Source organism: Actinoplanes sp. NPDC004185, assembly GCF_053603475.1.
The window spans coordinates 54,079-109,506 of the sequence record NZ_JBSGFR010000016.1 but is presented as its reverse complement, the minus strand read 5'-3'; the positions used below and the strand labels follow the sequence as shown (position 1 = coordinate 109,506).

The window sequence follows — 55,428 nt, the reverse complement described above, 5'->3', positions numbered from 1 at the left end:
CGCGGGCAGGTAGACCCCGAGCCGGCCGATCAGCTCCGGGTGCGGCCGGACGAGCACCTTTCTCTCGACGTACCCGTCCCCCGCCTGGACGAGCACACTCGCCATGTACAGCAGTACCGGCGCCCACCCAGGGACGGTGTCCGCGCCGAGGACCACGGCCACGAACGCCGCTGCCAGCAGCGTGACGACAATCGGCGTCACCACGGTGCGCCGGCGGCGTTCGAGGCGGAGCCAGCGGCGCGCGACGGCCGCGGTGGCCGCATCGAACGGGAGCGTGAGCATGCGTCGGCGGCCGTACACGTAGCCGCCCCGGCACGGCAGCTCGACCCAGACCGGATCGGTGGAGCCGTCCGTGATCGCCACCGGCGGCACGGACAGGGCGCGCACCGCGTCCATGGGTACCAGCAGGTTCACAGGATCGGAGATCACCGCCCCACCCTCTCACCGCCGCTGAAACAAAATCGAAACGGAGGGTTCTTCGGCTGCCGCCGACGTGTTGGGATTGAGACCGTCGTCACAGCGGATCTGCCGAGGAGACCCACGCATGCTCAACCTCTCCATCTTCCTGGAGGACAGCGCCCGTCATTATCCCGAGCGGGCTGCTGTCGTCCTCGGCGACCAGCGCCTGACGTACGCGCAGGTGAACGCGGCGGCCAACCAGGTCGCCAACCTGCTGCGCTCGCGGGGCATCGGCCCCGGGGACAAGGTGGCTCTGTCGTGTCCCAACCTGCCGTACTTCCCGGTGCTCTACTACGGCATCCTCAAGGCCGGCGCGGTCGTGGTGCCGCTGAACGTGCTGCTCAAGGGGCGGGAGATCGCGTACCACCTGACCGATTCGCAGGCCAAGGCGTACTTCTGCTTCCAGGGGACACCCGAGCTGCCGATGGGCACCGAGGGCCACGCCGGCTTCGCCCAGGTCGACGCGTGTGAGCACTTCATCCTGGTCACCGCCGACCCGGCCGCGGAGTCGCCGATCGAGGGCGCCGAGACGCTGGGCCGGGCGCTGACCGGGCAGTCGCCCGTCTTCGAGACCGTGCTCGCCGCCGAGACCGACCCCGCGGTCATCCTCTACACCAGCGGCACGACCGGGCAGGCCAAGGGCGCCGAGCTGAGCCACTCCAACCTCATCCTCAATGCGCTCACCTGCAACCGGCTGTTCAAGTCCGCGCCGGCCACCGACACCCACCTGCTGGTGCTGCCGCTGTTCCACTCGTTCGGCTCCACGGTCAACATGAACGCGGGCTTCTCCAGCGCCTCCACGCTGGTGCTGCTGCCCCGCTTCGAGCCGGCCGCCGCGGTCAAGCTGCTGGAGAAGGAGAACGTCACCTTCTTCGCCGGCGTGCCGACGATGTACTGGGGGCTGCTCAACGCGCTGACCGACGACGTCGACGTGGAGAAGATCGCCCGCACCATGCGGCGCACGGTCAGCGGCGGCTCCAGCCTGCCGCTGGAGATCATCAAGGAGGTCCGCAACCGGCTCGGCTGGACCATCCTGGAGGGCTACGGCCTGTCCGAGACCTCCCCGGTGGCGACCTTCAGCGACCCGGACAGCGAGCCCCGGCCGGGCTCGATCGGCGTGCCGATCTGGGGCGTCGAGGTCAAGCTGATCGACGAGTCGTGGAACACGATCGAGGGCAGCGAGGAGATCGGCGAGATCGCCATCCGCGGGCACAACATCATGCGCGGCTACTACAACCGGCCCGAGGCGACCGCCGAGGTGATGAACAACGGCTGGTTCCGCACCGGCGACCTGGGCAAGCGCGACAAGGACGGCTGGTACTCCATCGTCGACCGGGCCAAGGACATGATCATCCGCGGTGGTTTCAACGTGTACCCGCGCGAGATCGAGGAGGTCCTGATGACCCACGAGGCGGTGTCGCTCGCCGCGGTCATCGGGGTGCCGCACGAGACCCACGGCGAGGAGGTGAAGGCGTACGTGATCCGCAAGGAGGGTGCGACCGTCACCGAGGAGGAGCTCATCGCCTGGGGCAAGGAGCAGATGGCCGGCTACAAGTACCCGAGGATGGTCACCTTCGTGGACACGCTGCCGATGACCGCGACCGGCAAGCTCCTCAAGCGGGCCCTGACCTGACCTGACGTACGCCGAACGCGCACCCGGAGGGGGACACTCCGGGTGCGTTTTCGTGCGTAGACTCGGCCGGCCGGGACGCCGAGAAGATCATTTGCGCGCGTGCGGCACAGTGAGCGGGTGAGCGCCCGACCACGCACGGCACCGACGGAGGAAGCTTGAGCACAGCACAGCTCGACCGGCCCGTGCCGGTCGTGGTGAACCCCTCCGGTGGCGTCCTGCACCGCGTCGCCCGGCTCCGGCGGACCTCCCCCGGCCGGCTGCAGCTCATCCTCGCCGGGCTCGTGACCCTGGGCCTGCTGACCGGCCTCGTCGCCGGCCTCACCGCGTCCGCCGCCGCGACCGGCACCGCCGATCTCGGCAACCGGGCCCAGCCGCTCCTGGTCGAGGCCGAGACGATCTACTCGGCGCTCGCTGACGCCGACACCACCGCCGCGCAGGCGTTCCTGGCCGGCGGGCTGGAGCCGACCGACCTCAGCCGCCGCTACGAGGACGATCTGGACCGGGCCACCACCGCGCTGACCTCGGCGGCCCGCCGTACCCCGGAGACCGGCCGCTCGGCCGACGCGATCCGGCAGCTGTCCACGGACGTCTCCCGCTACGCGGCCCTGGTGGCCAGCGCCCGGGCCAACAACCGCCAGGGCCTGCCGATCGGCGCGGCGTACCTGTCCTCGGCGTCCACCCTGAGCCGCGACTCGCTGCAGCCGCAGGCGCAGGCGCTGTTCCAGGCCGCGCAGAGCGAGGTCGACGACGGCTACGGCGACGCCCGCAGCTCCTGGTGGACCGCCCTGCTGATCCTGCTGCTGCTGGCGCTGCTCACCGCGCTGGTGCTGGCCCAGCGTCACCTCAGCCGCCTGACGCACCGCACGTTCAACGTGCCGCTGCTGGTCGCCACGGCGGTCACCCTCGTGCTGGCAGTGGGCGTGGGCGGGATGCTCATCGCGCAGCGCGCGCACCTGTCCGAGGCCGACACCGAGGGCTCCTGGCCGGTCGCGCTGCTGGCCGAGACCCGGATCGCGGCCCTGCGGGAGCGCGGCGACGAGGCGCTGACCCTGGCCGCCCGGTCCGGCGAGGGCGCCCTGGAGACCGACTTCGACCAGACCACCGGCCGGCTCGACAAGCTGCTCACCGACGCCGCCGAGGTCATGCCCGACGGTTCCGCCGGTGCGGACGTGCGGTCCGCGGCCCAGGCCCACCGCGCCTACGTCAGCGCCCACGACCAGGTCCGCAAGCTCGACAACGGCGGCAACTACGACGGCGCGGTGGCGCTGGCCATCGGCCCGCAGACCAGCAGGACCTTCACCGGCTTCACCGACGACATCGGCCGGGCGCTGGAGAGCCGCAAGAACGTGTTCGGCGACGAGATCGGCGCGGCCGGCCGCGGGCTGGGCCTGCTCACCGTGCTCGGACCGCTGCTCGCCCTGCTGATCTGCGGCCTGGCCGTGGCCGGCATCCGCGCCCGACTCGAGGAGTACCGCTGATGCGCGCCCGTGTCACCCTCGTCGCCGTCGCCGCGCTGTCCGTGCTCGCCGCCGCGGGCTGCGCCGGCGACTCGTCCCCGCTGCCCGGGCGCCCGAGCGCGTCCGCCGCACCCGCGCCGACCGGCCCCGCCGCCGCCGTCGACACGTCCTGCAACCCACGCGCGAGCCTGAAGCCCACCGGCGCCCTGCCCGCCCCGGGCAAGATGCCGGCCGGCACCTACATGGCCGAGATCCACAAGCGCGGCCGGCTGGTCCTCGGCACCAGCCAGGACACCCTGCTGTTCAGCTCGCGCAACCCGTTCACCGGCAAGGTCGAGGGCTTCGACGTGGACATGGGCCGGCAGATCGCCCAGGCCATCTTCGGCGACCCGGACAAGATCCAGATCAAAGTCATCGCGTACGACAAACGGGTCAGCTCCGCGGTGGACGGCTCGGTCGACATCGTCGCCGACACCATGACCGCCAACTGCGCCCGCTGGAAGGACGTCAACTTCTCCAGCATCTACTACGACGCCGGGCAGAAGGTCCTGGTCTCGTCGGCCTCGAAGGCCAAGCAAATCGAGGACCTCGGCGGCAAGAAGGTGTGCGCGGCCAAGGGCTCCACGTCGTACGACAACATCACCAAGGTCGCCACCAAGCCGATCGCGGTGGACCGGCCCGGCTTCGGTGACTGCCTGGTCGCCTTCCAGCAGAACGAGGTCGACGCCATCTCCACCGACGACACCATCCTGGTCGGGCTGGCCGCGCAGGACCCGTACGCCAAGGTGGTCGGCCCCGCGTTCACCAAGGAGCCGTACGGCATGGCGATGAGCAACGACCACCCGGAGTTCACCCGGTTCGTCAACGCGGTGCTGGCCAAGAACCGGGCCGACGGCACCTGGAAGGCCACGTACGAGCGGTGGCTGGGTGACTTCGGCGCGGCCCCGCAGCCGCCGGTCGCCGAGTACCGGGACTGAGCCGCCGTGACCGCACCCACCCAGGACCTGCTCGGCCGGGCCGACAGCGAGCTGCTGCGCCTGGAGGCGGCCGCGGCGGCCGTCGCGGCGAACCTGGTGGACCTCGACGACAACACGGCCCGCAAGGATCTCGACAAGGGACCGCTGACCGGCCGGACAGCCGCCGCCTGGGCCGACGCGACCGCCGCGCTGACCCAGCTGTGGGACGGCTACGGCATGCTGACCGCGCTCATCACCTCGGCCCGGTCGGCCCGTAACCAGCGGCGGTTCACCGACACCGAGAAGACCGCGTACGTGCACCAGGTCCTCGGCCGCTCGATCACCCTGTCCACCACGACGGTGCCGCTGGCCCAGCGCGGCCTGCTCGGGGCCGGCCAGGTCAGCACCACCTGCACCCCGGCCGAGCTGCTGGCCGCGATGGAGGCCGCCTTCAAGACCGCGGTCGACGTGGCCGTCCGGGCCGGGGACGTGTGGCACCGGCTGATGCCCGAGGCCGCCTCGGTCGCCTCGTCGCTGGCCCACCTGCGCGGCCTGACCCGCTCGGCCACCCTGGACGAGGCCGACCGGCTGCTCGGCGACTTCACCTCCGCGCTCGCCTCGGACCCGCTGGGCTGCGACGGGCAGGCCCTGGCCGCCGTACGCACGCTGCTGGACCGCGCTGATGCCGAACGCACCTCGGCCGGCGAGCTGCGCGAGGCGCTCAACCAGCGCCTGGCCGACGCGCACGGCCTGCTCGACCAGCTCGCGGAAGCGGCCCGGGCCGCGGCGGTGGCCGAGCAGAACGCCGCCGGCCGGTTCGCCGACAGCGCCATCGCCGTCGTGTCCGGGCCGGACCTGCGGCCTGATCTGGCGGCTCTGGACGCCCTCGCCGCCGCCGGGCACTGGGCGCTGCTCAGTCCGCGGCTGGCCGACTGGAGCCGCCGGGCCCGGGAACGGATCGCCGCCCTGCGCGACGCCGCCGCCCGTAACGCCGGGATGCTGGCGGCCCGCAACGAGCTGCGCGGGCGGCTGGACGCGTACCAGGCGAAGGCCGGCCGGCGCGGGCTGTCCGAGGATCCGGCGCTCGCGCCACTGGCCGAACGGGCCCGCGACGCGCTCTACACCGCGCCCTGCGATGTCGACGCCGCCCGGGCCGCGGTGAACGCCTATCAAGATGCGGTGGCCCGGCTCACCACGACGACTGCGAGGGACGGCCTTCTGTGAAATGCCAGCGCGACTGTCCCGGCACCATCCAGGACGGCTACTGCGACACCTGCGGCATGGCCCCGGTCAAGGGCAGCACCGCGGCATCGGCCGGGTCACCGGCGTCCAGCGGACCGAAGCCGCCGCAGAGCAATGGTGCGGCGCCGCCCAAGCCGCGCACGGCCACCGCGCCGTCCGTACGCACGGCTGCGCTCTCCACCCGTACCGGTGGCTCGGCCCGCACCGGCAGCGCCCGCACCGGATCCCGGCGCCGGCGCTTCGGCGGCGGCCTGGTCGACGTGGCGCCGCTGCCCGAGCGCGATCCGGCCACGGCGATCATGGCCGTGGCCGAGGTGCCCGAGGACAAGCGGTACTGCGCCAAGTGCGGCAACCCGGTCGGCCGGGCCCGCGGTGACCGGCCCGGGCGCACCGCCGGTTTCTGCCCGTCCTGCGGCGAGGCGTTCAACTTCACCCCCAAGCTCGGTCAGGGTGACCTGGTCGGCGGCCAGTACGAGGTGATCGGCGCGCTGGCCCACGGCGGGCTGGGCTGGATCTACCTGGCCAACGACAAGCGCGTCTCGGACCGCTGGGTGGTGCTCAAGGGTCTGCTCAACTCCGGCGACGAGGACGCGCTCGCGGCGGCGGTGGCCGAGCAGCGCTTCCTGGCCGAGGTCGAGCACCCGAACATCGTCAAGATCTACAACTTCGTGGAGCACGAGGGCGCCGGCTACATCGTCATGGAGTACGTCGGCGGGGAGTCGCTCAAGGGCATCCTCAAGGACCGCCGGACGGCCAACAACAACCAGCCGGACCCGCTGCCGGTGGACCAGGCGCTGGCCTACGTCCTGGAGATCATGCCGGCCTTCGGCTACCTGCACGACCGGGGCCTGATCTTCTGCGATTTCAAGCCGGACAACGTCATCCAGACCGGCGACCAGGTCAAGCTCATCGACCTCGGCGGCGTCGTGCACATCGACGACCAGGACGCCGCGCTGTACGGCACCCTCGGCTACCAGGCGCCGGAGATGGCCACGGCCGGCCCGTCGATCCAGTCCGACCTCTACACCATCGGGCGCACCCTGGCCGTGCTCACCACCGACTTCCGCGGCTACCAGAGCACCTTCAAGGACAGCCTGCCCGACCGCGGCGAGTTCGAGGTCTACCAGCGCCACGAGTCCTTCTACCGGCTGCTGCAGCGGGCCACCCGCACCGACCCGGCCGAGCGGTTCGTCGACGCCGGCGAGATGACCGAGCAGATGCTGGGCGTGCTGCGCGAGGTGCTCGCGGCCGACGGCGACCCCCGCCCGGCCACCTCCCGGCTGTTCACCGGCGAGCTGCGCACCGATCCCCGCAGCGACGAGCCGAACTGGCGGTTCCTGCCCGCGCCGATGATCGACCTGACCGACCCGGCCGCCGCCTTCCTCGCCTCGGTGACCGTCACCGAGCCGCAGGAGGTCCTCATGCTGCTCGGCAAGGCCCCGGAGAACACCCTCGAGGTGCAGCTGCGGGCCCTGCGCGCGCTGATCGACCTGGGTGCAGCCGGCAACGGCCGGGACGCCTTCGCCGACGCGGCCCGGATGCGCGACACGATCGCGGCGAACGCCGGCGGGGACTGGCGGCTCGCCTGGTACGACGGGGTCCTGGCGCTGGCCTCCGGCGACCTCCCCCGGGCCCAGGAGCAGTTCGACGCGGTCTACTCGGCGCTGCCCGGCGAGCTCGCGCCCAAGCTGGCGCTGGGCCTGACGCTGGAGCTGGTGGGGCGCCCGGCCGACGCGGCGGCGTACTACGACGTGGTGAGCCGCACCGACCCGGCGTACACGACCGCGGCGGCGGGGCTGGCCCGGTGCCGGCTCGCCACCGGGGACCGGGACGGGGCTGTGGAGGCGTACAACCGGGTGCCGGGGACGTCGGCGGCGTACCGCAGCTCCCAGGTCGGCGCCGTGCGCGCGCTGGTCCGCTCGCATCCGGCGGCGGCGGCCGACGTGGCCGCCCTCGCGGCCGCGGCCGCCCTGATCGACCGGCTGGAGATGGAGGCCGCGCAGCTCGCCGCGCTCCGCGCCGAGCTGCTCGAACGGGCGCTGAGCACTCTCTCCGGCGGCACGCCGGTGCCGGGCGCGGTGCTGGGCACGCCCGGGGCCACGCACGCCGGGGAGCGGGACGTACGCTTCGCGCTGGAGGGCGCGTACCGGGAGATGGCCCGGGCCGCCCACGGGCCGGAGAAGATCCGGCTGGTGGACCTGGCCAACGCGGCCCGGCCGAGGACCCGCACGTGAGGTGGGGCATGACCGACTGCACCGAATCCCCCCGGCCGCGGCAGGGCATCGCGTGAGCTCGCGACCGGACTGCCCGTCGTGCGGGGACGAGCGCGCCGCCGGGGCCGCCTTCTGCGAGAGCTGCGGCAAGCCGCTGGCCACCGGCGCCGGCCAGGCGATCGGCAAGGACTGCCCGTCCTGCGGCGCGGCCGGAGTGGTCGGTGACGACGGCTACTGCGGTAACTGCGGTCTGCTCGCGGCCCGGCCCCGCGACCACGTCGAGGCCGACGCCGGACCGGTCGCCGCCGCGGTCACCGACCGGGGTCTGCGGCACCACCGCAACGAGGACGCGATGTGGCTGGCCACCCGCGGCGCCGACGTCGACGTGGTGGTCTGCGACGGGGTGTCGGCATCGTTCGACCCGGACGTCGCCTCGGGGACCGCCGCCGAGGTGACCGGCAAGGCCCTGCTCACCGCCGGGGCCGAGCTGCCGGAGAGCATCGCCGAGGCGATCCTCGCCGCCGGGACCGCGGTCGCCGCGCTGGCTGCGGCCGGCGATCCGCGCCGGGCCACGTCCAACCCGGCCTGCACGATCGTCGTGGCCTGCGTGCGCGGCACCGAGATCGGGTACGGCTGGGTCGGCGACAGCCGCGGCTACTGGGTGCCCGTCGAGGGCGACGCCGTGCAGCTCACCGAGGACGACTCGTGGGCCACCCACGCCATCTCGCTCGGCGTCGACCCGCAGTCCGCCTGGAACGATCCCAAGGCCCACGCCATCACCGCCTGGCTGGGCGCGGACGCGGGCCCGATCCGCCCGCGCACCGGCGCCTTCTTCGCCGAGACCCCGGGCCACCTCGTGCTCTGCAGCGACGGCCTGTGGAACTACCTGACCGAGCCGGCCGCCTTCGCCGACACCGTCCGGGCCGCGCTGCGCGACTCGGCGGGTCTGCTGGAGGCCGGCCGCGCCCTCGTCGACTTCGCCAACGCGGCGGGCGGCTCGGACAACATCACCGTCGCCCTCGTCCCCCTCAACACCCTCGACAGCTAAGGGAGAGCCCGTGCCGTACACCGCCGAGGCGTTCCAGAACGAGTTCCTCGCCCTGGGCGCGACCGAAGTCAACGCGATCGTCACCGTCGCCTCGTCCGGCGCGGAGGGCGGACGGCGGACGGCCGGCGCCACCGAGATCATCATCGTCGACTGCTCCGGCTCGATGCAGGCCGAGGGCCGGATGGTCGCCGCCCGCCAGGCCGCCAAGGCCGCGGTCAACTGCATCGACGACGGGGTGCGCTTCGCCATCATCGCCGGCGTGAGCACCGCCCAGCAGCTCTTCCCGGCGCCCGGCCAGCTCGCGGTGGCCACCGGTGAGACGCGGGCCCAGGCGGTCGGCGCGATCGACCGGCTCCAGGCCAACGGCGGTACGGCCATGGGCGCCTGGCTCAAACTGGCCGGCCAGCTCTTCGCCCAGCGCCCGGGCGACATCACCCACGCCATCCTGCTGACCGACGGCGAGAACGGCGAGTACAAGGGCTACCTCGAGGGCGTGCTGCAGGAGCTCGGCGGCACCTTCACCTGCGACTGCCGCGGCGTCGGGACCAACTGGACGGTCTCCGAGCTGCGCAAGATCGCCACCGCGATGCTCGGTACGGTCGACATCGTCGCCCGCCCGCAGGACCTGGCGGCCGCGTTCGAGCAGATGATGACCGCGGCGATGGGCAAGACCAGCGCCGACGTCCAGCTCAAGGTCTGGACCCCGGTGAACGCGACGGTCCGTTTCGTCAAGCAGGTCGAGCCGCAGGTGGCCGACCTGACCGGCAAGCGGGTCGAGGACGGTCCCCGGGCCGGGCGCTATCCGCTGGGCTCGTGGGGCTCGGAGAGCCGCGACTACCACATCTGTGTCGACGTGACCCCGGGCGCGGCCGGTGACGAGATGCTCGCGGCCCGGGTGTCCGTGGTGGAGGGCGAGACCGTGCTGGCGCAGACCCTGGTGCGCGCGGTCTGGACCGAGGACTCGGCGCTGTCCACCCGGATCAACCGCCAGGTGGCGCACTACACGGGGCAGGCCGAGCTGGCCGACGCGATCCAGGCCGGCATCGAGGCGCGCAAGGCCGGTGACGACCGCACGGCGACGCTGAAGTTCGGCCGGGCCGCGCAGCTCGCCCACGAGAGCGGCAACAAGGCGACCGAGGAGCTGCTGGCCACGGTCGTCGACATCGAGGACGCGGCGACCGGCACGGTCCGGCTGCGCCGCAAGGTCGAGGCGGCCGACGAGATGGCCCTGGACACCCGCTCGACCAAGACCGTGCGGGTGGGACGGTCGTCATGACGACGTACGCCTGTCCCAAGGGCCACGCGTCCACGACGGACGACTTCTGCGACACCTGCGGCGCGAAGATCGGCGGCACGACGGCGTTCACCCCGGGCGTCGCGCCGGCCGCCCCGCCGGCCTTCCCGAGCGGGGAGCCCTGCCCGAACTGCGGCACGCCCCGGGCCGGGGCGGGCCGCTTCTGCGAGGACTGCGGCTTCGACCACAGCACCGGCAAGGTGCCCGCGCTGGTCCAGCCCCCGGCGGCCGGGCCGGCGGCGGCACAGTGGACGGCGACCGTGTTCGCCGACCGGGAGTACTTCGCGGCCAACGCCATCGAGGGTGTCGACTTCCCGGAGCAGCCCGCCGAGCGCACGGTGACGCTGCCCGCCCCGCAGGTGCGGATCGGCCGCAAAAGCACGTCGAAGGGCACGGACCCGGAGATCGACCTGGCCGACGCCGACCCGGGCGTCTCGCACAGCCATGCCCTGCTGACCCTGAGCGTGGACGGCGTCTGGCTGGTCTCCGACCTCGGCTCGACCAACGGCACCTACCTCAACGACGAGCCGAAGCCGCTGACGGCCGGGCAGACCCGCAGCGTCGGCCACGGCGACCGGGTCCACGTCGGCGCCTGGACGACCATCACCCTGCACGCCCCGGCGGGCTGAGCCCGGCCGGGACGACTGTGCCGGTTTCGCCGCGCGGGGTGCCCGGCGCGCGATACGTTCGCCACCGATGAAGGACGAGCGCATCGGCACCGTGCACCGCACCCAGGTGATCGATCAGCTGAGTCAGGCCCTCGGCGAGGGTCTGCTGACCACCGAGCAGTACGACGGCCGGGTGGTCTCCGTCAGCACGGCCACGTACGCCTCCGATCTCATGGCCCAGGTGCAGGATCTGCCGCCCCGGCTGCAGTGGGACCCGCGCAACGCCGCGCCGCCGACCCCGCCGAACCGCAACGCCGGGCGGACCGCCCTGATCCTCGGCGTCGTCGGCGTACCGCTGTCGTTCTGCCTGCTGGGCTGGATCTTCGGCATCGCCGCCATCGTCATGAGCACCCGCGGGCGCGGCGCGCACGGCGTCGGGCCCGCGCTGATCGGCCGCGTCCTGGGCATCATCAGCGTCGTGCTGTCCATCGGTGCGGCCGTGGCGATGGTCTTCGCGCTGAACTCCAGCACCTCCCCGTAGCGCGGGTCAGGCCGGCCGGAGCACCTCGGCCGCGGCTTGCCACAGGGACCGGTTCGCGGCGAAGAGGGAGACACCGGCACGCGGGCCCCGGATGCCGTCCACCCCGCCGTAACAGCCGCCGGCCTCGGTGACGATCAACGAGGTGGCGGCGAAGTCCCACACCTCGCCGCGGGTCTGCAGGGCCAGGTCGAAGGAGCCCCCGGCGACGAGCAGAGCGGCGTGCACAGCCCACTCCACCGCCGGCGCCACGGCGGTCAGCGGCGCGGAGATGGCCAGGTCGGAGGGGTAGAGGTTGGGCGCGACCGGGATGACCCCGAGCCGGGCGGCGCTCAGCGGGGTGCGGCGGTCGGTGACGTGGATGCGCTTGTCCGCCGTACCGTCGAGGTTCGTCTCGTAGGCGCCGCCGCCGCGGCGCGCCCACCAGACCCGGTCCTGCGCGGGGACCGCGGCCACCGCGGCGACGATCTCGCCGGCCTCCTCCAGGGCGACCAGCACCAGCCACCGGTCGTCGCCCGCGACGAACTGGGCCGTCCCGTCGATCGGGTCGATGATCCAGCGCCGGGCCCCCGCGCCGGTCTCGCCGCCCTCCTCGCCCAGGATGGCGTCGTGCGGCCGGGCCTCGGCCAGCACGGCGCGGATCGCGGCCTCGGTGGCCCGGTCCGCCTCGGTGACCACGCTGCCGTCGGCCTTGAGCTCGCGCGGCAGGCCGGCGAGCTCGGCGAAGTACTTCAGGGCGACTGCCGCGCCGGCGAGGGCGGCTGTCCGGGCCAGTTCGGAATCACTCTGCACGCGTCCCATCCTGCCCCCACTGCGCGGGCGGCTCGTCGAGGAACGTGGTGATCTCGGTGATCAGGCCGCCCCGGGTCTCGAAGACCATGAGGGCGAACGGCTCGTACGCCCCGCCCGGCCCGGTCGGCCGCTGCTGCCAGTACGCGGTCGTGCCGTTGGCCGCGACCGGCACCATCCGGGCGTCCCGGCACGATCCGTCGCCGTGCAGCAGCACCTGCCGGATCTGCTCGCGCCCGCGCAACCACCAGAGCAACGGCGGCATGGTCATCGTCGCGTCCTCGTGCAGCAGCGCCACCATCGCCGCCACGTCGTAACGCTCGAACGCCCGGCAGTAGCGTTCCAGCAGCGCCGCGGCATCCGGCTCCAACGGCGCGACCGTCCCGGCCCGGCGCACAGTGGCCCGGGCCCGCTGCAGTGAGCTGGTCACCGACGGCACCGACGTGTCGAGCAGATCGGCCACCTCCCGGGCCGGCCAGCTCAGCACGTCGCGCAGGATCAGCACCGCGCGCTGCCGCGGTGAGAGCCGTTGCAGCGCCGCGATGAAGGCCAGTCGTACGGACTCCCGCCGCACCGCATGCTCGGCCGGATCGTCGGCGGGCAGCACCCGCTCGTCAGCGATCGGCCGGACCCAGGCTTCCCGCGGCAGCACGGCGCCCGGTTCCGTGGCCGGCCCCAGATCAACGGCGCGGGCTCGTCGCTGGGCGCTGCGCAGCATGTCGAGGCAGACGTTGGTGGCGATGCCGTACAGCCAGGTGCGCAAGGTGCCCCGACCGGGGTCGAAACGGCCGGCATGCTGCCAGGCCCGCAGCAGCGTCTCCTGCACGGCGTCCTCGGCCTCCGCGGCCGCGCCGAGCATCCGGTACGCGTACCCGGTCAGCTCCACCCGGAACTGCTCCGCCTCGAGCTGCACGCTTGGCACGGTACCGCGTTGCTAGCCTGGCCCCCATGCATCGCAGCCGCCTCTACGGCCTGTTCGTCGATACCCCGACGCGGGAGGCGCCCGCCGCCGCGGCTTTCTGGTCAGCCGCGCTGGGCGTCCCGGCGGTGCCCGAGCCGCACGAGGAGCAGTTCATCATGCTGCGCGGGGCGTTGCCCGCGCTGACCATGGGCGTGCAGGCGGTCGACGATGCGCCGCGCTACCACGTGGACATCGAGACCGACGACCACGAGGCGGAGGCGGCCCGGCTGACGGCGCTCGGGGCGGTGGAGATCAACCGCTGGCTGGACTGCCACATCATGCGGGCGCCCGGCGGGCATCTCCTCTGCGTCGTGCCGGTCCACAGTGACCCGGAGCTCTTCGCCGCGCACGCCACCGTCTGGCCCTGAGGGGACTGCAAACTTCCTGCACGTTCACGGGCATTGACTCGTCGAAACACGCGTGTAACCGTTGCTCGGGGTAAGCGCTTTCCCACTCTCACCTGCGCTGCCCTTCCCCACCTCGAGCATCGATTACCTGGAGCGCACCATGCGCGGAAGAGCCCTTGCCGCGGCCGCCCTGGTCACGGCCATCGGTTTCAGCCCGATCCTGCCCGCCGAAGCCGCCGACACCCCCTCGGGTCCGTCGGCCGCGGCGCTGCGGCTGGCCCGGCAACCCCTCGCCGCCGACGACGGCTGGGCCGCCGCCGGTACCGGCACCACCGGTGGTTCGGCCGCCGACGCCGCCCACACCTTCGTCGTGCACAACCGCGCCGAGCTCGTCGCGGCGCTGAGCGGTGAGGCCGCCCCGCGGCTGGTCCTCGTCGACGGCCGCTTCAGCATGAGCGTCGACGCCGGCAACAAGCCGCTGACCTGTGCGGACTATGCCGACCCGGCGTACAGCCTGGAGGCCTTCCTGCAGGCGTACGACCCGGCGGTCTGGGGCCGGTCGACCAAGCCCACCGGACCGCTGGAGGAGGCCCGGGTCCGCTCGGCCAAGCGGCAGGGCGACCAGATCAAGATCATCGTGCCGTCCGACACGACCGTCATCGGCATCAACGGCGCCCGCATCGACCACGGCAGCATGGTGCTGCAGAACGTGCACAACGTGATCGTGCGCAACATCGAGTTCACCGACGCCGCCGACTGCTTCCCGGCCTGGGACCCCACCGACGGCTCCACGGGCAACTGGAACTCGCTCTACGACCTGGTGTCGCTGACCGGCGCGACCAACGTGTGGGTGGACCACAACACCTTCAGCGACGGCAACAACCACGACGCTGCCCAGCCGCTGTACTTCGACCGGCCGTACCAGGTGCACGACGGGGCCAGCGACATCATCCGCGGCTCGGATCTGGTCACCGTCTCGTACAACAACTACTACGACCACGACAAGACGATGCTGATCGGCTCGACGGACACCCCCGGCGTGGACGTGGGCAAGCTGCGCGTCACGGTGCACCACAACCGCTTCGGCAACGTGGTGCAGCGCGCGCCGCGGGTCCGCTTCGGCCAGGTGGACATCTACAACAACCTGTACGTGGCCACGGCCGAGGACTACAGCTACTCGCTGGGCGTGGGCTTCGAGTCGAGCATCTACGCGGAGAACAACTACTTCCTGCGCAGCGCCGACGTCGGTGACGGCGACCTGATCAAGTACTGGAAGGGCACGAAGATCACCGCGAAGGGCACCCTGGTGCAGGTGGGCAGTCAGGCGCCGCGAGCGGTGGACCTGGTGGCGGCGTACAACGCGGCCTACGACCCGGACTTCGCACCGGACGCGGGCTGGGTGCCGGCTCTGCGTACCCGCCTCGACCCGACCCTCCTGGTGCCGGTCATCGTCAAAGCCGCCGCGGGAGCACGCCGCCTCGGCATCTGAGAAACCGATGAGCTCGGCCGGGCCGCTGTGCCCGGCCGAGTCGTTTCTCAGGCCTCCCCCATGACGAGCCCCTCGATGGTGTGCTTCTGCGTGATCGGGGTGAGCGTCTCCACGACCGGGCAGTGCAGGTGGGCCTTGACCTGCTCCGGCAGGGCCTCCCAGTACGCGCGGGTGACGGCGGTGTCGTGCCGTTCACCGTTGCCGGCGTCCGGCGCGTCCACGCCCAGGACCAGCACCGGCCGCGACATGTCGGAGTAGTTGCGGGTGCCCCGGTGGATGGTCAGGGCCGAGCGGGCCGAGATGTCACCACGCTTCGGATACTTGCGGACGGCGCGCTCCTCGTACCGGGGGTAGAAGGACTTCGGCGGGAACATGCCGTGGCCGAACTCCGGCTCGTCGTCGAACTGGGTGCCCGGGGCGATCTCGAACGGCCCCATCTCCTCGGTGGTGTCGACACCGGTGAGGTTGAACGCCAGCGAGTTGAGCCGCCGTTCCTTGCGGGTGGCCTCGGGCATCGGGAAGTCCCGGTGCCACGGCTGGTTGACCGCGCCGGCCAGCGGGACGTCGAAGCCGAGCTCGACGATCTCGTACTCCGGACCCAGCACCGCCTCGCACACTGCGGTGACCCACGGGTGGGTCACCAGGTCGACGAAGCCGCGCAGCTGCTCGGGGTGGATCTCGACGTAGTAGCGGTGCGGGCCGCGGCCGACCGCGCCGTCCGGGCGGGACCGGGCCTCGGCGAACGCCTTCTCGATGTCCTCCCGCATGGTGTCGGCCCAGGCGACGCTGAAGGCGCCCGGACAAGCGGTGATCCCCTGGTCGTAGATGGCGTCGCGAGCTCGCACGCCGGCGTCGGTGTCAGTCATGCCCCTCACTTTGCAACGTTGCATGCAACGTGGCAAGTGGTGGCCGGTAGGGTTTGCACCATGGGAGGTCGATCATGACGGCGAGCCTGCGGCAGGTGGCGGAACGCGCCGGGGTGTCGATCCGTACGGTGTCGAACGTGGTCAGCGGCTTCGCCCAGGTGTCCCCGGAGACCCGGGCCAGGGTGCAGCAGGCCATCGACGAGCTGCAGTACCGTCCCAACGCCGCCGCCCGGCACCTGCGCGGCGGCCGGTCCGGACTGGTGGCGCTGGCCATCCCGGAGATCGCCTCGCCGTACTTCGGTGAACTGGCCGGCCTGCTGGTCCGCGAGGCCGAGCAACGCTCGTGGATGCTGCTGGTCCAGCAGACCGACGGCGACGCCGACCGCGAACGACGGCTGCTCGACGGCGTACGCGGCCAGGTCATCGACGGTCTCGTGCTGAGCCCGTGGGCCCTGTCCCCGCAGGAGCTGCGGCGCGGCTCTGGCGGCGTACCGGTGGTGCTGCTCGGTGAGCAGGACGCGGACGGCCTGCTGGACCACGTCGCGGTCGACAGCGTGGCCGCGGCCCGCGAGATCACCCGGCACCTGATCGCCATCGGTCGCACCCGCATCGCCGCCGTCGGGCTCCAGCCGCACCTGGAGAACGGCACGGCGGCCCGCCGCCGGCAGGGCTACCGGCAGGCGCTGGCCGAGGCCGGCCTGCCGGCCGATCCGGCGCTGGAGATCCCGGTGGACCGGCTGCACCGGGCCGACGGCGCGGCGGCGATGAGCCGGCTGCTCGACGCCGGGCCGAGGGCGGATGCCGTGTTCTGCTTCAGCGACCAGCTGGCGCTCGGCGCGATGCAGGTCGCGCTGGCGCGCGGCCTGCGGATCCCGCGGGACCTGGCGGTGGCGGGCTTCGACGACGTCGAGGACGGCCGGTACGCGACCCCGTCGCTGACCACGATCTCCCCGGACAAGGAAGCGATCGCCCGGGAGGCCCTGAACTGTCTCACCGACCGCCTCGGCACCCGTCCCCCGGACCGCCCGGCCCGCCGCATCGTGGCCGCGCACCACCTGGTGATCCGCGACAGCACCGGCTCAGGTGATGACCAGTAGGACGGCCTGCTTCTCCTCCGCGGCGGCGACATAGAACGCCTGCAAGCTCAGGAAGTTCGGCAGCAGGTAATTCGCAAAGTCATCGTCGTCCCAGACCTGCGGGTAGATCGCCTCCGCGAGCAGGGCAGCCGGGTCGAAGCGGGCCTGTAGGTGGTCGGCGGTCACCTCGCGCAGGGCGGCGGCGACCAGCTGGACCCATTCCGCCGGCACAAGCCGAGCCGGGCCGTAACCCAGGTCGTCACCGATCGGATCGCCGCCGAGCACCGCCTCCCCGGCGCCCGGGGAGGTCTCCCAGGCACTGCCGGTCAGCAGGAAGTGGATGCCGTGCCAGGCCTTGTCGAGATCGAGGATGTCCTCCTCGCGGTCGAGGAGGCCGGCGGTCAGCGACGGATCGGCGGCGAGGTCCGCGACCTGGTCAGATGTCAGCCGCCGCCCTTCGAAGATCATGCCCACGCCGGGAGAGTGTGCCAGACCCGCGCGGCAGCCACTCCCCGGCCCGCACCACCGTGGCCGGCCTGCCCCTCCCGGCCCGCACCACCGTGGCCGCGCTGACCGCCGGAGCCGCTCAGAGGGCCGTCTGGTAGGCCAGCACCCCCCTGTTGACCGCGGTCATCGCCTTGCGCGCCGTCTCCCGCACCCCGGGCGTCGCCGCCGAGGCGTCCTTGAGCTGCGCCAGCAGATCCAGCACCTGCCGCGCCCAGCGCACGAAGTCGCCGGCCGGCATGTCGGTCTCGTAGTTGTTGCCGCTGGCCAGCACCCGGGCCAGCGGTTCCCCGCGAGCCCACCGGTACATCGGCCAGACGAAGCCCGGATCGGGCTCCCGGGTCAGCGACAGCCCGTGCTCGGCCTCGTCGGACTCGATCTCGGCCCACAGCTTGTGGCACGCGTCCACCGCCGCCGTCGTGGCGCCCTTGGGCACCGACGCGCGTTCGTCACCCTCGCGGCGGGACTCGAACAGCACCATGGACACCGCCGCCGCCAGCTCCTCCGGGGCCAGCCCCTCCCAGACTCCGCGCCGCAGGCACTCCGCGACGAGCAGGTCGGCCTCGGTCCAGATCCGGCCCAGCATCCGGCCGGCCTCGGTCACCTCCCCGTCGCCCGACAGGTAGCCGCGGCCGGCCAGCACCGCGCAGACCTGATCGAACGTGCGGGCCAGGGAGCCGGTGCGCCCGGCCACCTTGTCCCGCAGCGCGTCGGTGTCGCGGGACAGGCGGTGGCGGCGCTCGGCGAAGCGGGCGTGCTCCTCACGGTCCGGGCAGGCGTGGCACGGGTGCTGGCGCATCTGCACCTTGAGCAGGGCGATCTCGGCGTCCTCGCCGGGCGCCGCCTTGCCCCGGCCGCGCCGGCCGTTGCCCGAGCCGTGCCGGTCGAGGCCGGTCGCGCTGACCGTGGCGGCCAGGTCACGGCGGGCGCCGGGTGAGCGCGGGTTGAAGTTCTTCGGCACCCGGATGCGCTCGAGCACGTCGACCGCGCCGGGGAAGTCGGCCGGGCTGACCCGGCCGGCCCAGCGGTCCTGGGTCAGCACCAGCGGGCGGGGCTCGCCGAAGCCGCCGGTGGGTGGCTCCAGGACCACCGCAAGACCGGCCCGGCGGCCCTGCGGCACCCGGATGACATCGCCGATACGCAGTTTCTCCAGCGAGGACACCGCGGCGGCACGGCGCTGGGCGGTGCCCTGACGGGCGAGGGCGCGTTCGCGGTCCGCGATGGCGACGCGGAGCGCGAAGTACTCGTCGAAGTCGCCGTGGTGGCAGGCGCCGTCGTTGTCGTACGTCTGCATGGTCTCGACGTTGCGCTGCACCTGCCGGGCCAGCCCGACCACCGACCGGTCCGCCTGGAACTGGGCGAACGACGACTCGAGCAGGTCGCGAGCCTTGTCCGCGCCGACCGAGCCGACCAGGTTGACGGCCATGTTGTACGACGGGCGGAAGCTGGAGCGCAGCGGGTAGGTGCGGGTCGAGGCCAGGCCGGCGACGTGCCGCGGGTCGACCTCGGGGCTCCACAGCACCACGGCGTGACCCTCGACGTCGATGCCACGGCGGCCGGCGCGCCCGGTGAGCTGGGTGTACTCCCCCGGGGTCAGGTCGACATGGGCCTCGCCGTTGAACTTGACCAGCCGCTCCAGCACCACGCAACGGGCCGGCATGTTGATGCCCAGCGCCAGCGTCTCGGTGGCGAAGACCGCCTTGACCAGGCCGCGCACGAAGCACTCCTCGACCGCCTCCTTGAAGGCGGGCAGCATGCCGGCGTGGTGGGCGGCGACCCCTCGCTCGAGGCCGTCGAGCCATTCCCAGTAGCCGAGGACGGACAGGTCCTCGCTGGGGATGTTGGCCACCTTGGCCTGGGCGATGCGGCGGATCTCGGCGCGCTCGTCGGCGCCGGTGAGCCGCAGGCCGCTGGACAGGCACTGCTGCACGGCGGCGTCGCAGCCGGCCCGGCTGAAGATGAACAGGATGGCCGGCAGCAGGTCGGCCCGGTCGAGCCGGTCGACGACCTCGGCGCGCGGTGGCGGCTGCCAGCGCCGGGGCCGCCCGCCGCGGCCCTGCCAGCCCGGCCCGGCCGTACGGTCGGTGAGCTCGAGCCGGCGCAGCATCTCGCGGGTGTAGCGCAGCAGCTCGGGGTGCACGTCGTGCTTGCGGGCCGCGTCGGCGTCGTGGAACAGGTCGAACATCCGCTTGCCGACCAACATGTGCTGCCAGAGCGGGACGGGACGGTGCTCGCTGACCACGACCTCGGTCTGCCCGCGCACGGTCACCAGCCAGTCGGCGAACTCCTCGTAGTTGCTGACCGTGGCGGACAGTGAGACCAGCGTCACAGAGGACGGGAGGTGGATGATGACCTCCTCCCAGACCGCGCCGCGGAACCGGTCGGCGAGGTAGTGCACCTCGTCCATCACCACGTACGCCAGGCCCTGCAGGCTCGCCGAGCCCGAGTAGAGCATGTTGCGCAGGACCTCGGTGGTCATGACGATGACCGGGGCGTCGCCGTTGACCACGTTGTCGCCGGTGAGCAGCCCGACCTGGTCGGCGCCGTAGCGTTCCACCAGGTCGTGGTACTTCTGGTTGGACAGGGCCTTGATCGGGGTCGTGTAGAAGCACTTGCGGCGCAGGCCGGAGCCGTCCGAGCGCAGCGCGAGGTGCACGGCGAACTCGCCGACCACCGTCTTGCCCGCGCCGGTCGGGGCGCAGACCAGCACGCCGCTGCCGCGCTCCAGCGCCTCGCAGGCCTGACGCTGGAAGTCGTCGAGATCGAAGCCGACGTCGAGCATGAAATCGTCGAGGGCCGGAAACTCGGCGGCCCGGGCCGCCCGGCGCTTCGAAGCCGCATACCGTTCGGCGGGGCTCACATCACCGGCGGGGCTTGTCATGAACACCAGGCTAATGCTTGCGTGTGACACAACGAAGGTCATGCCCCGCCGGGCGGTTGCCGACAGTTGCGTCGCAGCCGCTCGGTATGGTGCACGGCGTGCCGGATGCCGCCGATTCGACTGCCTTCCCGTCGCGCCGCCAGGTCGACGCGGTGCTCTTCGACTTCCACGGCACCCTCGCGCAGGTCGAGGAGCCGGTGGCCTGGGTGCTCGCCGCGGCCGCGGCCTGCGGGCGGGAGCTGGACCGGGGCAAGGCCACGATCCTGGCCGACCGCCTGGTCACGGCCGGGCGGGCCGGCGGGCCGCTGCCCTACCGGGTGCCGCTGCACCTGGCCGAGCACTGGGCCGACCGCGACCTGTACGAGCACAGCCACCGTGCCGCCTACACCGGCCTGGCCGCCACCGTCAGCACGGACGTGGAGGGCCTCGCCGACGCCCTCTACGAACGCGGGATGGGCCCCGAGGGCTGGCTGCCGTACGCCGACACCGAACCGACCCTGCGCACCCTGCACGACGCGGGCATCAAGGTGGCGGTGGTCAGCAACATCGGCTTCGACATCCGCCCGCACTTCGAGGCGTGGGGCCTCGCGGACCTGATCGACGCGTTCGCCCTGTCGTACGAGGTGGGCCGGACCAAGCCGGACCCGGCGATCTTCCTGCGGGCCTGCGGGATGCTCGGCGCGGACCCGGAGCGGACGCTGATGGTGGGCGACAGCCCGGCCGACGCGGGAGCGGTCCAGGCTGGTTGCGCGGCTCTGGTCCTCCCTGCGGCGGAGCCCGGCCGCACGAACGGCCTGGGGGCGACCCTCGCCCTGGCCGGCTGCCCGGTCTGACACCGCAGCCGGACTCGACCCGTCGACCGGCGGCAGCCCGTCCTGCGCGCCCAAGGCCACCCAGCGCGCCTGAGGCAGCCCGTCCCAGCGCACCTGAGGCAGTCCGGCACGGCGGCAGCGACCGGCAGCAGGGCGGCAGCGCTCAGAGGTAGGTGTCGACCAACGTGCCGAGGGTCGTCGAGACGCTGCGGATCGGCTCCTGCGCGTCGGCCGCCGCCACGTGGTCGGCGATCGTCGGCGTCTCGGCCTCGCGCGCCTTCGCGGCCTGCCCGGCCGTGTCGGCCGATCCCAGCGTCGCGGTGGACACGGTGCCCGAGCTCAGCGAACCGATCGACATGCTGCCTCCCGATGATCTGTGGCTTCACCTCTCCGTTCGGCCCGGGCCGGCGGCCGCTGATGCCGGGATCACCGCAACAACCGGATCGCACCCGGCTCGCAGCTGATCACCAGCGGCAGGGCGGCGACGCGTTCCCCGTCCGCGTACCCGATGATGTCCGGCGCCCCGATCCGGACCTCCCGGGCCCGGTAGCTGCCCACCCGCGGGTCGGTGACGTGCGTGCCGCGGCGCAGGCGCGGCTTGAGCCGGGCCATGGCGCCGCGGCCCAGCGGCGCTGCGACCACCACGTCGAGCAGGCCGTCGGTGGGGTCGGCGCCGGGACAGATCAACATGCCGCCGCCGTAGCTGCGGCAGTTGCCCACCGCCACCAGGACCCCGGTGAAGCTGCGGTCGACGCCGTCGAGCCGGAGGCTGTAGCGGCGCGGGCGCAGCCGGGCCATCTCCAGCACGATGGCCAGGTCGTAGCGGCGCGGACCGCGGGGCCAGCGCATCCGGTTGGCCCGTTCGTTGACGATGGCGTCGAAGCCGGCCGCCAGCACCGCCCCGTACCAGCGCACGTCGCCCTGCCCGGTGGTGACCCGGGCGAGATCGACCGGGGTGCCGCGCCCGTCGCGGACCGCCTCCGCGACGGCGCTCGCGGCGGCCATCGGATCGGTGGGCACGCCGGTGCCGGCCGCGAAGTCGTTGCCGGTGCCCGCGGGCACCACGCCGAAGCCGACCTCGGTGCCGGCCACCGCCTGCACGGCCCGGTGCACGGTGCCGTCCCCGCCGACGGCGACCAGCGCGCCGATGCCCTCGGCGACGGCCCGGTGGCAGGCCTTCTCGGCATCCTCGGCGCTGTCCGCGCTGAGCAGCCGCACGCTGCGGCCGGAGGCGCCCAGCCGCTCCAGGACCCCGGGAAGCAGACCGCGGTGCCGGCCGCGCCCCGCCCGGGGGTTGGCCAGCACCGCGATGTCGTCGCTCGTCACAGCCGGAGGCTACCGGCTGGCCCGTCAGGTCATGTCGTCGAAGCGGCTCTCCAGCGGCAACGGTTTCGACACGGGCTCCGGGGCCTCGACCGGTGCGACCGACTCGACCCGGCTGCCCGCGGTGACCGGCTCCCGGTCGTCCTCGATCGGCGAGATCTCGTCGTCGTCGAGGCCCGCGTAGATCTCCTTGCCGCGACCCTTGCGCTTGTCGTTGATGAAGGCCACGCCGGTCGCGATCAGGTAGAGCACCACCATGCACGCGGCGAGCAGGGTCATGCCGAACGGGCCGGGGTCCGGGGTGGCGATGGCGGCGAACCCGAAGGACAGGAACACCACGATCCGCCACCAGCCCATCAGCTTCTTGGCGCTCACCACGCCGGTGAAGTTGAGCATCAGCAGGACCAGCGGGAACTCGAACGCGACCCCGAAAATCAAGATCATGTTGGTCACGAAGCTGACGTAGGCCGTCACTTCGAGCTGGGTCGTCACGCCGAGGATGCCGGCTTCCTGGATGAAGGCCAGGCTGTGCTTGATGACGAAGAAGGCGAGAACCGCACCGCCGACGAACAGCGGCGTGGCGATACCCACGAAGACGTAGGCCCACTTGCGCTCGTGCCGGTGCAGGCCCGGGGCGATGAACGCCCACAGCTGGAACATCCAGACCGGGGCACCGAGGATCAGGCCGACCCACAGTGCGATCTTGAGCTTGAGGATCAGGGGGTCGACGACGCCGAGCACGACGAAGTTGCAGACCCGCTCGCCGTCACCGTTGACGATCCAGGAGCTGTCGAGCGAGCAGTACGGCTGCTTCAGGATGTCGAAGACCCACCCCGAGACGATGAAGCCGACGATCAGGCCCGCGATGATGCCGAGCGACGCCCAGAAGAGCCGGTTACGCAGCTCCCGGACGTGCTCGATGAGCGTCATGGAACCGTCGGAGGCCTGCTCGAACTTGCTCGGTCCCTGACGGCGTAGGGAGAGGGCCACGGCAGATCAGCGGTCGTTGGTGCGCTGCACCGGGTCCACGTACGGCTGGGCCGGCGGCTGCTGCGGCGGGTACTGCTGGCCGTTGGGCTGCTGGAAGCCCGGCTGCTGGTATCCGGGAGGCGGTGCCTGCTGGTAGCCCGGCTGCCCCGGCTGGTGGATCGCGTCGGGCTGCAGCGGCTGGCGCGAATACTGCGGCTCGGCCTTCTCGGCGACGTTGTCGTTGTCGTCGACGAGGCCCTTGGTCTCGGCCTTGATGATCCGCAGCGACCGGCCGAGCGACCTCGCGGCGTCCGGCAGCCGCTTCGCGCCGAACAACAGCACGAGGACGACGACGAAGATGGCGATGTGCCACGGCTTGAGGGCGCCCATGGATAACTCCAGTCGATCGGATCAGGGTCCTGACGGGTGATGCGGGGTCCATCGTACGTGTGGTTGCTGAGAGCAGCCCCTGCCGGAGCTGTTTGATTGCGCTCCGGTCCGAGGAATTTTCGGACAACGCGCGGGGAACGCCGCACGCTATCACGCGGATCAAGCCTTCTTTAAGGAGTGCTTCCCGTCCGAGGCGCCCTGTCCGGCCTTGATGACGGCCAGCTGCGCCTGCATGATCTCGGCCCGTCGCTGCAGGCCGGCGACGGACTGCTCCAGGACGACGGCACCCTGCTGGAGCTTCATCGCCTCCTCCTGCCGGCGCTGCAGCCGCCGGGCCGCCCGGTCCAGCCCGTTCAGCCTGTTCAGCACGGAGAACACAGCCACGACCAGAATGATCAGGGCGAGAACCACCACGGCGATCACGATCCACTTCACCATGGCGGACAGCTTAGGCGGTGACCGGTGGGGTCGCCGCGTACTGGTCCAGCGCGGTGGCGGCCTGTTCGCGGATCCGGTCCACCAGCTCGACCGGGCCGACCACGGTCACGTCCGGACCCAGACCCAGCAGCAGCCGCTGGGCCCAGCCCAGGTCGGTGACCCGCATCGTGACGATCCACTCGTCGCCGTCGCGCCGCACGTCCTCGCACGGGTAGTACTCGGTGATCCACCGGCTGCCGCGGCCCACCCGCAGCGTGACCAGCGGCAGGTCCGCCGACGGATGGAACACGCCGTCGCTGACGTCGTGCGGCACCGCCTGCGCGGGCGGCGCCGAAGGCTCGTCCAGCTCGGTGAAGGCGTCGATGCGGTCGACCCGGAACAGCCGGGTGCCCTCGGCGCGGCGGCACCAGGCCTCCAGGTAGGCCCGGGGACCGACCATCAGCATCCGCATCGGGTCGACCACCCGCTCGGTGGTCTCGTCCCGGGCCGGGGTGTAGTAGGTCAGGCGCATGGCGTGTCGACGCTCGACCACACCGCGGATGGCGTCGACCCGCTCGTTGTCGGCGGGCAGCCGCACGGCGACCGGGGTGTCCGCGACGTCACCGGCCGCGTTCTCGATCTTGGCCAGGGCCCGTTCGACGGCGTCGCGCGACCCCGTGCCGGGCGTCTCGGCCAGCATCCGCAGGGCCACGACCAGAGCCAGAGCCTCGTCGGGGTTGAGCCGCAGCGGCCGGTCGATGCCCGCGTCGTAGGTGATCGTCACCCGGTCGCCGTCGAGCGCCATGTCGATCAGGTCGCCGGGGCCGTACCCCGGCAGCCCGCAGACCCAGAGCAGCTCCAGGTCCTCGCGCAGCTGCCGCTCGGTGATCCCGAAGGCCGCGGCCGCTTCCGCGACCAGGATCCCGGGCCGGGCCAGCAGATAGGGCACCAGGTTGAGCAGCCGGCCCAGGCGGTCGGCGGAGGCCTTGTTGTCCCGGGTACGGGGCTGAGGGGTCATCGCAGCACCGCGGGCTGGACCCGCTCGTGGCGGGCCACGACCTCCTTGAGCTGCTGGATGACGGCGTCGCGGAGCTCCGGCGGCCCGTCCGCGCGCACCTCGGCGCCGTAGCCGACCAGCCGCGAGGCCAGCCACTCGACGTCGGAGTACGGAATGGTCAGGCGGTCGCCGTCGGGACCGGGCACCGTCTCGATCGCCAGCCGGCGGAGCCCCGCGGCCCGGCCCGGCTGCACGAGCACGGTGGCCCGCCCGTTGCGTTCGACCGGCCCCGACCAGCGGGCGACGTGGCTGATCAGGTCGACGTTCTCCGGCGGGGTGAACGCGCCCTCGGAACCGACCGGGCGGACCGCGCCGACGATGCGGGACAGCCGGAAGCAGCGGGTGGCCTGCCGGTCCCGGTCGTGGCCGACGACGTACCAGCGACCCTGCCAGCAGACCACGCCCCAGGGCTGGAGCCGGCGGGTGGACGGCTCGTCGACCTCGGGGACGCGGTAGGAGAAGGTGACCGCGCGGCGGGCCCGGGCGGCGGCGGTGAGCGGCCCGAACGCCGGGTCCACGGTCATCACCGGCTCCATGCCCAGAGTGGCCTGCGGGTCGACCTCGACACCGGCGGCGCGCAGCTTGGCCAGGCCGGAGGAGGCCGCGGCGGCCAGACCGGCGTGCTGCCAAAGGCGGGCGGCGATACCGACAGCGGCGGCCTCGTCCGGTTCGAGCGGGATGTCGGGCAGGGCGTACTCACGGTGGGCGATCCGGTAACCGGACTCGGTGTCGAAGGCGCTGGCCAGGCCGGTCTCCAGCGGCACGCCCAGCTCACGCAGCTCGGCCTTGTCCCGCTCGAACTTGCGCTGGAACGCCTCGTGGTCGCGGGGATCCTCGGGGTCGTGCTCGTACCCGGGCACGGTCGCGGCGATCTGCGCGGCGGTCAGGAACCGTCGCGTGGACAGCAGACAGATCACCAGGTTCACCAGGCGCTCGGTGCGGGTCCGCGACACGAGAGGAAACGCTAGCAGCAACGACGCCGCTGAGGTTATTCGTGACCGCCGGAGGGAAACCTGCTCGCGTGCCCGAGAAGACCCCTGCCACCGGTCCCCCACTCACCGAGCCCGACGACCACCTGCCGCTCGGCGTGGCGGGCGGCTCGGCCCTGCCCGCACCGGCGGAGCCCGGCGGCCCCACGCAGTCGCCGGACGACGAGGGCAACGAGAGCGTCGGCACCGTCGTCGTGGCCGGCCTGGCCAACCTGGCCATCGCCGCGGCCAAGCTGGTCGCGGGCATGTTGTCGGGCTCGGCGGCCATGCTCTCCGAGGCCGCGCACTCGCTCGCCGACACGGTCACCGAGGTGTTCCTGTTCGTCGCGCTGCGCCGCGGCACGAAGGAACCGGACGAGGAACACCCGTTCGGGTACGGCAAGGAGAGCTTCGTCTGGGCCTTCATCGCGGCCCTGTTCACCTTCATCGGCGGCGCGGGCTTCTCGATCTACCACGGTGTGACGACCATCATCAGCGGCGAGCACAGCGGTGACTTCCTGGTGTCGTACATCGTGCTGGGGGTGTCGTTCCTGGCCGAGGGTACGTCGTTCCTCAAGGCGCAGCGGCAGGTGACCGGGGAGTCGAAGCGCTGGGGCATCAGCCGCCGGCGGTTCCTGCGGCTCACCTCGGACACCACGGTCAAGGCCGTCTACTTCGAGGACTCGGCCGCCCTGATCGGCCTGATCCTGGCGGCGTCCGGCATCGCGCTGTCCCAGATCACCGGGGCCGAGCTGTGGGACGGCCTGGCCTCGATCGCGATCGGCCTGCTGCTGCTGGTGGTCGCGACCGTGCTGGCCCGCGCGAACGTGTCGCTGCTGGTCGGCCGGGCGGTGCCGCGGCGCATGCACAACCAGATCGCCGACGACCTGGCCGGCATCCCGGTGGTGACGGCGGTCCCGACGCTGCTGACCATGCAGCTGGGCCCGGGCGCGATCCTGGTGGCGGCCAAGGTCGACTTCAACGACGACGTCAGCGGCGCGGAGATCGAGGCGGCGTCGGACGAGGCCGAGCGCCGGCTGCGGGCCCGCTACCCGGGCATCCAGTACGTGTTCCTGGACCCGACGCGCGGCCAGGGCGGACGCAACCACCGCGACGGCGGAGTGGACATATAGGGTCGCCGCCATGGTGCGCTGGCGATCAGGAACGGTGTCCGCGGTACGACGCGAGTGGCGCGGCGCCGTCGAACTCGACGTGACGACGGACGAAGGTCCGCTGCGGGCCCTGGCCTATCCGGCCCTGACCGGTACGCCGGAAGCCGGGGACCGCGTCCTGCTGAACGTGGGCGCCCTGGTCATGGGCCTCGGCACCGGCGGCTACGCCCTGGTGGTGGCGCTCCCCGACCGGCTGCCACCGGATCCGCCGTCGACCGGCACCGACCGCGACGAGGGCCACCTGGTCAAGGCCCGTTACACCCCGCTGCAGCCGATCCTGCTGGGCGTCGACGAGGAGGCGTCCCCGCACCGCGAGGTGATGGCGGCCGCGGAAAGCCTGGACGGCATGCCGGTGGTGACGGCGGACCTGCACTCGGCTCTGCCGGCGGTGCTGGCGGGGATTCATGCGGACCGCCCGGACGCCAAGGTCGCCTACGTGATGACCGACGGCGGTGCCCTCCCGGCCTGGTTCTCCCGCACCCTGGACGGCCTGCGCGACCACCTGGCCGGCACGGTGACCACAGGCCAGGCGTTCGGCGGCGATCTGGAGGCCGGCACCCTGCACACCGGCCTGCTGGCAGCCCGGCACGTCCTGTCGGCGGACGTGACCATCGTGGCGCAGGGCCCGGGCAACCTCGGCACGGGTACGCCGTGGGGCTTCTCCGGAGTGGCTCTGGGCGAAGCGATCAACGCCATCGTGGCCCTGCAGGGCACACCGGTGGGCTCCCTGCGCATCTCGGACGCCGACGGCCGCACCCGCCACCGCGGCGTCTCCCACCACAGCCTGACCGCGTACGGGAAGGTCGCCCTGGTCCCGGCGGACCTGGTGATCCCGGACGACCTCCCGACCGACCTGGCCAGAGCGGTGGACGACGCCCTGGCGCCACTGACGATCCTGCACCGCCTGGTCCACGTGGCGACCGACGGCCTGGACGCGGCGCTGCTGGCCAGCCCGGTCCGGCTGTCCACGATGGGCCGTGGGCTGACAGAGGACCACGCCTATTTCGTGGCCGCGGCGGCGGCGGGCCGTCACGCCGCCACGCTCATCCCCTGACCGTGGTTTCGCGCGCAGCGCGGAAGGGTGACCCCGCACGGACCTGGCAATCGGCGGGAGCGACGGTCAGCGCCATGCAACCAGGCACGACCTGATCTTGATCTCGGTCCTTGATATTCAGCGTGCGCTGAGCGCCGCCCGCAGGATCTCCCCTGCTTCGGCGTCGAAGGCGACCAGCCGGACCGTCTCCACCGCCGTCGGGGTGTCCCTGATGGTGCACACCGCGATGCCCGCCGCTTCCTCGGCCGGAAAGCCGTAGACCCCGGTCGCGATCGCCGGGAAAGCCACCGTGCGCGCCCCGATGCGGTCGGCCTCGGCCAGCGAGCGCCGGTAGCACGAAGCCAGCACCTCGGCCTCGCCCTGGTCGCCGCCCTCCCAGACCGGGCCGACCGTGTGGATCACGTGGCGGACCGGCGGCGGCAGATCGAAGGCCGGGGTGGTCACCGCGTCGCCCGGATCGAGGGGTGCGAGCGCTGCTCCAGCTTCGGCGAGCCGCGGGCCGGCCGCGCGGTGCACGGCGCCGTCCACACCGCCGCCGCCGAGCAGGGATTCGTTGGCCGCGGTGACGATCGCGTCCACGGCTTCGGTGGTGATGTCCGCGACGACGATCTCGATGTGCGCCATGACCCCTCGCTCAGGCGGAGTAGACCAGGTAGGCCCAGCCCACCACGATCACGACCAGGATCACCGTCAGCACCCAGGTCGGAACCAGGTGGTCGCCGTGGCGGGCCTGGTGCACCTCGGCCCGGATCTTCTCACGGCGGCGCGCCACGAGGCTCGGCTTGACCTCTTCGACCGCCTCGTCCGGCTTCTGGCCGGCGGGCTGCTGGTCGGGCTCGGGCACTGGTGTCGTCATGGCCCGACCAGCCTACCGTCCGCTCACATGCTGGCGATGAGGCGCTCCACCCGCTCGTCGTAGGCCCGGAACGGGTCCTTGCACAGGACCGTGCGCTGGGCCTGGTCGTTGAGCTTGAGGTGCACCCAGTCGACGGTGAAGTCGCGGCGCTTCTCCTGGGCGTGCCGGATGAACTCGCCGCGCAGGCGTGCGCGGGTGGTCTGCGGCGGCGTCTCCTTGGCCTCGAAGATCTCGAGGTCGTTGGAGATGCGGTCGACCTGCTTGCGCTTCTCCATCAGGGCGTAGAGGCCGCGGCCGCGGCGCACGTCGTGGTACGCCAGGTCGAGCTGCGCGATCCGCGGGTGCGACATCGGCATCTCGTGCTTGGCCTGGTACCGCTCGATCAGCTTGTACTTCGACACCCAGTCGATCTCGCGGGACACCGGGTCGAGGTCGCCGCTCTCGATCGCGTTGAGCACCCGGCCCCACAGCTCGACGACGCGCTTGGCGGTCGGGTCGCCGCCGCGGCGCTCGACGAACTCGGTCGCCTTGGCCAGGTATTCCTGCTGGATCTCGAGCGCGCTGACCTCTTTGTTGTTGGCCAGGCGGATCTTGCGGCGGCCGGTGATGTCGTGCGACACCTCGCGGATGGCCCGGATCGGGTTCTCCAGCGACAGGTCGCGCATGACCACGCCGGCCTCGATCATCCGCAGCACGATGTCGGCGCTGCCGACCTTGAGCAGCGTGGTGACCTCATTCATGTTGGAGTCGCCGACGATGACGTGCAGGCGCCGGTAGCGCTCGGCGTCCGCGTGCGGCTCGTCGCGGGTGTTGATGATCGGGCGGCTGCGCGTCGTCGCGCTGGAGACGCCCTCCCAGATGTGCTCGGCCCGCTGTGAGAGGCAGAAGACCGCACCGCGCGGGGTCTGCAGCACCTTGCCGGCGCCGCAGATCAGCTGGCGGGTGACGAGGAACGGGATGAGCACGTCGGCGAGGCGGCCGAACTCGCCGTGCCGGCTCACCAGGTAGTTCTCGTGGCAGCCGTACGAGTTGCCGGCCGAGTCGGTGTTGTTCTTGAACAGGTAGATCTCACCGGCGATGCCCTCGTCGTGCAGGCGCTTCTCGGCGTCGACGAGGAGACCTTCCAGGATCCGCTCACCGGCGCGGTCATGGGCGACCAGGTCGGTGACGGAGTCGCACTCGGGGGTCGCGTACTCGGGGTGGGAGCCGACATCGAGGTAGAGGCGGGCACCGTTGCGGAGGAAGACGTTGCTGGACCGTCCCCAGGACACCACTCGGCGGAACAGGTAGCGGGCCACCTCGTCCGGCGACAGCCGCCGCTGTCCCCGGTAGGTGCACGTGACTCCGTACTCGGTTTCGAGGCCGAAAATTCGCCGTTCCATGACGAAACACTAGCCGCACCGGGGGCATTCGCGGCAGTGACAACGCGCCCTTTCACGAGTGCTATCTGTCATGATCGTCCGTGAAGATCAACTCCCAGGCCCTGGACCTGCGGATACACTCCCGCTTGATGAATCTTCTGGTCACCGGCGGCGCCGGCTTCATCGGCTCCCACTTCGTCCGCAGCGCGCTCACCGACGCACTGCCGGGCCTGGAGGGTGCCCGGGTCACGGTCCTGGACAAGCTGACGTACGCGGGCAACTTCGCGAACCTGGGCCCGGTCGCGGAGAGCAAACGCCTCGACTTCGTACCCGGAGACATCACCGACACGGCCCTGATCGAATCAGTGCTGCCCCGCCACGACGCGGTCGTGCACTTCGCGGCCGAATCCCACGTCGACCGTTCGATCCGGGCGGCCGCGGAGTTCGCCATGACCAACGTGGTCGGCACCCAGGTCCTGCTCGACGCGGCCCTGCGGCACGGCACCAGCCGCTTCGTGCACGTCTCCACGGACGAGGTCTACGGCTCGATCAGCACGGGCGCGTGGACCGAGCGGTCGCCGGTGGCGCCGAATTCCCCGTACGCGGCCACCAAGGCAGGCGCGGACCTGCTGGCGCTCACGTACCACCGCACCCACCAGCTGCCGGTCGTGGTGACCCGCTGCGCCAACAACTACGGGCCGTACCAGCACCCCGAGAAACTCATCCCCCGGTTCGTCACGAACCTGCTGGAGGGCCGCACGGTGCCCCTGTACGGCGACGGGCAGCAGGTGCGCGACTGGGTGCACGTCGACGACCACTGCCGGGGGACGGCGCTGGTGCTCTCGGAAGGCAAGGCCGGCGAGGTCTACCACATCGGCGGGAACCGGGAGCTGACGAACCGGGAGCTGAGCGGGATGCTGCTGGAGGCCTGCGGAGTGGGCTGGGACCGGGTGGAGCTGGTCGAGGACCGCAAGGGCCACGACCGCAGGTACGCACTGGACGACGAACGGATCCGGCAGGAGCTGGGGTACCGGCCTCGGATGGATTTCGAGGCAGGGCTGGCGGAGACGGTGCAGTGGTACCGCGACAACGAGGACTGGTGGCGTCCGCACGTCATCGATTGAGTCCCGGGCCGTGCGGGTCGAGCCTGCCCGAGTCCCGCCATGCCGTCGGCTCGACCTCAGCGCCACCGGCAGTCAGCCGGCATCAGGGCCGGCCGGTCGCTCCGGGCCGAGCCCGGCCGCTCCCCGAACCCAGCCACGGTGCGGCAAGGCAGGGGTGCGGCCGGTAGCCGATCAGCTCAGGAACCGTCGCCGTTGGTGTCGTCGGCCGGCTCGGCCGGGTCCGCCTCGGGCTTGCCCTCCAGGTTGACCGAGGCAGCCGAAACCGTCGGCTTGTCCTCAGCCGGCGCCGGCGGGGCCACGTCGCCCGCCTCGCCGACCTCCTTCTCCGGCTCGTCCTTGCCGCCCTCGAGCAGCGTGGTCAGCGCCGCCCCCGAGATGCGGCGGAAGGTGCGGCCCTTGCGGTTGCGGTCCAGGACCGCCACCTCGAGCTGGGAGGCGCCCAGCGTACGCGGGGTGCCGTTCTCCCCGCCGACGCTGGCCAGGCCCTCGACCGCCAGCGCCAGCGCGGTCTGCAGGTCCGCCGCGACGTCGTGGCGTGACTTGAGCACCGTCGAGATGGCCTCGGCGGAACCGCCCATCGCCATGAAGCCGGGCTCGTCCTGCACCGAGCCGTCGTAGGTGATCCGGTAGAGCTCGTCGGCCTCCGGGGTGATGCCGACCTGCGCCACGCAGATCTCCACCTCGTACGGCTTCTGCGTCTCGGAGAAGATCGCACCCAGCGTCTGGGTGTAGGCGTTCGCCAGCGCACGGCCGGTCACGTCCCGGCGGTCGTAGGCCAGCCCGTTCAGGTCGGCCATCCGCACGCCGGCCCGGCGCAGGCTCTCGAACTCGTTGTAGCGGCCGACCGCCGCGAAGCCGATCCTGTCGTACAGCTCGCTGATCTTGCGCAGCGAGGTGAGATTCTCGGCGACCAGCAGCACGCCGCCCTCATAGGTGAGGACGACGGCGGAGCGGCCGCGGGCGATGCCCTTGCGGGCGTACTCCGAGCGGTCGCGCTGGACCTGCTCGGGTGAGGCGTAGAACTGCATGGCCACGGGTGGCAACTCCTTCGAAGACCGGGATGGCGGGCTGGCTGCGAGAACCGCCGGATACGAACTGACCTGGGTTTTCCGCAGCGGGTTGGCTCAGGCGGTCAGCCGCCCGGGTTCTCCATCCGTCCGGCGACCACTTGCTCGGCCACCGCGTTGATCTCGGCCTCGGTCAGCCGGTGGGTGCTGTCCGCCGTCGCGGTCATCACCACCGGGTAGATCTTGCGGGTCAGGTCGGGGCCACCGGTGGCGGTGTCGTCATCGGCGGCGTCGTAGAGCGCCTCGACCGCGAGGCGGATCGCGTCCTGGGTGCTGACGCCGGGACGGTAACGCTTCTTCAGCGCCGACTTGGCGAACAGCGAACCGGAGCCGATCGCGTCGTAGCCGGTCTCCTCGTAGAGGCCGCCCGCGACGTCGAAGCTGAAGATGCGCCCGACCTTCGACGGGTCGGACGGGGACAGGTCGAAGCCCGCGAACAGCGGCACCACGGCCAGGCCCTGCATGGCCGCACCGAGATTGCCGCGCACCATGGCGGCGAGGCGGTTGGCCTTGCCGTCGAGGGACAGCATGGTGCCCTCGATCTTCTCGTAGTGCTCCAGCTCGACCTGGAAGATGCGCATCAGCTCGATGCCGATGCCGGCCGTGCCGGCGATACCGATCAGCGAGTACGCGTCGGCCGGGTGCACCTTCTCGATGTCCCGGCTGGCGATGAGGTTGCCCATGGTGGCACGCCGGTCGCCGGCCATCACGACGCCCTCGGCGGTGGCGATGGCGACGATGGTCGTGCCGTGCGGCGCGATGTCGGCGGCCATCCCCGGCGGCAGCGGCCGGCGACCCGGCAGCAGCTCGGGGGCCGCTTGGCTCAGGAACTGCGTGAAGGAGGACGTCCCCGCATTGGTGAACACATCTGGAAGACGCCCGGATGGATCAAAACCCGCTGCCACGTGGTTCCTTTCAGATACGTAATAGCTTCGGCGAGGAACACCGGGTTGTCCCGGAACTGCCCCAGGCCGCCGTTGCAGTTGAAGCACAGTATCCCGCGAACCCAGCCGGTGCGGTGATCGTGATCGACGTGTTGAGGATCAGGGGCGCCGCAGATCGCACAGACGCCTCCCTGCCCCGCGAGCATCTCGTCGAACTCCGCCTGGCCGACGACTGGCGCTCGCCCGGGTACGGGCGAACGCCGTCAGTGGCTTGACCGTCTCGCAGTCGGGGCACCACTTCGATCCATTGGGCACCGGCACCGGCGCTCGCCGCTGCGCGGAGATCCCACGCCGCCGCCGGCTCGCCTCTGACCGCTCAGCGGCGCACCGCTTGCAGGAGTAGGCCAGGCCATTGGGCCGCCGGCGGTTGGAATGGAATTCAGAGCGCGGCAGCTCTCGCCGGTACTGAGGACAGAGCACACTATCCAATTCCCCCGAATCGGACATATCGCTCACTGGCCGCCTTTTTGTACATAGCCGCGCACGAATTCCTCGGCGTTTTCTTCGAGGACCGAGTCGATTTCGTCGAGCAGGTCGTCGACGTCCTCGGTGATCTCGGCGTGGCGTTCGGCAACCTCAGGGTTGGCCTCGGTGGTGACGTCCTCGATCTCCTCGTCGCGCTTGCCCTTGCCGGACTGCGACTGACCGCCGGTGTCTCGCGTTGCCATGGCTGTCCCCCTTCATGACCCAACCGCTTCGGGTTGGGAAAAACTTACCTCGCGGGTCCGACAGAAACGCCCGTCGGCACACGGGCGTTTCCCCGTCAACGGCTCGTGATCACCTCGAGCAGGTCCTTCGCGGTGTCGCACTTGTCGAACAGGGCGCCGACGTGCTTCCTGGTGCCCCGTTCGGGCTCCATCATCGGGACGCGCACGAGCGATTCGCGGCCCACATCGAAGATCACGGAGTCCCAGCTGGCCGCAACCACTTCGGACGCGTACCGGGCCAGGCACTGGCCGCGGAAGTAGGCCCGGGTGTCCTCGGGCGGCTCCACCATCGCGCGGCGGGTCTCGTCGTCGTCCAGCAGCGTCTTCATCGAGCCGCGGGCGACCAAGCGGTGGTACAGGCCCTTCTCGGTCCGGACGTCGGAGTACTGCAGGTCGACCAGCTGGAGCTTGGGCGAGGACCAGGTGAGGTTCTCGCGCTCGCGGTAGCCCTCCAGCAGGCGCAGCTTGGCCACCCAGTCGAGCTGGTCGGAGAGCTGCATCGGGTCGCGGCCGAGCTGGTCGAGGACGTCCTCCCAGCGCTGCAGGACGTCCGCGGTCTGCTCGTCCATGTCCGAGCCGTAGCGCTCGTCGCAGAACGCCTTGGCGCGCTCGTAGTAGGCCCACTGCAGGTCCAGCGCCGTGAGCTTGCGGCCGTCGCGCAGGCGCATGAGGTGCTTGAGCGACGGGTCGTGGCTGACGGCCTTGAGCTCGGAGACCGGGTCGGCGATGCCGAGCTCGCCGGTGAACACCTTCTCCTCGATCATGTTGAGGATGAGGGCGGTCGTGCCGACCTTGAGATAGGTGGAGATCTCGGAGAGGTTGGCGTCGCCGATGATGACGTGCAGCCGGCGGTACTTGTCCGCGTCCGAGTGGGGTTCGTCGCGGGTGTTGATGATGGGCCGCTTCAGCGTGGTCTCCAGGCCGACCTCGACCTCGAAGAAGTCGGCGCGCGAGGAGATCTGGAATCCGGAGCCGCTGCCGTCCTGGCCGATGCCGACGCGGCCGGCGCCGCAGAAGATCTGCCGGGTGACGAAGAACGGCGTCAGGTGGGCGACGATGTCGGCGAAGGGCGTCTGGCGGCGCATGAGGTAGTTCTCGTGCGACCCGTACGAGGCGCCCTTGTTGTCGGTGTTGTTCTTGTAGAGCTGGATGCGGTGGGTGCCGGGGATCGTGGCGGCGCGCCGGGATGCCTCGGCCATGACCCGTTCGCCGGCCTTGTCCCAGCGGACGATGTCCAGCGGGTTGGTGCATTCCGGGGTGCTGTACTCCGGGTGGGCGTGGTCGACGTAGAGGCGGGCGCCGTTGGTCAGTATCACGTTGGCCAGGCCGAGGTCCTCGTCGGCGAGCGCGTCGGCCGGGTCGTACGCGGCACCCGAGTAGGTGAATCCGCGGGCGTCGCGCAGCGGCGACTCCTCTTCGTAGTCCCACCGGGCGCGGCCGCCGCGGTTGAGCTCGGGTCGGGCTCCGTAGGCGTTGACCACCTGCGAGGAGGTGACCATCGGGTTGGCGCCGGGCTGCCCGGGCACCGAAATGCCGTACTCGACCTCGGTACCCATGATTCGTCGAACGCTCATGCTGCCACCCCACCCGCCACTGTGCTGCCGTTGCCCATGTATCGAGCCTAGACGCTTCTCTGTCCGTACTCGCACCCGCACGTGCGCACCAGAACACGCAGGGTAGAGATGCACAACGCGGACGAGGGGGCGCGTCGTAGCGCCTCCCCGCCCGCGTCGGGCGTTGCTCGGCTTCCTACAGGTACTGACCGGTGTTGCTGGCCGTCTCGATGGAGCGGCCGGCCTCTGCGCCCTTGCCGCCGGAGACGAGCGTACGGATGTAGACGATCCGCTCGCCCTTCTTGCCGGAGATGCGGGCCCAGTCGTCGGGGTTGGTGGTGTTGGGCAGGTCCTCGTTCTCCCGGAACTCGTCGACGCAGCTGTCGAGCAGGTGCTGCAGTCGGAGGCCCTTCTTGCCGGAGGTGAGGAACTCCTTGATCGCCATCTTCTTGCCACGGTCGACGATGTTCTGGATCATCGCGCCGGAGTTGAAGTCCTTGAAATAGAGGACTTCCTTGTCACCGTTGGCGTAGGTGACCTCCAGGAAGCGGTTCTCCTCGGTCTCCGTGTACATCCGCAGGACGACGGCCTCGATCATCGCGGCGACGGTGACATCGCGGTCGCCGCCGTGCTCGTTGAGGTCGTCCTCGCTCAGCGGCAGGCCGCTGAGGATGTACTTGGCGAAGATGTCCTTCGCCGCCTCCGCGTCCGGACGCTCGATCTTGATCTTCACATCGAGGCGGCCGGGGCGCAGGATCGCCGGGTCGATCATGTCTTCCCGGTTGGAGGCGCCGATGACGATGACGTTCTCCAGGCCCTCGACACCGTCGATCTCGCTGAGCAGCTGCGGGACGATGGTGTTCTCCACGTCGGAGGAGACGCCGGAGCCACGGGTACGGAAGATCGAGTCCATCTCGTCGAAGAACACGATGACCGGCGTGCCTTCGCCGGCCTTCTCCCGGGCCCGCTGGAAGACCAGGCGGATGTGCCGCTCGGTCTCACCCACGTACTTGTTGAGCAGCTCGGGTCCCTTGATGTTGAGGAAGTAGCTGGTGTGCTTCTCCTCGCCGCGCCGCTCGGCGATCTTCTTCGCGAGCGAGTTGGCGACCGCCTTGGCGATCAGGGTCTTGCCGCAGCCGGGCGGGCCGTAGAGCAGGATGCCCTTCGGCGGGCGCAGCTGGTGCTCCCGGAACAGGTCGGCGTGCAGGAACGGCAGCTCCACCGCGTCGCGGATCTGCTCGATCTGCGAGTGCAGACCACCGATGTCGGTGTAGTCGACGTCCGGCACTTCCTCGAGGACGAGCTCCTCGACCTCGCTCTTCGGGATGCGCTCGTACGCGTACGCCGAGCGCGGCTCGATCATGAGCGAGTCGCCGGCCCGCAGCTTGGAGACCTGCAGCGAGTCGGCCAGGTGGACGATCCGCTCCTCGTCGGCGTGCGAGATGACCAGCGCCCGGTCGCCCGGACCACCGGCGGGGTTCTCGAGGACCTCCTTGAGCAGGACGACCTCGCCGACCCGCTCGTAGCCGAACGCGTCGACCACGTTGAGCGCGTCGTTGAGCAGGACTTCCTGCCCGCGCTTGAGGTCTTCGACCACGAGCGACGGCGAGACCGCCACCCGCAGCTTGCGGCCCCCGGTGAAGACATCGACGGTGCCGTCCTCGTGGGCGGCCAGGAAAACGCCGTAGCCGCTGGGCGGCTGGGCGAGCCGGTCAATCTCTTCTTTGAGAGTGACGATCTGGGATCGGGCTTCCTTGAGGGTCGCCACGAGCCGGTCGTTGTTCTCGGTCAGCCGGGCCAGCTGCGCCTGCGTTGCCGCGAGCCGTTCCTCGAGCTGCCGGACGTGTCGGGGGCTCTCGGTCAACTTCCGCCGTACCAGAGCGAGTTCTTCTTGCAGGAACGCAACCTGGCTGGAGAGATCGTTGGCCTCTTTCTCCCAACGTGCGGCGCCTGACGCCTCGTCGCTACGTGCCACGTCCCACCTCCCCGGGGGCTCGAACGTCTTGGGGATAACACTAGCCGCTACCGGCCGGATTTCGACCCATGCAACACCCTCGTCACTGAACCTTGATCGATCGGGCCCGTGGGGTGCACCGGGTGGTCAGGGGGTTCGGGTACCGTCGGAGCGGGCTAGTTGGGGGAGGTGAGCGGTGTCGACACAGACCGACACGGACGAGCTCGAGGTCTGGGTGGATCAGGACCTGTGCACCGGTGACGGGTTGTGCGTGCAGTACGCACCCGAGGTGTTCGAGTTCGACATCGACGGCCTCGCGTACGTCAAGGACAGCGCCGGTGAGCTGCTGCAGAGCCCCGGAGTGCGCACCGGGGTGCCGGCCCGGCTGCACCTCGAGGTGATCGACGCGGCCAAGGAGTGCCCGGGCGATTGCATCCACGTGGTGCGCTCGCGCGACGACGTGGAGATCGCCGGCCCGGACGCCGACTGATCGTTTTCCACCATCCCGCCGGGCCCGATGAAGATCGGCCCGGCGGAGCGGGAAATGTCACAACGTCGGGCGGCCGACCAAAGATGCGACAACCCGGGAGAATTCCTCCAAACGGGCAATCTGCCCGGGACCGCCGTCGTCGAGGGTCTTGCCGAAGCGCAGCGCGTCGTGCCGCAACGCGGCCCGGCCCTCCTCCTCGGCCATGCCGGGCGGCGGCACCGCGTCGTCCACGGAGCTCAGCAGCAGATAGACGTCGATACTGTCGACCCGGGCCTGCCCGGTCGAGGTCCGGGTGAGCCGCCGGCGGCATCCCACCTCGGTGACGGTCGACAGCGGCACCACCCGCAGCGACGAGGTCATCGAGCCGACCGGCCCGTCGCCGGGCGCCACGTCCTCACCGTGCCACAGCACCAGCCGACTGCCGTCACAGATGACGACCTCCTGCCAGACGCCGTTGACCTCGTTGACGAAGCGCTCCAGCGTGAAACAGAGCACCGAGGCCCCGCGCAGCACCCCGAACAGGGCGTCGAGCGCCACCTCGGGGTCGCGCAGATAGGCCCGGGCGGCCGAGTCCAGATCCTCGTACGGCGACCAGTCGGGAAAAACCGCCGGCATCTCGTTGCTGCCACCGAACGGCGGAGAACTCATCGCGCCCACCCGTTCCCTCCGCTCTGAGAACCCATCGAAACCCGCGACGGAAACTACCGGATCCGTCCCGGTCCGTCACACCCCGGTATCGTCATCCGTCTCCGCGCGTTCGGCCGCCAGCGCCGCCTGAGCGGCCCTGCGCAGCGCGTACGCCTCGGCGCCCTTGCTCGGCTTGCGGCGCCGCGGCGGCGCCGTCACGCCGGGGGCCAGTTTGCGGGCCGAGACCAGGAACGCGGTGTGCGCGATCATCCGGTGGTCCGGGCGCACGGCGAGGCCCTCGGCGTGCCAGTCGCGCACCAGCGACTCCCAGGCCCGGGGCTCGGTCCAGCCGCCGCGCTCCCGCAACGCCTCGACCAGCTCCGACAGCTGCGGGGTCGTGGCCACGTACCCGATGAAGACGCCGCCGGGGATCAGCGCCCGCTCGACCATGTCGAGGGCTTCCCAGGGGGTCAGCATGTCGAGGACGATCCGGTCGAAACCGGTCCCCTCGGCCTGCGCGACATCGCCGGAGTGCAGGTGCCACGCGGGGTGCGGGCCACCGAAGAACGCCTCGACGTTCTTGCGGGCGATCGCCGCGAAATCGTCACGCAGCTCGTACGAGTGCAGCTCGCCGCTGCTCCCGACCGCCCGCAGCAGCGAGCAGGTGAGCGCGCCCGACCCGACGCCGGCCTCCATGACCTTGGCACCCGGGAAGATGTCGGCCATGGCGACGATCTGCGCGGCGTCCTTGGGGTAGATGACCTGCGCGCCGCGCGGCATGGAGAGCACGTAGTCGGCCAGCAGCGGGCGCAACGCGAGGTAGGCGGTGCCGCCGGCGGAGACCACGACGCTGCCGTCGGGCAGCCCGATCAGCGCGTCGTGCGCCAGGGCGCCGCGATGGGTGTGGAACTCCTTGCCGTGTTCCAGCACGATCGTGTGCATCCGGTTCTTGGGATCCGTGAGCTGCACACGGTCGCCCTCCCGGAACGGCCCGCGATGGGCGGGCACGGGCTCGTCGACGACTCTGGTGCTGTCTTGCACGGTCACTGATCGCTCTCTCATCTTCCGCGGACTGGCTATCTCGGTGCTGGCCGGCGGCCCGCGCGGCGCGGCTCCAGCAACTGGGCCAGGTCCGCGACGTGCAGCACGCCGACGACATCCTCCCCGGAGGTGACGACGTACTGCGCACCCGGGTGGGCCTGCACCGCCCGGACCACCTGCTCGCCGGTCAGTCCGAGCGGCAGAGCGGGCACCCGGCCGAGGTCACGCGCGACGGTGTCGACCGCCACCCAGGGCCGTCGCTCGGCGGGCACGGCAGCGGCGCCGGCGGCGTCCACCAGCGCGACGAGCCGACCGCCGGCATCGGCGACGGCCAGGGCATCCCCGGCCCGGTCGGCGGCACCAGCTTGGCGCTGGGCCTCGGCCAGCGGCGTTCCCGACGGTACGGCGAAAAGCGGCCGCGCGAGGGTCCGCAGGTCGACGAGGGGGAACCGCCGGGTCATCCGCGCGAGCCGGATCGACTGACCGGCGCCCTGCCACAACGTGAAGGCCACCAGCATGATGAACAACAGTCCGAAAACGGTCAGCAGCTGCAGCCAGTACAGGGTGAGCACGGCCATGCCGGTGAGCACGGCGATGCCCCGCCCGGCCCAGGCGGCGAACTCGGTGGCTCTGTGCCGGTCCTTGAGCAACGCCCACAGCCCGGCCCGCAACGCCCGCCCACCGTCGAGGGGCAGGCCCGGCAGCACGTTGAAGATCGCCACGAGAACATTGCTGACGGCCAGCTGGAAGGCGATCTCACCGGCGACGGTCCGGTCGGGCAGCGCGAACGCGGCGGCCGTGGCGGCAGCGCCCAGCACCAGGGAGACGGCCGGGCCGGCCAGCGAGACCAGCGCGTCGACCCGCGGCGAAGGGGCGTCACGGTCCATCTCCGTGTAACCGCCGAGCAGCTCCAGCGTGATCCCGCGCACACCGATCCCGTACCGCCGGGCGGTCAGGGCATGACCGAGCTCGTGCAAGAGCACAGAACCCAGAAGACAGACCACAAACCCGAAACCGATCGCGTACGCGTACGGCGCGACGAGTCCGAGCTCGGCCTCCACGTACCCGCCGTACACGACGGTGACCAGCACCGCGAGCAGCAGCATCGAAGGGTTGAGATGCACCGGGATGCCCAGCACCCGCCCGACCACCCGGCCCGGCCGCCGGGCGGGGCGGGTCTGCTGCACGCCGTCGTCCACACGACGATGCTACGGACCGCGCCTGAGAGGTCCCTGCCGCGGCGGTTTCGTCGTACCCCTCCCCTAGCCTTACCCCCATGACGGCAGAAACGGTTTTGTCCCCTTCCGCGGATCCGCAGCCGCAGCCCGGCTCCGCTCCCGGCCGGGGGGAGCGCCACACGGGGCCGTCGCTGTCGCCGTCGCGCGCGGCGGATTTCAAGACCTGCCCGCTGCTGTTCCGGTTCCGCACGATCGACCGGCTGCCGGAGAAACCGACGCCTGACCAGGTGCGCGGCACACTGGTGCACGCGGTGCTGGAGAGCTTGTTCGACCTGCCGGCGGCCGAGCGGACACCGGCAGCCGCGGCGGCGCTGGTGGCGCCTTCGTGGGCGCGGCTGCTTGAGGAGGAGCCGGCTTTGGAGGCGCTCTTCGCCGAGACCGTCGCCACCCCGACACCCGCCGGCGCCGTTTCCGCCAGCCTCGTTTCTCCCGGCGCCGCTTCTGCCGGTGCCGCTCCTGCCGGCGCCGCTCCTGGCAGCGCCGCTCCTGGCAGCGCCGCTCCTGCCGGCTCGGCCGACGGCGGTGCCGTGTCGGTCGCCGCGCTCGGCGAATTGCCGCCTGAGGCTGCTGCGGCGTCTGCGATCCCCGATCCGCCTGCTGCTGCAAAAGCTGCCAGCACCGCGCCGGTGGCTCCCGGAGCTGCTGACATGACTCCCGCGGCCATGACTCCTGCGGCTCCTGCACCTGCCGGAGCAGATCCTCTTCCCGGGCTCGAGTCCGCCGGCGAAGCAGAACGGATCGCGGCGTTCCTCGCGGGCGCGGGCGACCTGCTGGCCGGCTACTTCGCGGTCGAGGACCCCCAGCGCCTGGAGCCCGCGGAGCGCGAAAGCCTGGTGTCGACCCTGGTCGACGACGAACTCCTGATCCGCGGCTACATCGACCGGCTCGACATCTCCCCGGCCGGCGACCTCCGCGTGGTCGACTACAAAACCGGCGGCGCGCCCCGCGAGGCCTTCGAGGGCCGGGCGCTGTTCCAGCTGAAGTTCTACGCACTGGTGCTGTGGCGCACCCGGGGCGTGGTGCCACGGGTGCTGCGCCTGCTGTACCTGAAGGACGCCGAGATCTGCGACTACAGCCCGGACGCGGCAGAACTGGAACGCTTCGAACGCACCCTGGTGGCACTGTCCCAGGCAATCGAACGGGCGAAGCAGGACAAGGATTTCCGACCGAAGCCCAGCAAGCTGTGCGGCTGGTGCAGTCACCAGGCGTTCTGCCCGGAGTTCGGGGGCACCCCGCCGCCGTACCCGGAGCCCCTGCCGGAGCCGGTTACCCAGACCGAGACGGAGGACGACGCCATCTCGCTGCCGGTCCCCCGCCAGTCCTGACCCCCAAATCAAGCCGAAGCGGCGTGATCACTCCGGCAAGCCGCCCGGTGGTGCCGCCAGGTGATGCCGTCCGGCGCGACCGCCCAATGCAATTCACCCGGCGTCGCCCGGGCCTGCCCGGCGGTCCTGGCTGTCCGGCGGTCCTGGGCCGGCCGGCGCGGTTCCGCAGCGTGTTCGGCACGATGCGGTCCATCCAGCGCAGCCCGCCCCACGCAGCAACCCGGCGCGGTTCCGCGGCGCTCGCGCCAACGCAGCCCTACCGGAGCGGTACTGCGGCGCTCGCCCCAACGCAGCCCTCCCGGAGCGGCACTGCGGCGCCCTCCGCCCAACGCTACCCACCCGGCGCAATTCCGCGGCGTTCCGCCCAACGCGGCTATCCGCTCAGCCAGCCCAACGCGGCCCACCCGGCACGGTTCCGCGGCGCGCTCCGCCCAACGCGGCCCATCCGCTCAGCCCCCCACGCGGCTCGCCCGGCATGGTCCCAGCCCGCCCGGCACGCCGCCCGCCCAGCGCGATTCACCCGATCCAGTTCGCTCAACGCAGCCCGCCAGCCCGACCCGCCCGGTGCCACCCGCGGTCTTTCCGAAGCGTCGCGTCACCGACGAACTACCCCAAGCACACCCCGTGGCCAGCGCGTCCGAAGGATGACACGTCGGGGCCGTGATCACGGCACGATCCCCTAGGGTGGGCGCGGGGCCGACACGGCCCCGAGCAGAACGGCCGAATGATCAAGGCCGGCGGAGCGGAGAGGCAAAGCGGTGACGGGGGTCAACGGCACGGCTCCGGCCCTGGCGAACGGGCGCCCGGTGCGGGTCCTGCTCGTCGACGATCAGCCGATGCTGCGGTCCGGGCTGCGGATGGCCCTCGCCGGCAGTGGCGGCGTCTCGGTTGTCGGTGAGGCCGGTGACGGGCTCGAAGCCGTCGATCTCTCGCGGCGTCTGCTGCCCGATGTCGTGCTCATGGATCTGCGGTTGCCTCGGCTCGACGGGCTGGCTGTGACGCGTGCGATCGTCGAGTCCGGGTTGCCGGTCCGGGTGCTGATTCTGACCACGTACGACGCTGATGAGCAGGTCACCGGGGCGGTCGCGGCCGGGGCGATGGGTTACCTCTGCAAGGACGTGCCACCGGCCGAGCTGGTTGCTGCCGTCCGTACCGTCGCGGCCGGGGGCGCCGTGGTGGCGCCGGCGATTCTGGCCCGGCTGCTCACCCGGCTGGCCGAGGCTCTGCCCGCACCGGCCACGACGGCGGCCGCGCCCGCGCTCAGGACGTTGACCGACCGGGAGCGTGAGGTGCTCGCCCACGTGGCCAAGGGACATTCGAACGCGGAGATCGCCCGGGCCCTCACGGTCAGCGAGACGACGGTGAAGACCCACGTCGGCCACATGCTGACGAAGCTCGGCCTCCGCGACCGCGTCCAGGCCGTCGTCCTGGCCTACGAAACGGGCCTGGTCCGCCCCGGCGGCTGACCACCAAGGGCCACGGCGCCCCAGGACCACCAACATCAACGGAGAGGGTCAGGCGGCGGCGCGCAGGTCGCCCATCGCCCGATGTACGTCGATGTCCCCGCTAGCAGTCCGGACCCGCAGCTCCAACGTCGCCTCCCGCGCCCCCTCCGCCGGCCCGCCGCCCATCGCCAGATCGCTCGTCGTTGATCCTGAGGCCGTGTTGAGGTCCAGCCAGACCCCGGTCCCCGCGGCCACCCCGACAGAGACGTCGCCGGATGCCGTCACCAAGCGGGTCTTGCCCCGGCTGACCACTCCCACCTCGACGCCGCCCGATGCCGTGCCCGCCTGCAGCGACCCGCCGACCCTGCGCAGCTCGATGTCCCCGCTTGCCGTGTCCGCCTTGACGTCACCGGTGACGTCACCGACTTTCAGGTCCCCGGACGAGCTGCTGATCCGCAGTGAGCCACCGACCCGGTTGACCGCCACCTCACCGCTGGCCGCCTTCAGCGACGCGTCCCCGGTGACCTCGTCGACGAAAACGTCCGCCGACGCGGCGTTCACTTGTGCGCTCGACCAGCGGCCGGTCGCGCGGACGTCGGCCGATGCCGACTTGGCGGCCAGTGCGCTGTCCAGCGGCACCCGGACCAGGACCCGGACCTTCGGGGTACGGCGCCAGTCCCACGTCGATTCCGGCGCGTGCACGACCAGCGTGTCCCCTTCGAGCGCCACCGTGAAGCGGTCCTCGGCGCCGTTCTCCGGCTGGATCTGCACCTGGATGCCGGGCCGGTTCTCGGCCACCAGTTCCGCCGTGCCGCGCTGCACGCGCAGGGACACCGTCACGGGGGTGGCGCGGTCGAACTCGTACATGTCTTTTCCCTTCAGGAAGAAAGAGCAGGTCAGGCTTGGGCGAAGCCGGTGATGCGCTTGCCGGGGCGGCCCCGGCGGGGTGGCTGGGCCGGGGTGCCGCTGGCCGCCGCGGTGACCGCGCGCACGAGCCAGGCGTTGACCGAGATGCCCTCGGCCGCCGCGGACTGCTCGACGTGGGTCTTGAGCGCTTCCGGCATGCGCAGGGTCAGCCGGGCGAGGTCACCGCTGTCGGGCGGTGGGGCCGGGGCCGGCTGCTGGTCGAGGTCGGGCTCGGCCGCCGGCTCGGTGACCACCAGGTCCGCGTCGCGGCCGCGGAGGCGGACGTCCACCACCGGTCCGTGCAGGCGGGTGGTGATCTCCGCCGCCGCGTCCGACAGCGCCTGCAGCAGCGCCAGCCGGGCTGACGCCTCCAGGGCGTGGCCGAGCAGGTCCGCCGCCCGGGTGGTCTCAGGACCACCCGGGGCCGCTGCGGCACTGAGGTCGCTGCGGAGCGATTCGAGGTACGGCGTCAGGTCCATGACACCAATATGACGTCACCAATGACGTCTTTCAACCGTCATCGTGACGCCAGGGGGTAACCCTGAGCGTTGTCTGGGTGGCACCCCCACCGAAATCTCCGCGTCGGGCTACACCGCTGGGCGGACGCTTCCGGCCACTCCCGCCGAAAGACTGAGCCGGACCACATCGAGCACGTTCTCCTGGGGGCACAGTGACAAGCACGGATTCCCGCGAACCGGCGGCCGCACGGGCCGACGAGGTCTGGAAGGTCTACGGCACCGGCGAGGCGCGGGTCGTCGCGCTGCGCGGCGTGAGCGCTGAGTTCGAACGCGGCAGGTTCACGGCCATCATGGGCCCGTCCGGCAGCGGCAAGTCGACCCTCATGCACTGCCTGGCCGGGCTGGACACGGTCGACCGCGGTGAGGTGCACGTGGGCGGCACCAAGATCACCGGCATGGGCGACAAGGCCCTCACCCGGCTGCGCCGTGACCGGGTCGGCTTCATCTTCCAGCAGTTCAACCTGCTGCCGACGCTGAGCGCGCAGGAGAACATCCGGCTGCCGCTGGACATCGCCGGGCGCAAGCCCGACCCGCAGTGGTGGGACATCGTCATCGACACGGTCGGTCTGCGGGACCGGCTCAGCCACCGGCCCAGCCAGCTCTCCGGCGGCCAGCAGCAGCGCGTCGCCTGCGCCCGGGCCCTGATCGGCCGGCCCGACGTCATCTTCGCCGACGAGCCCACCGGCAACCTGGACTCGCGGTCCGGCGCCGAGGTGCTGTCGTTCCTGCGGGCCAGCGTGCGCGAGCACAACCAGACCATCGTCATGGTCACCCACGACCCGGTCGCCGCCAGCTACGCCGACCGGGTGGTGTTCCTGGCCGACGGCGCGATCGTCGACGAGCTCACCGGCCCGACCCCGGAGACCGTCCTGGACATGATGAAGCGCCTCGACACGCACGCCGAACCGGTGATGCTCTGATGCTGCGCGCGACCCTGAAGAGCCTGCTGGCCCGTAAGCTGCGGCTCATCCTCTCCGGGCTCGCCGTCGTGCTCGGCGTCATGTTCGTGGCCGGCGCGTTCGTGGTCACCGACACCCTGAGCAAGTCGTTCGACTCGCTGTTCGCCAGCGCCTACTCGACCACCGACGTCGGCGTCACGGCCAAGCCCAAGGTCGAGGTCGCCGAGTTCGAGGGTGAAGAGGTCATCACCCCGCTGCCCGCGTCCGCCCTGGCCCAGGTGAAGGGCGTGCCCGGCGTGCAGAGCGCGACCGGGCTGGTCGACGCCGACGGCGCCCGGGTGATCGGCAGTGACGGCAAGGTCCTCACCTCGGTCGGCCCGCCGCGCATCGGCTCGGCCTGGACCGGCCCGGACGACCTGGTCCAGCTGCGCGAGGGCCGCGGGCCCACCGCCGACGACGAGTTCGCGGTCAACGCGACCGTGGCCAAGGCCGCCGGCATCAAGGTCGGCGACCGGGTCGGCGTGCTCACCCTGGAACCGAAGAAAGAGTTCACGCTGGTCGGCATCTACGGCTACAGCGGCAACCGGGACAGCCTCGGCGGCGTGCAGGAGGTGGCCTTCACCGAACCGGTGGCCCAGAAGCTGATGCTCGGCAAGACCGGGGTCTACAGCTCCATCCGGGTGCAGGCGCAGCCGGGCGTGACACCGGAAGCGCTGCGCGACCGGATCTCGGCCGCCCTCGGCGCCGGCTACGTCACCAAGACCGGGGACCAGCTCGCCGCCGACACCGCCGCGGACCTGCAGGCCGGGCTCGGCTTCTTCACCAACATCCTGCTCGGCTTCGCCGGCGTCGCGCTGTTCGTCGGGATCTTCCTGATCCTCAACACGTTCTCGATCATCGTCGCGCAGCGCACCCGTGAGCTGGCGCTGATGCGGGCGCTGGGCGCGAGCCGCCGTCAGATGATCGGCTCGGTGCTGGTCGAGGCGGTGGTGATCGGCCTGATCGCCTCGGTGCTCGGCCTGGCGGCCGGTGTCGGGGTCGGCGCGCTGCTGGCGTACCTGTTCAATTCCTTCGTCGGTGGCAGCATGCAGCTCGGCAGCGTGGGTGTGCCGGCCGCCGCGGTCATCAGTTCGTTCGTGGTCGGGGTCCTGGTGACCGTGGTCGCCGCGGTCCTGCCCGCGCTGCGGGCGTCGCGGATCGCCCCGGTTGCGGCCATGCAGGACGTCGCCACGCCGGACCGGCCGCTGACCAAGGTCAGCGTGGCCGGCGGCCTGGTGACCGCGGCGGGTGCGACCGCGCTGGGTCTGGGCCTGTTCGCCGACCTGGGCGACGCCACCCTCTGGACCATCCTGACCGGCGTCCTGGTCTCCTTCATCGGCATCGCGCTGCTCACGCCGCTGATCAGCCGTCCGGTCGTGTCCGGCATCGGCCGGCTCTTCTCCTGGTCGCTGCCGGGGCGCCTGGGCCGGCTCAACTCGGGCCGCAACCCGCGGCGCACCGCGATCACCGCGGCCGCACTGATGGTCGGCATCGCGCTGGTCACCGGCGTCACCGTGGTGATGGACTCGGCCAAGAGCAGCCTCAAGGCCGAGGCCGCGACGATCCTCAAGGCCGAGGTGATCATCAGCGGGGACCAGAACGGCCCGCGGCCGCCGGCCTACGACCCGGCGGTGCTGCGCGACACGGCGAAGATCCCCGGGGTACGGGCGGTCGCCGGCATCTGGAACGACCAGGTGACGATCGACGGCGAGAACCACTACGTGAACGCCACCGACAACGTGACCGCGCTCAAGGACGCGTTCGGCAACACCGCGGTGGGGATGCCGGACACCTTGCGCGACGACCAGCTCGCCGTCAGCGTGGAGGAGGCGCAGGACTACGGCTGGCAGGCCGGCACCAAGGTCACGCTCCAGCCGGCGCGCGGTGATCCCCGCCAGTACACGATCGTGGCCCTCTACCCGGAGGACAGCATGCCGGGTGACTACATGCTGCCCGTCGCCGCAGCCAAGGACTTCGGCATCACGCAGCCGACCATGGGCTTCGTGCGCCTCGCCGACGGCGTCGCCGTCAGCCAGGTGCTGCCGCAGATCAAGGCCCTGCTGGCGGACAGCCCCGAGGTGTCGGCGCAGGACGCGCAGGCGTTCGTGAACGAGCAGGCGGCCACCTTCGACACCCTGATCACGATGATCCAGATCCTGCTGGCGCTGGCCATCCTGATCGCGGTGCTCGGCGTGATCAACACCCTGGCGCTGTCGGTGCTGGAACGCACCCGCGAGCTGGGGCTGCTGCGGGCGGTCGGCCTGGGCCGGGCGCAGACGATGCGCATGGTGACGGTCGAGGCGGTGGTGATCTCCGTCTTCGGCGCGCTGCTCGGCGTGGTCGTCGGCGCCGGCATGGGTACGGCGGTGACCCGCGCACTGAAGAGCGACGGCATCACCGAGCTGGTGCTGCCGTGGGGCCGGATGGGCACGTATCTGGTGCTGGCCGCCCTGGTCGGGGTGATCGCCGCGGTCCTGCCGGCGATCCGCGCCGCCCGCCTCAACGTCCTGGGCGCGATCGCCCACGACTGAGCCCGACCGCCGAGCCCGCGCCGTACCAGGCGCGGGCTCGCGCGGTGCATGGGCCTCAAGCAAGGCGCGGGCCTCAAGCAAGGCACGGGCCTCAAGCAAGGCGCGGGGCCCCGAGGATCAGGCGGTGGCGGACGCGAACAGCGTGGCCAGGAAGGCCGGGTCGACGCCTTCCAGCGAGTCCCGCAGGTGCACCCCGTCGGTCGGCGGCAGCTCCAGCTCGGCCGGCACCGCCAGCACCGCCGCCCCCGACGCCACGGCGCTGGCCATGCCCGTCGGTGAGTCCTCGATCGCCACGCACTCCTCGATCCGGACCCCGAGCAGCTCGGCCGCCGTGCGGTACGGCGCCGGGTCCGGCTTCGGAGCCGACACCTCGTCGCCGCAGACCACGACGTCGAAATTCTCCCGGCCCAGGGTGTCCAGCGCGACCTCGACGAGCCGGCGCCCGGTCGAGGTGACCAGCGCCGTCGGCACTCCCGCCGCGCGGACCGCGCGCAGCAGCTCCAGCGCGCCCGGGCGCCAGATCAGCCCCTCGGCGAACAGCTCCTCGACCCGGCGTTCGAGCCAGGCCACGTCGGCGGCCTCGTCGCGGTCCGGCTGGACGAGATCCTCGCGCAGGATCCGCATCGAGGTGGCCATGCTGCTGCCGATCATCGCCAGCCGGGCCGGCTCGGACAGCTTGCCGCCGGCGTGTTCGGCCAGCTCGTACAGCGCGACGTCCCAGACCTTCTCGCTGTCGACCAGCGTGCCGTCCATGTCGAAGAGCACCGCAGCCGGTTGTGTGCGTGTCAGGGCAGGCCTCCCGAGCCGTTCGTCAGATGTCCTGCCCATTGTCCCCGCCGGCCGGCCGTCGCGGGCGCCGGTGTGACCGCTACGACACGTCGCAGGGCTTGAGGGAACGCCGGTAGCCGTTGTTGAAGGCCCTGGTCCGCTGCTTGGCCGAGCCGTGCGCGCCCTCGGCGAACCACGGCTGCCCCGGGTCGTCGCCGACCGCCTCCAGCCCCCGGGCCAGCTCCTCGAGGTCACCGTCGTCGAGCCGCAGGGAGCCCTTGCGTTCGGTGTCGCCGATGTACGCCCCCGCCATGCAGTCCGCCTGCAGCTCCTGCTCGATGGTGAACCTCTTCTGGATCCCGAGCCGCCGCTGGATGGCGTGGGCGTACTCGTGGCCGAGCAGGTAGAAGATGAACGCGTCACCGATCTGGCGGAACGCGGCGAACGCCCAGTTGATGTCGTACGCGATGAAGTCACCGGCCGAGCAGTACGCCGCGTTGTTGAGCCCGAGCCCCTGCCCGCCGCAGTCCACCGCGCCCTCCCGGTCGTACGCGATCAGCTGCGCGATCGGCTCGAAGTCCAGTCCCGACGCCTTGAACTGCGCTTTCCAGTAGGCCTCGGCGACCCGTTCGGCGTCTCCGACGTCGGCCTTGAACTCCTCCGGGGTGTCCGTGCCGTCCGGGTCCTCACCGGTGGCGGTGGTCCGCGGCGCGCGGGGAGCCTGGCCACCGCCCGGGTCATCGGGTGCGGAGACGCAGCCGAGGGCGATCAGCGCCACCACCACGGGAACCAACGGGAACAGACGGGTGCGGCGCGGTACCGGCATGCGGGTCCTCCGAGGGGCTGGCGTGACCGGGATACACCAACGATACGGACGATGCGCGGCGCAAGGATCAGTCTGTGTGTCACTGGACACTGCCGGGCCTGTGTAAGCCGTCCCGCCCCGGGTAGCTCGCACAGGTACCCCACCTGCGCGAACTCTGGAGGACACCTTGGCACAGGACACTCTTTCCCGGTCCCTGCACGATGTCGGGCTCGCCGCCTGGTTCGGCGGCACCCTGGCCAACGCGGTGGCGCTCAACCCCGCCGCCGCCGAGACGGCCGACCCGGAGAGCACCGGCCGGGTCGCCAACACCGGCTGGAACAAGTGGACGCCGGTGAACGCCGCCGCGATCGGTGCGCACCTGGCCGGCAGCGTCGGCGAGCTGGTCGGCAACCGCGGCCGGCTGGCCGCTCAGGAGGGCGTGGCGACCATGTCGCTGGCCAAGACCGGCCTGACGGTGGCCGCGCTCGGCGTGACCGGCTACAGCCGGCTGCTCGGCCGCAAGGTGGCCAAGGACACCTCGGTGCCCGCCGCCTCCGGCACCGAGTCGACGGTGGACACCCCGATCGAGGTGGTGCGGGCGCAGAAGAAGCTCTCCGCACTGCAGTGGGTGGTGCCGGCGCTGACCGGTGCGCTCATCGTGATCAGCGCCTTCGCCGGTGAGCAGCAGCGCCCGAGCCAGGTGAAGAAGGGCATTCTGAGCCGCTTCACCAAGTGACCCGCGCCCGGCGCGGCGACGGAGATCACTCCGGCGCCGCGCCGCGCACCGGCATGATGGGGAGCGTGCGGATCGAGGACGTGACCCCGGAGACGGTACGGCCGGTACGCCGGTCGTTGCTGGTGCAGAGCTGGCACGACCTCGCGTTCCTGCACTGGGCCGTGCCGCCGGAGACCGTCGCGCCGTTCCTGCCCCGCGGCACCGTCCCGGACACCCTCGACGGCGTGAGTTACGTGGGGCTGATCGGCTTCAGGATGGTGAAGCTGGGGGCGTTGCGCGGCCCCGGCATCCCGTACCTGGGCACGTTCCTGGAGACGAACGTGCGGTTGTACAGCGTGGACGCGCGAGGACGCCGGGCCGTCGTCTTCCTCTCCCTGGAGGCCGAGCGGCTGTTGCCGGTGCTGACCGCGCAGGCTTCGCTGCGCCTGCCGTACAAGTGGGCGCGGATGCGCCTGGAGAAAAACGGCGACGTGCTGCGCTACACCAGCAAGCGGCGCTGGCCCGGGCCGCGCGGGGCGGCCAGCTCCATGACGGTACGCGTCGGAGCCCCGCTCACCGAGCCGTCCCCGGTGGAGCACTTCGTCACCGCCCGCTGGGGCCTGCACACCCACGCGTGGGGTCGCAGCCTGCACCTGCCCAACGAGCACCCACGCTGGCCGTTGCACCGCGCCGAGCTGCTCGAGCTCGACGACGAGTTGCTCACCGCGGCCGGCCTGCCCGCACCGGCCGGGCCGCCGGTGAGCGTGCTGTACTCCCCCGGCGTCCCGGTCACCTTCGGCGCTCCTGACACCCTGGCCGGCACCGCGGATTAGCCGAGCGTGCGGTCCAGCTTGGTGAAGGAGCTGCCCCAGCCTTCGCGGGCCATCGCGACGAAGTCCTCGGTGTACGGGCCCTGGGTCAGCACCAGCCGGGTCCGGCCGCCGGGCTCGTCGTGGAACTCCAGCCGCATCCGCATCAGCGAGCCGGCGAACTCCGGGATCTCGGCCGCGTTCTCCTCGCCGACCAGCAGTTCGTTCTCGACGACCTCGACGAAGGTCACGTCGACCGGTGAGTTCTGGGCCGGGTCCTCGTCGTTGACCATGGTGAAGCGCTGATGGCCGCCGACCTTGGCCTCGATGTCCACGCTGTCGCGGGGCACCGACCAGCCGACCGGGCCGAACCAGGCCGCGAGCTGGTCGGGGTCGGTGAACGCGCGGTAGACCAGTTCCCGCGGGGCGTCGAAGATCCGGGTGAGGATCAGCTGGGTGGTGGCGTCGCTCATGGTTCTCTCTCCTCTTGCTGGATGCGGTGCAGGTGCGCGTCGAGGCGCGTGAAGTTGACGTCCCAGAACCGCCGGTAGCGCTCCATCCAGGCGGTCGCCTCGCGCAGCGGCTCGGCCTGCAGGCTGCTGGAACGCCACTGCGCCGACCGGCTCCGGGTGATCAGCCCGGCCTGTTCCAGCACCTTCAGATGCCGGGAGATCGCCGGGAGGCTGATCGAGAACGGCTCGGCCAGTTCCGAGACGGTGGCGTCGCCCTCGGACAGCCGGGCCAGGATCGCCCGGCGGGTCGGGTCGGCCAGGGCCGCGAAGATGACGCTGAGCCGGTCGGTCATGCTGTTTAACACCTTCGTTAATTAACGGAGGTGTTAAACATAGGACCGAGGGCGGCCGAGGTCAACCCTCCGCGGATTCAGACCCGGGACGGGATGCGGCGGTGCAGTTCGGCGAGCAGCGTCCGGGGGCCGGGCGACATCAGGCCCACGTCGATCAGGAACGCCGGGCCGGACTCGCGGCGCAACACCCGCGGGCGGCGGCCGGGGCCCGGCAGCTCGGTGACCGCCGCCATGTCGGTCGGGGTCACCACCAGCTCCGTGAACGGGCCCCAGCGCCGCAGCCCGACCGAGGCGATCGAGGCCCAGCGCAGGTGCACTCCGCGGCGCCCGGTAGCCGCGAACTCCAGGCCGTACACGGAGCTTTTCATCCAGCCCAGCCTGTTCCAGGCCAGCAGCATCACCAGGCTGGCCGTGACCACCGGGACGACGAGCAGGCTCTCGGCGACCGTCACCAGCTCACCGATGGCTGGCACGTCGCCCAGCAGCACCTGGACCAGCACGGACACGCCCCGGCAGAGCAACCACACAGCCGCGCACACCCACAGCATCGTCACGAAGACCTGCCCGCGCGGCTGGAAGAACGTCGTGGCGTCCTCGCCGGGTTCGAGAGGGTGGTCGTCCACAACCGCCAGTATGCCCGGCTATGTTGCTACATATACGGTGTTGGCCGATTCTCCGCCGGTGAGCGGGTTGGGGAACGAGACCACGTGCGCCGCCGCCGAGGTGAAGACCTCGGCCAGGACCGCCTCGAACTCGGCGTCCGGCGGGTCGTCGGACCACAGCGCGAAGACGCCCCCCGGCCGCAGGTGCGCAGTGAGCCGGCGCATCCCGTCGACGGTGTAGAGCGCCGCGTTGGCGGGCGCCAGCACGTGCCGCGGGCTGTGGTCGACGTCGAGCAGGATCGCGTCGAAGCGCCGGCCCGGCGCCGCGGGGTCGAAGCCGTCCGGTCCGGCCGCCATCGCGAAGAAGTCCCCCTCGATCAGGCGGCTGCGCGGATCGGTGACCAGCGGCGCCGCCTCGGGCAGCAGCCCGCGTTCGTGCCAGGAGATCACCTCGGCGACCGCGTCGACGACCACCAGCGACGCCACCCGGGCGTCCTCCAGGACGGCCCGGGCGGTGTAGCCGAGACCGAGCCCGCCCACCACGACGTCCGGGCGTGCGTCGGCCGGCAGCGCGGCCAGCCCCAGCCGGGCCAACTCGATCTCGGCCACGGTGAACAGGCTCGACATCAGGAACTCGTCGTTGATCTTGACTTCGTAGACCTCGACGCGCAGCCGCGGGTCGAGGCGGCGGCGCAGGCTGATCTCGCCGATCGGCGTCTCGCGCCAGGCGAGCTCCTCGAACCGGGCGCTCACGCGGGCACCGGCCCCTCTGCCGGCGCGACGGTACGCACCGCGGATACGTTCATGGCCGGTCAGCTTGCCACGCTGACCGGCCACCCGGTGAGACGCCCCGCCCTCAGGCGGAGATGCGCTGCGGGGAGAGCTCGTCGTCGTCCTCGTCGCCGTCGCTCGGGGCGCCGGCAGCGACCGCGGCCGCCTGGGCGGCGGCCTCGGACGAGCCGATCTTGGCCAGCTCGCGGGTGTAGACCTTGGTGGCGCTGTAGAGCTTGTAGATCAGCAGCAGCTCGAAGCCGGCCAGCCCCACCGCGGACAGCACGGAGAAGAAGATGATCTGGTTGGTCAGCGGGCCGAGGATGAACACGAACATCTGGAACTCGATGCCACTGAACAGGTGGGCCCGGATGCGCTGACGGGCCAGCGAGTTGCGGACCTTCATCAGCGGGCCCATCTTGGCCCGGAACTCGCCGTACACGTCGACGACCGGGGCCGGCTCGGCCGGGCCACCGGCCACCGGGGCCGGCACGCCGGCGGCGGGACCGACGGGCTGCTGGGCGCTGGTCTCCTCGACGAACACCGGCCGGTCGGGACCCTCGCCCCGGGCAGCCTCGAGGTTGCGCCGCATGTCCTGCTTGACCTTGCCCATCTGCAGGGCGTTCAGGTAGCGGAACATGTCGAGGAAGATGACCACGCCGGCCAGCCACAGGTAGATCACGTTGTCGGTCTTGGCGTACTGGCCGACCATCAGCGCGACCGCGCAGGTGACCACGCGCAGCCGGTCGAAGACGTAATCGAGCCAGGCGCCGAACACCGAACCCGTACCCTTGAGCCGGGCGATCTTGCCGTCCATGCAGTCGAGCACGAAGCTGATGTGGAAGACCACCGCGCCGGCCACCAGCCACGGGTAGTCGCCCTGCAGGAAGCAGTAGGCAGCCACGAAACCGAGCAGGAACGCGCCCATGGTCAGCAGGTTCGGCGTGATCCAGCGGACCGGGGCCACGAGCCAGACCAGCCGCGACGCCAGCGGGTCGACGAGCC

Annotated in this window: 57 protein-coding genes and 1 pseudogene (2 of these 58 cut by a window edge); 24 read left to right on the top strand and 34 right to left on the bottom strand. The window is 71.5% G+C overall.

Annotated features, from left to right (window positions below):
- Positions 1-429, bottom strand: the 5' portion of a protein-coding gene (locus ACWEOZ_RS18480; RefSeq protein WP_451911894.1) for a hypothetical protein. The gene continues 285 nt to the left of window position 1, outside the view; only the first 429 of its 714 coding nucleotides appear in the window; it begins with the start codon at positions 427-429; its stop codon lies beyond the left edge, outside the window.
- A 115-nt stretch (positions 430-544) separates the two neighbouring features.
- Here ACWEOZ_RS18480 and ACWEOZ_RS18475 point away from each other — a divergent pair, with 115 nt between their 5' ends.
- From ACWEOZ_RS18475 to ACWEOZ_RS18435, 9 genes are all read left to right on the top strand, one after another.
- Positions 545-2,092 (top strand): long-chain-fatty-acid--CoA ligase, encoded by a 1,548-nt coding sequence (locus ACWEOZ_RS18475; RefSeq protein ID WP_451911893.1) that lies wholly within the window; start codon positions 545-547, stop codon positions 2,090-2,092.
- Positions 2,093-2,247: 155 nt separating this feature from the next.
- Positions 2,248-3,570, top strand: a complete 1,323-nt coding sequence (locus ACWEOZ_RS18470; RefSeq protein ID WP_451911892.1) for a hypothetical protein — start codon at positions 2,248-2,250, stop codon at positions 3,568-3,570.
- Positions 3,570-4,526 carry a glutamate ABC transporter substrate-binding protein gene (locus ACWEOZ_RS18465; protein WP_451911891.1) on the top strand — a complete coding sequence of 319 codons (957 nt, stop codon included), beginning with the start codon at positions 3,570-3,572 and terminating at the stop codon, positions 4,524-4,526. Before ACWEOZ_RS18470 ends, ACWEOZ_RS18465 begins: the two co-directional genes overlap by 1 nt.
- A gap of 6 nt (positions 4,527-4,532) precedes the next feature.
- The gene (locus ACWEOZ_RS18460) at positions 4,533-5,729 is read left to right on the top strand and encodes a hypothetical protein (RefSeq protein WP_451911890.1); all 1,197 of its coding nucleotides are present in this window, start codon (positions 4,533-4,535) and stop codon (positions 5,727-5,729) included.
- Positions 5,726-7,981 carry a tetratricopeptide repeat protein gene (locus ACWEOZ_RS18455; RefSeq protein ID WP_451911889.1) on the top strand — a complete coding sequence of 752 codons (2,256 nt, stop codon included), beginning with the start codon at positions 5,726-5,728 and terminating at the stop codon, positions 7,979-7,981. Before ACWEOZ_RS18460 ends, ACWEOZ_RS18455 begins: the two co-directional genes overlap by 4 nt.
- 52 nt (positions 7,982-8,033) lie before the next feature.
- Complete coding sequence (locus ACWEOZ_RS18450; protein WP_451911888.1) at positions 8,034-9,008, top strand: PP2C family serine/threonine-protein phosphatase; 975 nt, start codon at positions 8,034-8,036, stop codon at positions 9,006-9,008.
- Between the two features lie 10 nt (positions 9,009-9,018).
- Positions 9,019-10,284, top strand: coding sequence for a VWA domain-containing protein (locus ACWEOZ_RS18445; protein WP_451911887.1), 1,266 nt, complete (start codon positions 9,019-9,021; stop codon positions 10,282-10,284).
- Entirely contained in the window at positions 10,281-10,931 is a 651-nt protein-coding gene (locus tag ACWEOZ_RS18440) for an FHA domain-containing protein (RefSeq protein WP_451911886.1), read from the top strand. The genes ACWEOZ_RS18445 and ACWEOZ_RS18440 overlap by 4 nt, the downstream gene beginning before the upstream one ends.
- A gap of 67 nt (positions 10,932-10,998) precedes the next feature.
- Complete coding sequence (locus ACWEOZ_RS18435) at positions 10,999-11,451, top strand: DUF1707 domain-containing protein (RefSeq protein ID WP_451911885.1); 453 nt, start codon at positions 10,999-11,001, stop codon at positions 11,449-11,451.
- Positions 11,452-11,457: 6 nt separating this feature from the next.
- Here the strand turns inward: ACWEOZ_RS18435 and ACWEOZ_RS18430 are convergent, their stop codons facing one another.
- A complete protein-coding gene (locus ACWEOZ_RS18430) occupies positions 11,458-12,249 on the bottom strand; it encodes an inositol monophosphatase family protein (protein ID WP_451911884.1) in 792 nt (263 codons plus the stop codon).
- Complete coding sequence (locus ACWEOZ_RS18425) at positions 12,230-13,150, bottom strand: RNA polymerase subunit sigma-70 (RefSeq protein WP_451911883.1); 921 nt, start codon at positions 13,148-13,150, stop codon at positions 12,230-12,232. The genes ACWEOZ_RS18430 and ACWEOZ_RS18425 overlap by 20 nt, the downstream gene beginning before the upstream one ends.
- A 35-nt stretch (positions 13,151-13,185) precedes the next feature.
- Here ACWEOZ_RS18425 and ACWEOZ_RS18420 point away from each other — a divergent pair, with 35 nt between their 5' ends.
- Both ACWEOZ_RS18420 and ACWEOZ_RS18415 read left to right on the top strand, forming a co-directional pair.
- The gene (locus ACWEOZ_RS18420) at positions 13,186-13,566 is read left to right on the top strand and encodes a VOC family protein (RefSeq protein WP_451911882.1); all 381 of its coding nucleotides are present in this window, start codon (positions 13,186-13,188) and stop codon (positions 13,564-13,566) included.
- A gap of 139 nt (positions 13,567-13,705) precedes the next feature.
- A complete protein-coding gene (locus ACWEOZ_RS18415; protein WP_451911881.1) occupies positions 13,706-15,034 on the top strand; it encodes a pectate lyase family protein in 1,329 nt (442 codons plus the stop codon).
- Between the two features lie 47 nt (positions 15,035-15,081).
- Here ACWEOZ_RS18415 and ACWEOZ_RS18410 read toward each other — a convergent pair whose 3' ends face one another.
- Positions 15,082-15,900: a phytanoyl-CoA dioxygenase family protein gene (locus ACWEOZ_RS18410; protein ID WP_451911880.1), complete on the bottom strand. Its 819-nt coding sequence runs from the start codon at positions 15,898-15,900 to the stop codon at positions 15,082-15,084.
- Positions 15,901-15,974: 74 nt separating this feature from the next.
- Here ACWEOZ_RS18410 and ACWEOZ_RS18405 point away from each other — a divergent pair, with 74 nt between their 5' ends.
- Positions 15,975-16,997: a LacI family DNA-binding transcriptional regulator gene (locus tag ACWEOZ_RS18405; RefSeq protein WP_451911879.1), complete on the top strand. Its 1,023-nt coding sequence runs from the start codon at positions 15,975-15,977 to the stop codon at positions 16,995-16,997.
- Here the strand turns inward: ACWEOZ_RS18405 and ACWEOZ_RS18400 are convergent.
- Together ACWEOZ_RS18400 and ACWEOZ_RS18395 are read right to left on the bottom strand one after the other, a co-directional pair.
- Positions 16,980-17,444 carry a YfbM family protein gene (locus ACWEOZ_RS18400; RefSeq protein WP_451911962.1) on the bottom strand — a complete coding sequence of 155 codons (465 nt, stop codon included), beginning with the start codon at positions 17,442-17,444 and terminating at the stop codon, positions 16,980-16,982. The two genes, ACWEOZ_RS18405 and ACWEOZ_RS18400, sit on opposite strands and share 18 nt — an antisense overlap.
- Before the next feature lie 118 nt (positions 17,445-17,562).
- Positions 17,563-20,361, bottom strand: coding sequence for a DEAD/DEAH box helicase (locus ACWEOZ_RS18395; RefSeq protein WP_451911878.1), 2,799 nt, complete (start codon positions 20,359-20,361; stop codon positions 17,563-17,565).
- An 86-nt stretch (positions 20,362-20,447) separates the two neighbouring features.
- On the opposite strand from ACWEOZ_RS18395, the gene ACWEOZ_RS18390 reads away from it, so the two are divergent.
- Positions 20,448-21,194, top strand: a complete 747-nt coding sequence (locus ACWEOZ_RS18390; RefSeq protein WP_451911877.1) for an HAD family hydrolase — start codon at positions 20,448-20,450, stop codon at positions 21,192-21,194.
- Positions 21,195-21,336: 142 nt separating this feature from the next.
- Here ACWEOZ_RS18390 and ACWEOZ_RS18385 read toward each other — a convergent pair whose 3' ends face one another.
- The 7 genes from ACWEOZ_RS18385 to ACWEOZ_RS18355 form a co-directional block, all read right to left on the bottom strand.
- Complete coding sequence (locus ACWEOZ_RS18385; RefSeq protein WP_451911876.1) at positions 21,337-21,531, bottom strand: hypothetical protein; 195 nt, start codon at positions 21,529-21,531, stop codon at positions 21,337-21,339.
- Between the two features lie 68 nt (positions 21,532-21,599).
- Complete coding sequence (locus ACWEOZ_RS18380) at positions 21,600-22,499, bottom strand: diacylglycerol kinase family protein (RefSeq protein ID WP_451911875.1); 900 nt, start codon at positions 22,497-22,499, stop codon at positions 21,600-21,602.
- 24 nt (positions 22,500-22,523) lie between these two features.
- Complete coding sequence (tatC, locus tag ACWEOZ_RS18375; protein ID WP_451911874.1) at positions 22,524-23,486, bottom strand: twin-arginine translocase subunit TatC; 963 nt, start codon at positions 23,484-23,486, stop codon at positions 22,524-22,526.
- A 6-nt stretch (positions 23,487-23,492) separates the two neighbouring features.
- Positions 23,493-23,855: a Sec-independent protein translocase subunit TatA gene (gene tatA / locus ACWEOZ_RS18370; RefSeq protein ID WP_451911873.1), complete on the bottom strand. Its 363-nt coding sequence runs from the start codon at positions 23,853-23,855 to the stop codon at positions 23,493-23,495.
- A gap of 159 nt (positions 23,856-24,014) precedes the next feature.
- Complete coding sequence (locus ACWEOZ_RS18365) at positions 24,015-24,293, bottom strand: hypothetical protein (RefSeq protein ID WP_451911872.1); 279 nt, start codon at positions 24,291-24,293, stop codon at positions 24,015-24,017.
- Positions 24,294-24,303: 10 nt separating this feature from the next.
- The gene (locus ACWEOZ_RS18360) at positions 24,304-25,290 is read right to left on the bottom strand and encodes a helix-turn-helix transcriptional regulator (protein WP_451911871.1); all 987 of its coding nucleotides are present in this window, start codon (positions 25,288-25,290) and stop codon (positions 24,304-24,306) included.
- Positions 25,287-26,282, bottom strand: coding sequence for a helix-turn-helix transcriptional regulator (locus ACWEOZ_RS18355; protein WP_451911870.1), 996 nt, complete (start codon positions 26,280-26,282; stop codon positions 25,287-25,289). Before ACWEOZ_RS18355 ends, ACWEOZ_RS18360 begins: the two co-directional genes overlap by 4 nt.
- A gap of 152 nt (positions 26,283-26,434) precedes the next feature.
- Between ACWEOZ_RS18355 and ACWEOZ_RS18350 the strand changes: the two genes are divergently transcribed.
- Complete coding sequence (locus ACWEOZ_RS18350; protein WP_451911961.1) at positions 26,435-27,430, top strand: cation diffusion facilitator family transporter; 996 nt, start codon at positions 26,435-26,437, stop codon at positions 27,428-27,430.
- Positions 27,431-27,440: 10 nt separating this feature from the next.
- Positions 27,441-28,523: a DUF3866 family protein gene (locus ACWEOZ_RS18345; protein ID WP_451911869.1), complete on the top strand. Its 1,083-nt coding sequence runs from the start codon at positions 27,441-27,443 to the stop codon at positions 28,521-28,523.
- Between the two features lie 117 nt (positions 28,524-28,640).
- Here the strand turns inward: ACWEOZ_RS18345 and ACWEOZ_RS18340 are convergent, their stop codons facing one another.
- From ACWEOZ_RS18340 to pafA, 3 genes are read right to left on the bottom strand one after another with little or no spacing between them, the layout of a single operon-like run.
- The gene (locus tag ACWEOZ_RS18340; protein WP_451911868.1) at positions 28,641-29,147 is read right to left on the bottom strand and encodes an O-acetyl-ADP-ribose deacetylase; all 507 of its coding nucleotides are present in this window, start codon (positions 29,145-29,147) and stop codon (positions 28,641-28,643) included.
- Positions 29,148-29,157: 10 nt separating this feature from the next.
- Complete coding sequence (locus ACWEOZ_RS18335) at positions 29,158-29,379, bottom strand: hypothetical protein (protein ID WP_451911867.1); 222 nt, start codon at positions 29,377-29,379, stop codon at positions 29,158-29,160.
- A gap of 23 nt (positions 29,380-29,402) precedes the next feature.
- Positions 29,403-30,761 carry a Pup--protein ligase gene (pafA, locus tag ACWEOZ_RS18330; RefSeq protein ID WP_212989214.1) on the bottom strand — a complete coding sequence of 453 codons (1,359 nt, stop codon included), beginning with the start codon at positions 30,759-30,761 and terminating at the stop codon, positions 29,403-29,405.
- A 128-nt stretch (positions 30,762-30,889) separates the two neighbouring features.
- On the opposite strand from pafA, the gene rfbB reads away from it, so the two are divergent.
- Complete coding sequence (gene rfbB, locus ACWEOZ_RS18325; protein WP_451911866.1) at positions 30,890-31,864, top strand: dTDP-glucose 4,6-dehydratase; 975 nt, start codon at positions 30,890-30,892, stop codon at positions 31,862-31,864.
- A 176-nt stretch (positions 31,865-32,040) separates the two neighbouring features.
- Here rfbB and prcA read toward each other — a convergent pair whose 3' ends face one another.
- From prcA to arc, 6 genes are all read right to left on the bottom strand, one after another.
- Positions 32,041-32,898 (bottom strand): proteasome subunit alpha, encoded by an 858-nt coding sequence (prcA, locus tag ACWEOZ_RS18320; RefSeq protein WP_451911865.1) that lies wholly within the window; start codon positions 32,896-32,898, stop codon positions 32,041-32,043.
- A gap of 98 nt (positions 32,899-32,996) precedes the next feature.
- Positions 32,997-33,836, bottom strand: coding sequence for a proteasome subunit beta (gene prcB / locus ACWEOZ_RS18315; RefSeq protein ID WP_451911864.1), 840 nt, complete (start codon positions 33,834-33,836; stop codon positions 32,997-32,999).
- The gene (locus ACWEOZ_RS18310) at positions 33,755-34,021 is read right to left on the bottom strand and encodes an endonuclease VII domain-containing protein (RefSeq protein ID WP_451911863.1); all 267 of its coding nucleotides are present in this window, start codon (positions 34,019-34,021) and stop codon (positions 33,755-33,757) included. Before ACWEOZ_RS18310 ends, prcB begins: the two co-directional genes overlap by 82 nt.
- 306 nt (positions 34,022-34,327) lie before the next feature.
- Positions 34,328-34,543 (bottom strand): ubiquitin-like protein Pup, encoded by a 216-nt coding sequence (locus ACWEOZ_RS18305; protein WP_106124861.1) that lies wholly within the window; start codon positions 34,541-34,543, stop codon positions 34,328-34,330.
- Between the two features lie 95 nt (positions 34,544-34,638).
- Entirely contained in the window at positions 34,639-36,156 is a 1,518-nt protein-coding gene (gene dop, locus ACWEOZ_RS18300) for a depupylase/deamidase Dop (RefSeq protein WP_451911862.1), read from the bottom strand.
- A gap of 175 nt (positions 36,157-36,331) precedes the next feature.
- Positions 36,332-38,110 (bottom strand): proteasome ATPase, encoded by a 1,779-nt coding sequence (gene arc, locus ACWEOZ_RS18295; RefSeq protein WP_451911861.1) that lies wholly within the window; start codon positions 38,108-38,110, stop codon positions 36,332-36,334.
- 175 nt (positions 38,111-38,285) lie between these two features.
- On the opposite strand from arc, the gene ACWEOZ_RS18290 reads away from it, so the two are divergent.
- Complete coding sequence (locus ACWEOZ_RS18290) at positions 38,286-38,579, top strand: ferredoxin (RefSeq protein ID WP_212989209.1); 294 nt, start codon at positions 38,286-38,288, stop codon at positions 38,577-38,579.
- Positions 38,580-38,636: 57 nt separating this feature from the next.
- On the opposite strand, the gene ACWEOZ_RS18285 is transcribed toward ACWEOZ_RS18290, so the two are convergent.
- The 3 genes from ACWEOZ_RS18285 to ACWEOZ_RS18275 all read right to left on the bottom strand — a co-directional run bounded on the left by ACWEOZ_RS18285 (position 38,637) and on the right by ACWEOZ_RS18275 (position 41,353).
- A complete protein-coding gene (locus tag ACWEOZ_RS18285; RefSeq protein WP_212989208.1) occupies positions 38,637-39,227 on the bottom strand; it encodes a hypothetical protein in 591 nt (196 codons plus the stop codon).
- Positions 39,228-39,302: 75 nt separating this feature from the next.
- Positions 39,303-40,268, bottom strand: coding sequence for a tRNA (adenine-N1)-methyltransferase (locus ACWEOZ_RS18280; protein WP_451911860.1), 966 nt, complete (start codon positions 40,266-40,268; stop codon positions 39,303-39,305).
- Positions 40,269-40,282: 14 nt separating this feature from the next.
- Complete coding sequence (locus ACWEOZ_RS18275; protein WP_451911960.1) at positions 40,283-41,353, bottom strand: M50 family metallopeptidase; 1,071 nt, start codon at positions 41,351-41,353, stop codon at positions 40,283-40,285.
- A gap of 170 nt (positions 41,354-41,523) precedes the next feature.
- On the opposite strand from ACWEOZ_RS18275, the pseudogene ACWEOZ_RS18270 reads away from it, so the two are divergent.
- The 3 genes and pseudogenes from ACWEOZ_RS18270 to ACWEOZ_RS18260 all read left to right on the top strand — a co-directional run.
- Positions 41,524-41,859, top strand: a pseudogene (locus ACWEOZ_RS18270) (RecB family exonuclease); the annotation flags it as partial.
- Positions 41,842-42,810: a RecB family exonuclease gene (locus tag ACWEOZ_RS18265; protein ID WP_451911959.1), complete on the top strand. Its 969-nt coding sequence runs from the start codon at positions 41,842-41,844 to the stop codon at positions 42,808-42,810. The pseudogene ACWEOZ_RS18270 and the gene ACWEOZ_RS18265, both read left to right, overlap by 18 nt.
- A gap of 836 nt (positions 42,811-43,646) precedes the next feature.
- Positions 43,647-44,276, top strand: coding sequence for a LuxR C-terminal-related transcriptional regulator (locus ACWEOZ_RS18260; RefSeq protein WP_451911958.1), 630 nt, complete (start codon positions 43,647-43,649; stop codon positions 44,274-44,276).
- 48 nt (positions 44,277-44,324) lie between these two features.
- On the opposite strand, the gene ACWEOZ_RS18255 is transcribed toward ACWEOZ_RS18260, so the two are convergent.
- Positions 44,325-45,122: a DUF4097 family beta strand repeat-containing protein gene (locus ACWEOZ_RS18255; RefSeq protein WP_451911859.1), complete on the bottom strand. Its 798-nt coding sequence runs from the start codon at positions 45,120-45,122 to the stop codon at positions 44,325-44,327.
- A 29-nt stretch (positions 45,123-45,151) separates the two neighbouring features.
- Positions 45,152-45,640 carry a hypothetical protein gene (locus ACWEOZ_RS18250; protein WP_451911858.1) on the bottom strand — a complete coding sequence of 163 codons (489 nt, stop codon included), beginning with the start codon at positions 45,638-45,640 and terminating at the stop codon, positions 45,152-45,154.
- Between the two features lie 191 nt (positions 45,641-45,831).
- Here ACWEOZ_RS18250 and ACWEOZ_RS18245 point away from each other — a divergent pair, with 191 nt between their 5' ends.
- On the top strand, positions 45,832-46,599 hold the full coding sequence (locus ACWEOZ_RS18245) for an ABC transporter ATP-binding protein (protein WP_451911857.1): 768 nt from the start codon (positions 45,832-45,834) through the stop codon (positions 46,597-46,599).
- Positions 46,599-49,148: an ABC transporter permease gene (locus ACWEOZ_RS18240; RefSeq protein ID WP_451911856.1), complete on the top strand. Its 2,550-nt coding sequence runs from the start codon at positions 46,599-46,601 to the stop codon at positions 49,146-49,148. Before ACWEOZ_RS18245 ends, ACWEOZ_RS18240 begins: the two co-directional genes overlap by 1 nt.
- 117 nt (positions 49,149-49,265) lie before the next feature.
- On the opposite strand, the gene ACWEOZ_RS18235 is transcribed toward ACWEOZ_RS18240, so the two are convergent.
- The gene (locus ACWEOZ_RS18235; RefSeq protein WP_451911855.1) at positions 49,266-49,913 is read right to left on the bottom strand and encodes an HAD family hydrolase; all 648 of its coding nucleotides are present in this window, start codon (positions 49,911-49,913) and stop codon (positions 49,266-49,268) included.
- Positions 49,914-50,016: 103 nt separating this feature from the next.
- Positions 50,017-50,742 (bottom strand): neutral zinc metallopeptidase, encoded by a 726-nt coding sequence (locus ACWEOZ_RS18230; protein ID WP_451911854.1) that lies wholly within the window; start codon positions 50,740-50,742, stop codon positions 50,017-50,019.
- A gap of 166 nt (positions 50,743-50,908) precedes the next feature.
- Between ACWEOZ_RS18230 and ACWEOZ_RS18225 the strand changes: the two genes are divergently transcribed.
- Entirely contained in the window at positions 50,909-51,457 is a 549-nt protein-coding gene (locus tag ACWEOZ_RS18225; RefSeq protein ID WP_451911853.1) for a hypothetical protein, read from the top strand.
- 65 nt (positions 51,458-51,522) lie between these two features.
- The gene (locus ACWEOZ_RS18220) at positions 51,523-52,269 is read left to right on the top strand and encodes a YqjF family protein (protein WP_451911852.1); all 747 of its coding nucleotides are present in this window, start codon (positions 51,523-51,525) and stop codon (positions 52,267-52,269) included.
- On the opposite strand, the gene ACWEOZ_RS18215 is transcribed toward ACWEOZ_RS18220, so the two are convergent.
- The 5 genes from ACWEOZ_RS18215 to ACWEOZ_RS18195 all read right to left on the bottom strand — a co-directional run.
- Entirely contained in the window at positions 52,266-52,718 is a 453-nt protein-coding gene (locus ACWEOZ_RS18215; RefSeq protein WP_451911851.1) for an SRPBCC family protein, read from the bottom strand. The genes ACWEOZ_RS18220 and ACWEOZ_RS18215 overlap by 4 nt on opposite strands.
- Entirely contained in the window at positions 52,715-53,050 is a 336-nt protein-coding gene (locus ACWEOZ_RS18210; protein WP_451911850.1) for an ArsR/SmtB family transcription factor, read from the bottom strand. The genes ACWEOZ_RS18215 and ACWEOZ_RS18210 overlap by 4 nt, the downstream gene beginning before the upstream one ends.
- 77 nt (positions 53,051-53,127) lie before the next feature.
- Positions 53,128-53,673, bottom strand: coding sequence for a hypothetical protein (locus tag ACWEOZ_RS18205; RefSeq protein ID WP_451911849.1), 546 nt, complete (start codon positions 53,671-53,673; stop codon positions 53,128-53,130).
- 18 nt (positions 53,674-53,691) lie between these two features.
- On the bottom strand, positions 53,692-54,405 hold the full coding sequence (locus ACWEOZ_RS18200; protein WP_451911848.1) for a spermidine synthase: 714 nt from the start codon (positions 54,403-54,405) through the stop codon (positions 53,692-53,694).
- 103 nt (positions 54,406-54,508) lie between these two features.
- Positions 54,509-55,428 carry the 3' portion of a CDP-alcohol phosphatidyltransferase family protein gene (locus ACWEOZ_RS18195; protein WP_451911847.1) on the bottom strand. Its footprint extends 73 nt past the window's final position, so the window shows 920 of its 993 coding nt (coding positions 74-993); the start codon falls outside the window, past its right edge — the gene reads right to left on this strand; its stop codon occupies positions 54,509-54,511.

What these genes read in the sequence shown, in the direction of transcription:
- ACWEOZ_RS18475 (WP_451911893.1), top strand. Translation starts at nt 545, where the DNA reads ATGCTCAACCTCTCCATCTTCCTGGAGGACAGCGCCCGTCATTATCCC.
- ACWEOZ_RS18465 (WP_451911891.1), top strand. Translation starts at nt 3,570, where the DNA reads ATGCGCGCCCGTGTCACCCTCGTCGCCGTCGCCGCGCTGTCCGTGCTC.
- ACWEOZ_RS18440 (WP_451911886.1), top strand. Translation starts at nt 10,281, where the DNA reads ATGACGACGTACGCCTGTCCCAAGGGCCACGCGTCCACGACGGACGAC.
- ACWEOZ_RS18435 (WP_451911885.1), top strand. Translation starts at nt 10,999, where the DNA reads ATGAAGGACGAGCGCATCGGCACCGTGCACCGCACCCAGGTGATCGAT.
- ACWEOZ_RS18430 (WP_451911884.1), bottom strand. Translation starts at nt 12,249, where the DNA reads ATGGGACGCGTGCAGAGTGATTCCGAACTGGCCCGGACAGCCGCCCTC.
- ACWEOZ_RS18420 (WP_451911882.1), top strand. Translation starts at nt 13,186, where the DNA reads ATGCATCGCAGCCGCCTCTACGGCCTGTTCGTCGATACCCCGACGCGG.
- ACWEOZ_RS18415 (WP_451911881.1), top strand. Translation starts at nt 13,706, where the DNA reads ATGCGCGGAAGAGCCCTTGCCGCGGCCGCCCTGGTCACGGCCATCGGT.
- ACWEOZ_RS18410 (WP_451911880.1), bottom strand. Translation starts at nt 15,900, where the DNA reads ATGACTGACACCGACGCCGGCGTGCGAGCTCGCGACGCCATCTACGAC.
- ACWEOZ_RS18405 (WP_451911879.1), top strand. Translation starts at nt 15,975, where the DNA reads ATGACGGCGAGCCTGCGGCAGGTGGCGGAACGCGCCGGGGTGTCGATC.
- ACWEOZ_RS18400 (WP_451911962.1), bottom strand. Translation starts at nt 17,444, where the DNA reads ATGATCTTCGAAGGGCGGCGGCTGACATCTGACCAGGTCGCGGACCTC.
- ACWEOZ_RS18395 (WP_451911878.1), bottom strand. Translation starts at nt 20,361, where the DNA reads ATGACAAGCCCCGCCGGTGATGTGAGCCCCGCCGAACGGTATGCGGCT.
- ACWEOZ_RS18390 (WP_451911877.1), top strand. Translation starts at nt 20,448, where the DNA reads ATGGTGCACGGCGTGCCGGATGCCGCCGATTCGACTGCCTTCCCGTCG.
- ACWEOZ_RS18385 (WP_451911876.1), bottom strand. Translation starts at nt 21,531, where the DNA reads ATGTCGATCGGTTCGCTGAGCTCGGGCACCGTGTCCACCGCGACGCTG.
- tatA (WP_451911873.1), bottom strand. Translation starts at nt 23,855, where the DNA reads ATGGGCGCCCTCAAGCCGTGGCACATCGCCATCTTCGTCGTCGTCCTC.
- ACWEOZ_RS18365 (WP_451911872.1), bottom strand. Translation starts at nt 24,293, where the DNA reads ATGGTGAAGTGGATCGTGATCGCCGTGGTGGTTCTCGCCCTGATCATT.
- ACWEOZ_RS18360 (WP_451911871.1), bottom strand. Translation starts at nt 25,290, where the DNA reads ATGACCCCTCAGCCCCGTACCCGGGACAACAAGGCCTCCGCCGACCGC.
- ACWEOZ_RS18345 (WP_451911869.1), top strand. Translation starts at nt 27,441, where the DNA reads ATGGTGCGCTGGCGATCAGGAACGGTGTCCGCGGTACGACGCGAGTGG.
- ACWEOZ_RS18340 (WP_451911868.1), bottom strand. Translation starts at nt 29,147, where the DNA reads ATGGCGCACATCGAGATCGTCGTCGCGGACATCACCACCGAAGCCGTG.
- ACWEOZ_RS18335 (WP_451911867.1), bottom strand. Translation starts at nt 29,379, where the DNA reads ATGACGACACCAGTGCCCGAGCCCGACCAGCAGCCCGCCGGCCAGAAG.
- pafA (WP_212989214.1), bottom strand. Translation starts at nt 30,761, where the DNA reads ATGGAACGGCGAATTTTCGGCCTCGAAACCGAGTACGGAGTCACGTGC.
- rfbB (WP_451911866.1), top strand. Translation starts at nt 30,890, where the DNA reads ATGAATCTTCTGGTCACCGGCGGCGCCGGCTTCATCGGCTCCCACTTC.
- ACWEOZ_RS18310 (WP_451911863.1), bottom strand. Translation starts at nt 34,021, where the DNA reads ATGCTCGCGGGGCAGGGAGGCGTCTGTGCGATCTGCGGCGCCCCTGAT.
- ACWEOZ_RS18305 (WP_106124861.1), bottom strand. Translation starts at nt 34,543, where the DNA reads ATGGCAACGCGAGACACCGGCGGTCAGTCGCAGTCCGGCAAGGGCAAG.
- dop (WP_451911862.1), bottom strand. Translation starts at nt 36,156, where the DNA reads ATGAGCGTTCGACGAATCATGGGTACCGAGGTCGAGTACGGCATTTCG.
- ACWEOZ_RS18285 (WP_212989208.1), bottom strand. Translation starts at nt 39,227, where the DNA reads ATGAGTTCTCCGCCGTTCGGTGGCAGCAACGAGATGCCGGCGGTTTTT.
- ACWEOZ_RS18280 (WP_451911860.1), bottom strand. Translation starts at nt 40,268, where the DNA reads ATGAGAGAGCGATCAGTGACCGTGCAAGACAGCACCAGAGTCGTCGAC.
- ACWEOZ_RS18275 (WP_451911960.1), bottom strand. Translation starts at nt 41,353, where the DNA reads ATGCTGCTGCTCGCGGTGCTGGTCACCGTCGTGTACGGCGGGTACGTG.
- ACWEOZ_RS18260 (WP_451911958.1), top strand. Translation starts at nt 43,647, where the DNA reads ATGCTGCGGTCCGGGCTGCGGATGGCCCTCGCCGGCAGTGGCGGCGTC.
- ACWEOZ_RS18255 (WP_451911859.1), bottom strand. Translation starts at nt 45,122, where the DNA reads ATGTACGAGTTCGACCGCGCCACCCCCGTGACGGTGTCCCTGCGCGTG.
- ACWEOZ_RS18250 (WP_451911858.1), bottom strand. Translation starts at nt 45,640, where the DNA reads ATGGACCTGACGCCGTACCTCGAATCGCTCCGCAGCGACCTCAGTGCC.
- ACWEOZ_RS18240 (WP_451911856.1), top strand. Translation starts at nt 46,599, where the DNA reads ATGCTGCGCGCGACCCTGAAGAGCCTGCTGGCCCGTAAGCTGCGGCTC.
- ACWEOZ_RS18230 (WP_451911854.1), bottom strand. Translation starts at nt 50,742, where the DNA reads ATGCCGGTACCGCGCCGCACCCGTCTGTTCCCGTTGGTTCCCGTGGTG.
- ACWEOZ_RS18215 (WP_451911851.1), bottom strand. Translation starts at nt 52,718, where the DNA reads ATGAGCGACGCCACCACCCAGCTGATCCTCACCCGGATCTTCGACGCC.
- ACWEOZ_RS18210 (WP_451911850.1), bottom strand. Translation starts at nt 53,050, where the DNA reads ATGACCGACCGGCTCAGCGTCATCTTCGCGGCCCTGGCCGACCCGACC.